At 34.2% G+C, this 57,671-nt stretch carries 64 protein-coding genes and 1 tRNA gene (2 of these 65 cut by a window edge); 23 read left to right on the forward strand and 42 right to left on the reverse strand.

Annotated elements, in window-relative coordinates; translation table 11 throughout:
* The 5 genes from HPY60_01835 to HPY60_01855 all read right to left on the reverse strand — a co-directional run.
* A protein-coding gene (locus HPY60_01835; protein NPV49921.1) for a cation-transporting P-type ATPase crosses the window boundary here: on the reverse strand, positions 1–1,485 show its 5' portion. It extends 1,260 nt beyond the left edge of the window; 1,485 of the gene's 2,745 nt are visible here — the first part of the coding sequence; its start codon is at positions 1,483–1,485; its stop codon lies off the left edge, out of view.
* Positions 1,486–1,492: 7 nt separating this feature from the next.
* Positions 1,493–2,299: a universal stress protein gene (locus HPY60_01840; protein NPV49922.1), complete on the reverse strand. Its 807-nt coding sequence runs from the start codon at positions 2,297–2,299 to the stop codon at positions 1,493–1,495.
* Between the two features lie 35 nt (positions 2,300–2,334).
* Positions 2,335–2,574 (reverse strand): hypothetical protein, encoded by a 240-nt coding sequence (locus HPY60_01845; GenBank protein NPV49923.1) that lies wholly within the window; start codon positions 2,572–2,574, stop codon positions 2,335–2,337.
* A 48-nt stretch (positions 2,575–2,622) separates the two neighbouring features.
* The gene (locus HPY60_01850; protein NPV49924.1) at positions 2,623–4,308 is read right to left on the reverse strand and encodes a PAS domain S-box protein; all 1,686 of its coding nucleotides are present in this window, start codon (positions 4,306–4,308) and stop codon (positions 2,623–2,625) included.
* Positions 4,309–4,445: 137 nt separating this feature from the next.
* A tRNA-Glu gene (locus HPY60_01855) sits at positions 4,446–4,520 on the reverse strand.
* A gap of 101 nt (positions 4,521–4,621) precedes the next feature.
* On the opposite strand from HPY60_01855, the gene HPY60_01860 reads away from it, so the two are divergent.
* Entirely contained in the window at positions 4,622–5,356 is a 735-nt protein-coding gene (locus tag HPY60_01860; protein NPV49925.1) for a DUF92 domain-containing protein, read from the forward strand.
* On the opposite strand, the gene HPY60_01865 is transcribed toward HPY60_01860, so the two are convergent.
* Positions 5,353–6,300 (reverse strand): RsmB/NOP family class I SAM-dependent RNA methyltransferase, encoded by a 948-nt coding sequence (locus HPY60_01865; protein ID NPV49926.1) that lies wholly within the window; start codon positions 6,298–6,300, stop codon positions 5,353–5,355. The genes HPY60_01860 and HPY60_01865 overlap by 4 nt on opposite strands.
* A gap of 43 nt (positions 6,301–6,343) precedes the next feature.
* On the opposite strand from HPY60_01865, the gene cyaB reads away from it, so the two are divergent.
* On the forward strand, positions 6,344–6,853 hold the full coding sequence (cyaB, locus tag HPY60_01870; GenBank protein ID NPV49927.1) for a class IV adenylate cyclase: 510 nt from the start codon (positions 6,344–6,346) through the stop codon (positions 6,851–6,853).
* 1 nt (position 6,854) lies between these two features.
* Here cyaB and HPY60_01875 read toward each other — a convergent pair whose 3' ends face one another.
* From HPY60_01875 to HPY60_01885, 3 genes are all read right to left on the reverse strand, one after another.
* Positions 6,855–7,247, reverse strand: a complete 393-nt coding sequence (locus HPY60_01875) for an acetolactate synthase (protein NPV49928.1) — start codon at positions 7,245–7,247, stop codon at positions 6,855–6,857.
* Between the two features lie 5 nt (positions 7,248–7,252).
* Positions 7,253–8,767 (reverse strand): sodium:solute symporter family protein, encoded by a 1,515-nt coding sequence (locus HPY60_01880; GenBank protein ID NPV49929.1) that lies wholly within the window; start codon positions 8,765–8,767, stop codon positions 7,253–7,255.
* 129 nt (positions 8,768–8,896) lie between these two features.
* The gene (locus tag HPY60_01885; GenBank protein NPV49930.1) at positions 8,897–10,180 is read right to left on the reverse strand and encodes a phenylacetate--CoA ligase; all 1,284 of its coding nucleotides are present in this window, start codon (positions 10,178–10,180) and stop codon (positions 8,897–8,899) included.
* A 291-nt stretch (positions 10,181–10,471) separates the two neighbouring features.
* On the opposite strand from HPY60_01885, the gene HPY60_01890 reads away from it, so the two are divergent.
* Together HPY60_01890 and HPY60_01895 are read left to right on the forward strand one after the other, a co-directional pair.
* Positions 10,472–10,990: a hypothetical protein gene (locus tag HPY60_01890; GenBank protein ID NPV49931.1), complete on the forward strand. Its 519-nt coding sequence runs from the start codon at positions 10,472–10,474 to the stop codon at positions 10,988–10,990.
* Positions 10,991–11,008: 18 nt separating this feature from the next.
* A complete protein-coding gene (locus tag HPY60_01895; GenBank protein ID NPV49932.1) occupies positions 11,009–12,130 on the forward strand; it encodes an aminotransferase class I/II-fold pyridoxal phosphate-dependent enzyme in 1,122 nt (373 codons plus the stop codon).
* Positions 12,131–12,141: 11 nt separating this feature from the next.
* Here HPY60_01895 and HPY60_01900 read toward each other — a convergent pair whose 3' ends face one another.
* Both HPY60_01900 and HPY60_01905 read right to left on the reverse strand, forming a co-directional pair.
* Complete coding sequence (locus HPY60_01900; GenBank protein NPV49933.1) at positions 12,142–12,540, reverse strand: protease inhibitor I42 family protein; 399 nt, start codon at positions 12,538–12,540, stop codon at positions 12,142–12,144.
* A gap of 123 nt (positions 12,541–12,663) precedes the next feature.
* Entirely contained in the window at positions 12,664–15,132 is a 2,469-nt protein-coding gene (locus tag HPY60_01905) for a DEAD/DEAH box helicase (GenBank protein ID NPV49934.1), read from the reverse strand.
* 43 nt (positions 15,133–15,175) lie between these two features.
* Here HPY60_01905 and HPY60_01910 point away from each other — a divergent pair, with 43 nt between their 5' ends.
* The 10 genes from HPY60_01910 to HPY60_01955 are packed head-to-tail and all read left to right on the forward strand — an operon-like array spanning position 15,176 to position 23,639.
* Complete coding sequence (locus tag HPY60_01910; GenBank protein ID NPV49935.1) at positions 15,176–15,610, forward strand: adenylyltransferase/cytidyltransferase family protein; 435 nt, start codon at positions 15,176–15,178, stop codon at positions 15,608–15,610.
* A gap of 17 nt (positions 15,611–15,627) precedes the next feature.
* Positions 15,628–16,629, forward strand: coding sequence for a GTP-binding protein (locus HPY60_01915; GenBank protein ID NPV49936.1), 1,002 nt, complete (start codon positions 15,628–15,630; stop codon positions 16,627–16,629).
* A complete protein-coding gene (locus tag HPY60_01920; GenBank protein NPV49937.1) occupies positions 16,616–17,104 on the forward strand; it encodes a DUF2124 family protein in 489 nt (162 codons plus the stop codon). Before HPY60_01915 ends, HPY60_01920 begins: the two co-directional genes overlap by 14 nt.
* Position 17,105: 1 nt before the next feature.
* Positions 17,106–18,356, forward strand: a complete 1,251-nt coding sequence (locus tag HPY60_01925; protein ID NPV49938.1) for a YcaO-related McrA-glycine thioamidation protein — start codon at positions 17,106–17,108, stop codon at positions 18,354–18,356.
* Positions 18,304–18,969 carry a TfuA-related McrA-glycine thioamidation protein gene (locus HPY60_01930; GenBank protein NPV49939.1) on the forward strand — a complete coding sequence of 222 codons (666 nt, stop codon included), beginning with the start codon at positions 18,304–18,306 and terminating at the stop codon, positions 18,967–18,969. The genes HPY60_01925 and HPY60_01930 overlap by 53 nt, the downstream gene beginning before the upstream one ends.
* A gap of 22 nt (positions 18,970–18,991) precedes the next feature.
* Positions 18,992–20,251 (forward strand): glutamate-1-semialdehyde 2,1-aminomutase, encoded by a 1,260-nt coding sequence (gene hemL / locus HPY60_01935; protein ID NPV49940.1) that lies wholly within the window; start codon positions 18,992–18,994, stop codon positions 20,249–20,251.
* 7 nt (positions 20,252–20,258) lie between these two features.
* On the forward strand, positions 20,259–21,155 hold the full coding sequence (gene hemC, locus HPY60_01940; GenBank protein NPV49941.1) for a hydroxymethylbilane synthase: 897 nt from the start codon (positions 20,259–20,261) through the stop codon (positions 21,153–21,155).
* A gap of 4 nt (positions 21,156–21,159) precedes the next feature.
* Complete coding sequence (cobA, locus tag HPY60_01945; protein NPV49942.1) at positions 21,160–22,581, forward strand: uroporphyrinogen-III C-methyltransferase; 1,422 nt, start codon at positions 21,160–21,162, stop codon at positions 22,579–22,581.
* Entirely contained in the window at positions 22,559–23,071 is a 513-nt protein-coding gene (locus tag HPY60_01950) for an ECF transporter S component (GenBank protein NPV49943.1), read from the forward strand. The genes cobA and HPY60_01950 overlap by 23 nt, the downstream gene beginning before the upstream one ends.
* 1 nt (position 23,072) lies before the next feature.
* Positions 23,073–23,639, forward strand: coding sequence for a hypothetical protein (locus tag HPY60_01955; GenBank protein NPV49944.1), 567 nt, complete (start codon positions 23,073–23,075; stop codon positions 23,637–23,639).
* Positions 23,640–23,649: 10 nt separating this feature from the next.
* On the opposite strand, the gene ehbP is transcribed toward HPY60_01955, so the two are convergent.
* The 16 genes from ehbP to HPY60_02035 all read right to left on the reverse strand — a co-directional run bounded on the left by ehbP (position 23,650) and on the right by HPY60_02035 (position 32,914).
* Complete coding sequence (gene ehbP / locus HPY60_01960; GenBank protein ID NPV49945.1) at positions 23,650–23,961, reverse strand: energy-converting hydrogenase B subunit EhbP; 312 nt, start codon at positions 23,959–23,961, stop codon at positions 23,650–23,652.
* Between the two features lies 1 nt (position 23,962).
* A complete protein-coding gene (locus HPY60_01965) occupies positions 23,963–25,018 on the reverse strand; it encodes an NADH-quinone oxidoreductase subunit M (protein ID NPV49946.1) in 1,056 nt (351 codons plus the stop codon).
* Entirely contained in the window at positions 25,015–26,130 is a 1,116-nt protein-coding gene (locus HPY60_01970) for a hypothetical protein (GenBank protein NPV49947.1), read from the reverse strand. Before HPY60_01970 ends, HPY60_01965 begins: the two co-directional genes overlap by 4 nt.
* A 71-nt stretch (positions 26,131–26,201) precedes the next feature.
* Entirely contained in the window at positions 26,202–26,645 is a 444-nt protein-coding gene (locus tag HPY60_01975) for a hypothetical protein (protein ID NPV49948.1), read from the reverse strand.
* A 2-nt stretch (positions 26,646–26,647) separates the two neighbouring features.
* Positions 26,648–27,133: a 4Fe-4S dicluster domain-containing protein gene (locus HPY60_01980; GenBank protein NPV49949.1), complete on the reverse strand. Its 486-nt coding sequence runs from the start codon at positions 27,131–27,133 to the stop codon at positions 26,648–26,650.
* Positions 27,133–28,113, reverse strand: a complete 981-nt coding sequence (locus tag HPY60_01985) for a 4Fe-4S binding protein (GenBank protein NPV49950.1) — start codon at positions 28,111–28,113, stop codon at positions 27,133–27,135. The genes HPY60_01980 and HPY60_01985 overlap by 1 nt, the downstream gene beginning before the upstream one ends.
* Positions 28,113–28,502, reverse strand: a complete 390-nt coding sequence (locus HPY60_01990) for a 4Fe-4S binding protein (protein ID NPV49951.1) — start codon at positions 28,500–28,502, stop codon at positions 28,113–28,115. The genes HPY60_01985 and HPY60_01990 overlap by 1 nt, the downstream gene beginning before the upstream one ends.
* Before the next feature lies 1 nt (position 28,503).
* Positions 28,504–28,782, reverse strand: coding sequence for a hypothetical protein (locus HPY60_01995; protein NPV49952.1), 279 nt, complete (start codon positions 28,780–28,782; stop codon positions 28,504–28,506).
* Positions 28,775–29,572: a cation:proton antiporter gene (locus tag HPY60_02000; GenBank protein NPV49953.1), complete on the reverse strand. Its 798-nt coding sequence runs from the start codon at positions 29,570–29,572 to the stop codon at positions 28,775–28,777. The genes HPY60_01995 and HPY60_02000 overlap by 8 nt, the downstream gene beginning before the upstream one ends.
* Positions 29,573–29,884 (reverse strand): hypothetical protein, encoded by a 312-nt coding sequence (locus HPY60_02005; GenBank protein NPV49954.1) that lies wholly within the window; start codon positions 29,882–29,884, stop codon positions 29,573–29,575.
* A gap of 3 nt (positions 29,885–29,887) precedes the next feature.
* On the reverse strand, positions 29,888–31,357 hold the full coding sequence (locus HPY60_02010) for an energy conserving hydrogenase EhbF (protein NPV49955.1): 1,470 nt from the start codon (positions 31,355–31,357) through the stop codon (positions 29,888–29,890).
* Positions 31,358–31,762 carry a cation:proton antiporter subunit C gene (locus tag HPY60_02015; protein ID NPV49956.1) on the reverse strand — a complete coding sequence of 135 codons (405 nt, stop codon included), beginning with the start codon at positions 31,760–31,762 and terminating at the stop codon, positions 31,358–31,360. It lies immediately after the preceding gene.
* On the reverse strand, positions 31,763–31,999 hold the full coding sequence (locus tag HPY60_02020; protein ID NPV49957.1) for a DUF4040 domain-containing protein: 237 nt from the start codon (positions 31,997–31,999) through the stop codon (positions 31,763–31,765).
* On the reverse strand, positions 31,992–32,279 hold the full coding sequence (locus HPY60_02025; protein NPV49958.1) for a cation:proton antiporter: 288 nt from the start codon (positions 32,277–32,279) through the stop codon (positions 31,992–31,994). Before HPY60_02025 ends, HPY60_02020 begins: the two co-directional genes overlap by 8 nt.
* On the reverse strand, positions 32,276–32,608 hold the full coding sequence (locus HPY60_02030; GenBank protein NPV49959.1) for a hypothetical protein: 333 nt from the start codon (positions 32,606–32,608) through the stop codon (positions 32,276–32,278). The genes HPY60_02025 and HPY60_02030 overlap by 4 nt, the downstream gene beginning before the upstream one ends.
* Positions 32,609–32,914, reverse strand: coding sequence for a cation:proton antiporter (locus tag HPY60_02035; GenBank protein NPV49960.1), 306 nt, complete (start codon positions 32,912–32,914; stop codon positions 32,609–32,611).
* A 176-nt stretch (positions 32,915–33,090) separates the two neighbouring features.
* Between HPY60_02035 and leuS the strand changes: the two genes are divergently transcribed.
* Positions 33,091–35,922 (forward strand): leucine--tRNA ligase, encoded by a 2,832-nt coding sequence (leuS, locus tag HPY60_02040; GenBank protein ID NPV49961.1) that lies wholly within the window; start codon positions 33,091–33,093, stop codon positions 35,920–35,922.
* 66 nt (positions 35,923–35,988) lie between these two features.
* Positions 35,989–36,576, forward strand: a complete 588-nt coding sequence (locus HPY60_02045) for a MarC family protein (GenBank protein ID NPV49962.1) — start codon at positions 35,989–35,991, stop codon at positions 36,574–36,576.
* Between the two features lie 4 nt (positions 36,577–36,580).
* On the opposite strand, the gene HPY60_02050 is transcribed toward HPY60_02045, so the two are convergent.
* Both HPY60_02050 and HPY60_02055 read right to left on the reverse strand, forming a co-directional pair.
* Positions 36,581–37,840 (reverse strand): hypothetical protein, encoded by a 1,260-nt coding sequence (locus tag HPY60_02050; protein NPV49963.1) that lies wholly within the window; start codon positions 37,838–37,840, stop codon positions 36,581–36,583.
* Complete coding sequence (locus HPY60_02055; GenBank protein ID NPV49964.1) at positions 37,761–37,928, reverse strand: hypothetical protein; 168 nt, start codon at positions 37,926–37,928, stop codon at positions 37,761–37,763. The genes HPY60_02050 and HPY60_02055 overlap by 80 nt, the downstream gene beginning before the upstream one ends.
* A gap of 115 nt (positions 37,929–38,043) precedes the next feature.
* Between HPY60_02055 and HPY60_02060 the strand changes: the two genes are divergently transcribed.
* From HPY60_02060 to HPY60_02070, 3 genes are all read left to right on the forward strand, one after another.
* Positions 38,044–38,376: a hypothetical protein gene (locus tag HPY60_02060; protein NPV49965.1), complete on the forward strand. Its 333-nt coding sequence runs from the start codon at positions 38,044–38,046 to the stop codon at positions 38,374–38,376.
* Positions 38,377–38,386: 10 nt separating this feature from the next.
* Positions 38,387–39,148, forward strand: coding sequence for a hypothetical protein (locus HPY60_02065; GenBank protein ID NPV49966.1), 762 nt, complete (start codon positions 38,387–38,389; stop codon positions 39,146–39,148).
* Positions 39,149–39,633: 485 nt separating this feature from the next.
* Positions 39,634–40,692, forward strand: a complete 1,059-nt coding sequence (locus tag HPY60_02070) for a hypothetical protein (GenBank protein NPV49967.1) — start codon at positions 39,634–39,636, stop codon at positions 40,690–40,692.
* Here HPY60_02070 and HPY60_02075 read toward each other — a convergent pair whose 3' ends face one another.
* The 9 genes from HPY60_02075 to HPY60_02115 all read right to left on the reverse strand — a co-directional run bounded on the left by HPY60_02075 (position 40,693) and on the right by HPY60_02115 (position 50,009).
* On the reverse strand, positions 40,693–41,100 hold the full coding sequence (locus HPY60_02075) for a helix-turn-helix domain-containing protein (GenBank protein ID NPV49968.1): 408 nt from the start codon (positions 41,098–41,100) through the stop codon (positions 40,693–40,695).
* Positions 41,097–42,251: a DUF530 family protein gene (locus tag HPY60_02080; protein NPV49969.1), complete on the reverse strand. Its 1,155-nt coding sequence runs from the start codon at positions 42,249–42,251 to the stop codon at positions 41,097–41,099. Before HPY60_02080 ends, HPY60_02075 begins: the two co-directional genes overlap by 4 nt.
* An 87-nt stretch (positions 42,252–42,338) precedes the next feature.
* Positions 42,339–43,199, reverse strand: coding sequence for a hypothetical protein (locus tag HPY60_02085; protein ID NPV49970.1), 861 nt, complete (start codon positions 43,197–43,199; stop codon positions 42,339–42,341).
* Positions 43,200–43,239: 40 nt separating this feature from the next.
* On the reverse strand, positions 43,240–43,962 hold the full coding sequence (locus HPY60_02090; protein NPV49971.1) for a hypothetical protein: 723 nt from the start codon (positions 43,960–43,962) through the stop codon (positions 43,240–43,242).
* Positions 43,959–45,215, reverse strand: coding sequence for an NAD(P)/FAD-dependent oxidoreductase (locus HPY60_02095; protein ID NPV49972.1), 1,257 nt, complete (start codon positions 45,213–45,215; stop codon positions 43,959–43,961). The genes HPY60_02090 and HPY60_02095 overlap by 4 nt, the downstream gene beginning before the upstream one ends.
* On the reverse strand, positions 45,216–45,644 hold the full coding sequence (locus tag HPY60_02100; protein NPV49973.1) for a 4Fe-4S dicluster domain-containing protein: 429 nt from the start codon (positions 45,642–45,644) through the stop codon (positions 45,216–45,218).
* Positions 45,645–45,646: 2 nt separating this feature from the next.
* Positions 45,647–47,164 carry a 4Fe-4S binding protein gene (locus HPY60_02105; protein ID NPV49974.1) on the reverse strand — a complete coding sequence of 506 codons (1,518 nt, stop codon included), beginning with the start codon at positions 47,162–47,164 and terminating at the stop codon, positions 45,647–45,649.
* Complete coding sequence (locus HPY60_02110; protein NPV49975.1) at positions 47,148–48,230, reverse strand: glutamine amidotransferase family protein; 1,083 nt, start codon at positions 48,228–48,230, stop codon at positions 47,148–47,150. Before HPY60_02110 ends, HPY60_02105 begins: the two co-directional genes overlap by 17 nt.
* A 114-nt stretch (positions 48,231–48,344) precedes the next feature.
* On the reverse strand, positions 48,345–50,009 hold the full coding sequence (locus HPY60_02115; protein NPV49976.1) for a formate--tetrahydrofolate ligase: 1,665 nt from the start codon (positions 50,007–50,009) through the stop codon (positions 48,345–48,347).
* A 63-nt stretch (positions 50,010–50,072) separates the two neighbouring features.
* Here HPY60_02115 and HPY60_02120 point away from each other — a divergent pair, with 63 nt between their 5' ends.
* On the forward strand, positions 50,073–50,636 hold the full coding sequence (locus HPY60_02120) for a 5-formyltetrahydrofolate cyclo-ligase (GenBank protein NPV49977.1): 564 nt from the start codon (positions 50,073–50,075) through the stop codon (positions 50,634–50,636).
* Here the strand turns inward: HPY60_02120 and HPY60_02125 are convergent.
* Genes HPY60_02125 through HPY60_02140 form a run of 4 tightly spaced genes read right to left on the reverse strand, consistent with a single transcriptional unit; the run spans position 50,623 to position 55,117 of the window.
* Positions 50,623–51,744, reverse strand: coding sequence for an MFS transporter (locus HPY60_02125; GenBank protein NPV49978.1), 1,122 nt, complete (start codon positions 51,742–51,744; stop codon positions 50,623–50,625). The two genes, HPY60_02120 and HPY60_02125, sit on opposite strands and share 14 nt — an antisense overlap.
* The gene (locus HPY60_02130) at positions 51,734–53,044 is read right to left on the reverse strand and encodes a bifunctional folylpolyglutamate synthase/dihydrofolate synthase (GenBank protein NPV49979.1); all 1,311 of its coding nucleotides are present in this window, start codon (positions 53,042–53,044) and stop codon (positions 51,734–51,736) included. Before HPY60_02130 ends, HPY60_02125 begins: the two co-directional genes overlap by 11 nt.
* Positions 53,034–53,888, reverse strand: coding sequence for a bifunctional 5,10-methylenetetrahydrofolate dehydrogenase/5,10-methenyltetrahydrofolate cyclohydrolase (locus HPY60_02135; protein NPV49980.1), 855 nt, complete (start codon positions 53,886–53,888; stop codon positions 53,034–53,036). Before HPY60_02135 ends, HPY60_02130 begins: the two co-directional genes overlap by 11 nt.
* The gene (locus HPY60_02140) at positions 53,885–55,117 is read right to left on the reverse strand and encodes a serine hydroxymethyltransferase (protein NPV49981.1); all 1,233 of its coding nucleotides are present in this window, start codon (positions 55,115–55,117) and stop codon (positions 53,885–53,887) included. The genes HPY60_02135 and HPY60_02140 overlap by 4 nt, the downstream gene beginning before the upstream one ends.
* 173 nt (positions 55,118–55,290) lie before the next feature.
* Here HPY60_02140 and HPY60_02145 point away from each other — a divergent pair, with 173 nt between their 5' ends.
* The 3 genes from HPY60_02145 to dph5 all read left to right on the forward strand — a co-directional run.
* Complete coding sequence (locus tag HPY60_02145; GenBank protein NPV49982.1) at positions 55,291–55,893, forward strand: Lrp/AsnC family transcriptional regulator; 603 nt, start codon at positions 55,291–55,293, stop codon at positions 55,891–55,893.
* A 163-nt stretch (positions 55,894–56,056) separates the two neighbouring features.
* A complete protein-coding gene (glnA, locus tag HPY60_02150; GenBank protein NPV49983.1) occupies positions 56,057–57,367 on the forward strand; it encodes a type I glutamate--ammonia ligase in 1,311 nt (436 codons plus the stop codon).
* A gap of 125 nt (positions 57,368–57,492) precedes the next feature.
* A protein-coding gene (dph5, locus tag HPY60_02155; GenBank protein NPV49984.1) for a diphthine synthase crosses the window boundary here: on the forward strand, positions 57,493–57,671 show its 5' portion. The gene runs 589 nt beyond the window's last position; only the first 179 of its 768 coding nucleotides appear in the window; the start codon lies at positions 57,493–57,495; its stop codon lies off the right edge, out of view.

Here is a 57,671-nt window from a genome sequence, read left to right on the forward strand (position 1 = left end):
TTTATCGTGAAGATTTTTTTTATCTTGATGAGTTAAATCAATTTCTTTTCCATTTTTCAATATTTTATTTGATAATCCTATAATCGATTCAGGAGACCCTTTAACGTATGCAATAGTTTTTTCTCCTTTGTATATTGTGCTCATCATTTTTCTATCAGAGGTGAACGGTATTACAAAAATTCTTTCTTCGAGCTGACATGTTGCATCTGTATCGATGATTTTTTTTGCCAAAACTAAAAGAGCCCCTTCCGTAGGATCTCCAATTATGGAATGCTTGTTTTCATTAAAAGTTATTTTTGAATCATTGCAAAAGAAAGAAGTTTTTAAAAGAGGTATAATAGACTCAATTTCTTTCTCTTCTATATCTTTCCCATCGAGCTGGAGTTTCCCTTCGGGTTTGTACCCAACTCCAGAAACATCATACTCTTGGTCATTAACAAATACTTTCTTAACGGTCATTTCGTTTTGTGTGAGGGTTCCAGTTTTATCAGTACAGATTACAGTTGTTGAGCCTAAGGTTTCTACAGAATTTAAACTTTTAATCAGGGCATTTTTCTTTGCCATTTTCTGGGCCGCTATAGACAGAGTTAAAGTAACTGTAGGAAGAAGCCCTTCTGGAACATTTGCAACTATGATTCCTATGCCAAAAATGAAATTTGCTGTGAAAGTATTTCCTAAAGACCAGCCAACTAAAAAGAATGTTACCCCTAAAAGTATGGCAATTAATGAGATATATTTAATAAAATAGGATATCTCTTTTTGTAGTGGGGTGGGGTCTTCTTTTATTTCTTGAGTAAGTCCTGCTATCTTCCCAAACTCTGTTCCCATTCCTACGGCAAAAACTATAGCTTTTCCAGAACCTGAAACTATTGTAGTTCCAGAAAAAACTACGTTTTTTGCCTCAAGTATACTTCCTTTAAAGGGATCTACACTTCTTTTAAGAGATACTGATTCGCCCGTTAGCGGTGCATTATTGACTTTTAATTCATACTGCTCGAGTAGCCTTGCATCGGCAGGAACTTTATCCCCTTCTTTTAAAACAATGACATCCCCAACTACAACCTGATTTGCAGATATTTCTTCTTCTTTATTGTTTCTCAAGACTATGGCTGTCGGTGCCAATAGTTTTTTTAGAGCTTCAGCTGCTCTTTCGGCCTTATATTCCTGATAAAAAGTAAAAAAAGCATTGATGAAAATTACAACTACGAGCGCTATCCCAAGATTAATATTGCCTTCCCCAGGTGCAAGATACTCACCTAAAAACGAAAGGCCGCTTGCGACCCACAATAAAATTGCAAAGAAATTGAAAAATTGTTTAAGGAGCTTAACATACAACGGAGTAATTCTTTTTTCTTGTATCTCATTTGGCCCAAAAGATGAGAATCTTTTTTCAACTTCATCTTTTGAAAGTCCTTCTTTAGAAGACTCAAGAGTTGAAATGGCTTCTTCTACCGAAAGCTCTTGGATATCCTTTATTTGCTCCATCTATATCTTACTCCCTTGACCTCCAAAACAATAAATTAGAGGGAGTCCTCCTAAGTAATTCTTCAGTTTCATTTCCGATAAGAAATTCTTTTAGAATATTCTGAGTCTTGGCTTTAACAAAAAGTATGTCATAGTTAGAAGCCATTGTTTCATCAAGTATGCCGTCTGTGGCATGCTCACACTCTTTTATCACTAAATCAGTAGAAATTCCATTCTCTTTAAGTTGATCTATAAAAGAGGAGTAATATTTTTCAGTTTCGATGAAAGCATTCTGCATTTCTACCTTGTCCATTTTTCCTTTAGGATTTTTAATACACCTTAAAACTGAAACCTTGAGATTTAATGACTTTGAAATTGATTCAATTAAAAATATTCGTTCTTTGGCATGGTAGTCCTTGTTAGAGAGTGGAACTAATAATTTTTTATGTTGTTTTAGGGGCCTGATTTTGACTATTCTAACCCCCATTACCGATGATAAGGCATATTTCATCAGCCTTTGAGTAAAACTACCTATGAAAAAAAGTCCATTTTCTTGCCTTTTTAATGGGGTTACTATCAAATCAAGTTCTTTGTCCCTTATAATTTTGTTTAATTCATAAAGAATGTCGCCTTTAAGTTCTAATATTTCTGTAGATACATTCTCTTGGTTTGCTATTTTATTGATATATTCAATATTTTCTACAATTTCTTTATTATCTGTGTAGGGCACTAAAAATAGAGGCGCTTTTGAACACTTTGAAATCAAAATCGCATACATCGAAACTATTCTAACTTCAATACCCGCATCAACAATCAAAAAGATGCGTTTAAACATTAATAATATTTAGAAAAGGATGTTTATATAACTTCTTATTTTTTAGAATATGTCATATAAGAAATAACTAATATTACAGCAACTACGACTCCTCCAAGTAAAATGCTTGTATTGAAAAAAACAGATTGGATAGGGTCCTCTAAATTTGTAGAAGGTAATCTTATCGAACCTACGAATGATGTGAAGAGTATATAACCAATTACAAGGAAGGGAAGAAGCCTCCCCCAACCGGGACTTTTTGGACGCCTCTTGGGAATTTGATCAAAATTATCCATATTATTTAATCCATCTACAAGTTTATAAATGTTATAGGTTTTGAAAAACTAGATCTTAGCACATTTTAATTTAATGATAAAAATAGTCCCTTTTGGTTTATTGTCTTCAACTGTAATTGTGCCACCATACCTGTCTATTGTCTTTTTAACGATGTAGAGTCCAAGCCCACTGCCTTTGCCACTGCCATAGCTTATACCTTCTTCAAATACATTATCTTTAATGAATTCTGGGATACCCTCTCCCGTATCAGTTATTCTTATTTCACATATATTTTTTTTAGAAGATATGTCAACGTCTATGTTATCTGTTTTCCCATGAACAATTGCATTCCTATAAATATTTTCAAACACTGAAAATAAAGCTTGATCAGCTAGTGCGATTGCATTTCCGTTTATCTTAACCTGAATATGAATATTATTTGAAACTTCCTCAGCTACTTCGGATATAGACACCGGAATTAATTCTCCTTTAGCCATTATAAAAGATTCAAGTTCTCTTATTCTTTCAATTAGCCCAATACCACTATCTATTGAACGATTTAATCTATCAATTGAAGATTTATCATTCTTCTCCTCTAAAAGCCATAAAGAAGATTTCATGATAGTTAGTTTGTTTAAAAGATCATGCCTAAGTATTTTGTTCATTATCTGCAAAGTTTCATTAAGCTCTTCAATTTGATTATTTGATTTTATTAATTTATCTTCCATTTTTTTACGATTGGTAATATCATGTAGAGCAATAATATACCCAATTAAAAAATTTTTAGAATCGTATATATTTGAGATGTCCATTTCAAAAATCTTATTTCCTTTCACTAGATTCTTTTTATTGGCAAGCTTTTTAGAGGATAAATTAAGATATTCTTTGTTGAGTTCAGGCCATATCTCTGAGATCTGTTCTAATTTTTTTCCACAAATCTTACTACTTTCTAATCCAAGAACTTTTTCCATTGAAGGATTAATTTCAACAATTTGATTAAATCTCCCCAAAACAATAATTGCATCATTCATATTTTTAAAAACGTTTAGATATGCAGTTGGTACTATATCTAATAATTGATATTTTGTGATTCCAATTAGTAAGACTAAACCCATTAGAGAAAAAGAAACTGAAGTAAAGTCTAACGGTGAAATAACTATTCGTGATAAATGTATCAAATTTGCAATCCAAGTAATAAAAATAGCAATTATAAATGTTATTTTTTGCTTTCTATTGATTGAGTTAGATAAATTGAAGGATTGAAATAAATAAAATATTCCTATTATAATCAAGAAATAAAAATAGATAATAAAAAGCCAAAATAAAGGCCCATATTTTTTGCCAAATGCCAAAACTCCAGAAATTTCTATAAGAAAGATATCACTCCTGAATAGGTAATGATATTGATTAGTCCATACGATTATTAAGATAAGTAGTGAAAAAGAAGACATTAAAAAAATCAAACTTTTAGTAATATATTTTGATTTCCCAGAATACTCAAAGACAAATAATATCCATGAAACTGGGAATATTACAATAGCCATATAGGAAACGTTATCCCAAAATAATTTACTTGAAAGAGATATACTGCCAAGATTCAATAGATCTGCTAATGCCCAAAAAAATGCAGCAGAAATACAGACAGTTAAGTAACGACTTCCGGGAGACTGTTCTCTTTTTAGAAGAAAGAAGATTATTATGGATGACACTATCGAACTTAATAATAATGGTATTTGATACACTGTTAATTGCATTGTCTGGCCTCAATATATTATCAAATATTTATATCATCTGATAAAAATTAAATTTATTTTTTAAGGCTTTAGTATATTTTAAATTTATTCGCAAAAAAGATTGAGAATTACCCAAAAATTATAATAATTATAAAAAGTGCTCCGGCCGGGATTTGAACCCGGGTCACGGCCTCGAGAGGGCCGAATGATTGGCCGGACTACACCACCGGAGCTTATAAGACTCCTTTAGGGTAATGCTTAAAAAATTTACGGTTAATTCCATGAAGATAGTTTTATAAGTTTCTTAAAGGTAGAAAGTTTCACCGGTGAACGGATGATTACTTCGGAGCATATAATTCTAGCAACGTGTTTTTGCATTATTTTTGGAGGTCTTTCTTTTAAATTTAGGGCTGTTGACCTTTCTGGGTTTGTCGCCGGCATTTTTGTTGGAATTCCAATTATTGTTTTTGGTGGGTTTAGGTTTTTTTTCATTCTAGCATTTTTTTTTATAACTGCATCTATAGCTACAAAATTTAGATATGAAGAAAAGAGCAAAAAAGGAGTAGCTGAGAAAAACAAAGGTGCAAGGAGTTATATTAATGTCTTAGGAAACGGCATTGTTGCTTCTATTTTTGCAGTTTTTTACTATATTGCGCCTGTTTATCTTAATTTGGATAGCAATATATTTTTATATGGATTTCTTGGTGCTTTGGCAACTGCGGCTGCAGATACGGCAGGAGGAGAAATAGGAAGACTTTCTAATTACAAGCCAAGGTTGATAACTAATTTAAAAGTTGTAGAAACTGGAGCAGATGGAGGAGTAACGATATTGGGAGAAATAGCAGAGCTTTTTATTGCTTTTTTAATTGGAATTATGGCTTATCTTGCAGGATTGGGGGACATAAGAATAATTTTTATTACTGGCGTTGCAGGATTTGTAGGATCTAATATCGATAGTATAGTTGGTGCAACTCTTGAAACTTGGTACGACTTTTTTGGAAACAATCATACAAATATTATGGCAACTATTGCCGGCGGGATTTTAGGTTCAATCCTACACTTTTTTTAGAGTTTAGTAATTTTTGCCATAAATAGTCCGTTGGTATTGTGGACATGTGGAAGGGATCTTTTGCATAATGAAATTTCATCAGATAATTTTCTTCCAAAGATTTCTGTAAATCCATTTACAAGAGGAACTCCATTAATATCTGTATCAATATTAGATAATTTAATCTCAAAATTATTTAGGGCCCACTGCACGACAAATTCATTTTCTTCTGGTTCTAGACTGCATGTTGTATAAAGAAGAGTTCCACCATTTTTCAAACTGTCAATAGCAGCTTTAAGAAGTTTTTTTTGAATTTCACTCAAAAATATTATGTCATGAGTCGTCTTTAAAGATTTTCTCAAGCTATCTTTCCTCATTATACCGCTACCTGTGCAAGGCGCATCTAGAAGAATTTTATCGGGCCTATTGTTTATCTTTGTTATTTCTTCCCCACTTAGATTAAATACGGCAATATTCAAACATCCAAGCCTTGAAATATTATTTTTTAGTGCAGATAATCTTCTTTTATTTATGTCAAAGGCATATACTACACCTTGATTTTCCATTATTGCGGAAAGGTGTGTTGTTTTACCACCTGGAGCTGCGCACATGTCCACTACAAAGTCATTTTTAGTAGGTGAAAGAATTGGTGAAACAATCATTTCTGCAACGCCTTGGATGTAAAAGTATCCAAGAAGATTCTCTTGGGTAGAAGATACAGAAAAATTTGATTCCTCTATAATAAATCCAAAATCACTAATATCTTTTAATATAAATCCCCTTTCTGTAAGCCTTTCATATAATTGATTTCTTGATATTTTGATGGTATTGACTCTAATTGAATCTTTGTTTTCCTTTTCATTGGCTTCTAAGAATTCAGGTAGTTTCTCTCCGAACATTTCATTATATCGCTTAAGATTATCAAAGTTATACCCATATTCTCTTGCTATGTCACTTAACTTCATCAAATCAACAAACATATAAAATAGAACTACATTAAAATAACTTATGCTTGAACTTGAGATGAAAGCTAAAATAGACAATTACATAAGGGGAAGAATTGATCAGATCTTAAGGAGGGCAGAGTTCCTTGGAGAAAGAATAGAAGAAGATGTCTATTTTTCTTCCCCAATCAGGGATTTTAAGGAAACTGACGAAGCTTTAAGAGTTAGATATTCGGGGGATAAAGCTGTTTTAACGTATAAAGGCCCAAAGCTAGATAGGGTATCCAAATCAAGGGAGGAATACGAAGCTTATGTTTCAGGAGAAGTAGAGCAAATACTCCATAAACTTGGGTATAAAAAGTTATTAAATGTAAGGAAAAAAAGAAGATTATATCTCTACAAAGATTTTACAATTTCAATAGATGACGTCGAAGAGCTTGGAGAGTTTATTGAAGTGGAGTTAAAATCAGAAAATCTTCAAGACGTTAAGAGAATAGAAAATCTTTTCGAAGATCTTTTTCTAGAAAGTGAAAGAAGGTCCTATCTTGAACTATTGCTTTTGAAAAAAAAATAAATTAATAAATTTTAAATCCTCCTTTAGAAAGGATTTTATTAGCAAGTTCAATGTTGTCCACTTTTAATACCAGTATCTTCTGATTGTCAATAAACCCAAATCCTATTGCATCTTCGATATTGACATTGTTTTCTCCAAGGATTTTTGAAATTTCTGAAATGGTGCTACTATTTAAATTAACACCAACTACGTCTTGTATATTTGCAATCATCTCGTGTTGTGATAGTATTGAAGCTCCTTTTTTTACATCGTTTACAATAAGTCTTACTATACCAAAATCACCTGCATCTGCAATAGCAAGTCCAGATATAGATATTCCTTCTTTGGATAGCTCTTCAATTATCTTTGAGAGTCTTTTTGGTTTGTTTTCAATAAATACTGATAGTATCTGCAAGTATTTCACCTTTTCTTTTGCTGTATGAAAGGCCCAGTCATTGTTTCTTTCAGGACTTTTTCAGATGGATTCTTTGTAACAAGACTTACAACGATCATTGTTATTACTGCTAAGACAAAGCTGTACATGCTAAAGTGCATTGGTAGTTTCATTATGAATTGATGGACAAATCCAAATATAACTGCGGTTGAAAATCCTACTGCCATTGAAGCAATTGCTCCTTCTCTTGTAGCTTTCTTCCAGTAAAGTCCAGCAAGCAAAGGCATTACAAATGTTGAAAGCATTATGCCTATTCCCATCCAGATTAATAGTGCTAAGAGTTGAGGTGGTTTTACTGCAAGATAGAGTGTTAAAGCTGCTGCGACTACGACAACGGCCCTGCTCATCGTTGTAATTGTTTTATCATTAGCTTTTGGATTTATCAAATTCTTATAGATATCCCAGCTGACTGAAGTTCCTATAGTAAGCATAAGTCTGTCAGTTGTTGACATTACTGCAGATAGGACAATAACTGCAAATAACGGCCATATCATCGAGGGTAGAGCTTGATTGACAGCAGCGACAAAAGAGTAGTCAGCGTAAGGTACCGTTAGTAATCCGTCTTGTACCATTGCCCTTGTTCCAAATCCAACGATTTTTATCAGGTACATTATTACAACATATATTCCAAATGCTGCAAATGGTGCAAATTTAAAGTATTTGTCCTTCTTAACTGCAAGTACGTTGTTAATAATATGTGGTGCCGATCCAAGACCAATTGCAAGCAAGAAGAAGAATGACACCAAATACAGTGGAGTCATAAATGCGTATCCTGCGTAAGGGGGATGCATTTGTGGGTATGCAAGATTTACCATGTTTGGATCTATTGAGGCCAATACAGTGTTAATATGTGTAAATCCACCTGCTGCGTTAATAACGAATGGAGAAACTATTAATACTCCTGCAATGATGAATACTCCCTGAATTAGATTTACCCATGCAACTGCATATAATCCACCCAATACCACATACAATAGAACAATTATACCCGCTATTAGAAGTGCTTCAGTATGTGTTATGCCGAAAAGCCATACAAGGACTATACTTATCGCTGTGTATTGACCAACAAGATAAATACTGCTTGTAACGATTACGGCAAGTCCAGAAAGGGCTCTCATGAGCCTTGGACTGTAAAATCTGTTAGCAAAGTAGTCCTGAACTGTCATGTAACCCATTTTTTCTGAAATTTTGTGTAATTTTGTTCCGTAGAACAAGATACATATTGCTGTTGTCAGGGGTACAAATATCTGTTCCCAAATACTGGGCCATCCTGCAACATATCCAAGCCCAGCTACACCAAGAATACTCATACCACTAGTCGCAGAAGAAACAATAAGTATGACAAAGAACCAAAATCCAAGACTTCTGCCAGCTATAATGTAATCCGCACTATTCTTTACTTTTTTAGATGCCCAAGCACCTATAACAAGTATTATTAAGAAGTAGATTACAACTAGAGATGTCGTCATTATTGATGCCATTATTTCTCCTCCTCCGGTTTGTATTTAAATCCCCAAAACAAAAGTAAAAGGGCTATTACTATCGGAACTATTAAAACAACATAAAATGTTACTTCCGGTAGACCAAATATCATTTAATTCCTCCTATCTTCATAAATTCCTTTTATCTATTACTCGTTGTGCTTTACCTTGAGATCTAGGTATAGCTCCTTCTTCAACAAGTTTAACGTCTGCTTTTACTAAAAGAACACTTTTCAAGTCATCTTCAACTTTGTCTTTAAGTTGGATTAAGTCCTTCAGATTTCCTGTGAAAAGGTCTTTTGTCACCTCTATCTCAATCGTCAAATTATCAAGAGGCCCTTTTCTTTCAACAATTATGGCATAATGCCCTTTAAAGGCTGAATTTTTCAAAATTACCTCCTCAATCTGACTCGGGAAAACGTTTACGCCCCTTATGATGAGCATATCGTCACTTCTGCCATGAAGCCTTTCAATTTTCCTAAATGGAAGGCCACAATTACATTTGTCTTCATAAACTTTAGAGATATCTCTTGTACGATATCTAAAGATTGGCATAGCTTCTTTCCATAGTGGAGTAAAAACTAGCTCACCCCTTTCACCTTCGCCTACAAGTTCTCCTGTTTTTGGATCAATTACTTCCATTATGAAGCAATCTTCCCAAACGTGAAGACCATCTTTTTCTTTACATTCGACTGCTACACCAGGCCCGCATAGTTCAGAAAGTCCGTAATTATCGTAGGCATTAATATGAAATAACTCTTCAATTCTCTGCCTCATGCCTTCTCCCCAAGGTTCTCCGCCAAAAACGCCAATCTTTAGCTTAAGATCCTTTGTGGGGTCAATTCCCATTTCTTGAACTGTTTCCCCAAGATATATTGCATATGAGGGGGTGCTTGTAAAGGAGGTTGTACCAAAATCACGCATTATTTCTATCTGTTTCTTGGTGTTACCAGATCCTGTTGGAATTACAGAAACGCCAAGCCTTTCAGCACCGTAATGAAAACCAAATCCTCCTGTAAAAAAGCCATAGTTGTAGATAATTTGCATAGAATCTTTTTTTGTTAGACCTGTCGTTGCTAGAACTCTCGCCATCAAGTCAGACCAAGTATCAAGGTCATTTTTTGTGTAGTAAACAACAGTAGATTTTCCTGTAGTTCCAGAAGAAGCATGAAATCTTACTATTTCTTCCATTGGAACGGCCATAAGCCCAAAGGGGTAGTTGTCCCTTAGATCATTCTTTGTTGTGAACGGAAGTTTCTGAAGATCTTCGATATTCTTTATGTCGTCAGGTTTTAGATTGCACTTCTTCAAAGTATCCTTGAAAAATCGAGAGTTTTTCGAAGCGTACTCTACGCAATTTCTTAGTTTTTTATTCTGATATTCTATTATCTCCTCTCTGGATTTAAACTCCAAAAAAACACCCCGTTAAATTTCCCTAAGTTAGGGATAAATTTTCACGAGGGAATTCAATAGCCATAATAATAATAGCAATAAACTGTAGAGAGAGAGTTCTCAAAAAGAACATAAGTAGGTTCGTATAAATTCTCCCTCATTGAATCCCTCATAGTAAAAACAAATAGGATATTTATAAGGTTTTCTAATTTAACTGGATTTATTTGAATACTGTTCTATAAATCAAAAATCTAGTGATATTCTGATAAAAAATTAAGAAATTCATTTAAAGATAAGGGCATAATTAAAAACATGGATAAAAAGATTTTATTATTAATAATCAGTTGTATTAGTGCTGCTATTTTAACTTATTTTAATATTCCTTTTCAATGGGGCAATCCAAATCTTGGAACTACACCTGTATCTATTATCTCACTTTTTACGCCTTTAGGAGGAGTTATAACTGCACTTGTCAAGGGCATTAGCTCAACAATTTATACAGGTAGGGTGTATGTTGAAATGGCGGCAGGTATAGGCGATGCCATGATGGCTTTAGTTACATTTTATTTTGTGAAGAAAACTTCTAAAGAAAAAGCTGTGATAGTAGGTCAACTATCAAGATACATATTTACTTCAACTTTTGTTGCAATTTCAATTTCAATTTTTAGAGACAATAATATTGGTGAAATTCCATTAATCTGGTCCAATATGTTTCCCGCTATTACAATATCAATTATTGTAAATGTTGTTGCCACAGTATTATTTTTGAAACTTTTTGGAAATAAGATGGATAATTTCATTTCTGGCGCTTATCAAAAAACATATATCTAATAGTTTATTATTTATTTTATGAAAGTAAATGAATTGGAACTTGAGAGATATCTTGCCAAGTATGAATTTATAGCACCATACCTTTTCTGTACCTCTGATTCGGAATCATTTGATATAAACGAATTATTGAACATGGATAAGGATTATCCAAAAAAGTTTAGCGAATTAAAATTAGGATATGTTGACCCCCAGGGAAGTAAATATTTTAGAGAAGAGATATCGACGCTTTATTCTAATATTTCAAGTGACGAAATAGTCATTCTTTCTGGAGCGGCTGAAGGGATATTTGTAATAATGAATGTACTTCTAGAAAAAAATGACCATGTGATTGTTCAATGGCCTTGTTATCAGCCTTTATATGAAATTCCAATTTCTATTGGGTGTGAAGTTACAAAATGGGAAATGAAAGAAGATAATAATTGGGAAACTGATATGGAGTTTCTTAGAAGGGACATAAAGAATAATACAAAAATGATAGTTATCAATAATCCACATAATCCAACAGGATTTCTTTTCTCAAAAGATGCAATTGCAAAACTAGTTGATATTGCAAACCGTAATAATATCTGGATTTTTTCCGACGAAGTATATAGATTTACCGAGTATGAAGAAAGTGACCAAATTCTAGCGATTGCAGATATTTATGATAAAGGCATTTCTCTTGGCGCGATGTCAAAAGTTTTCGGTTTAGGAGGTCTTAGAATTGGTTGGGCATCTGTTAGAAATAAAGAAGTTTTAAGAAAAATCGTCTCATTTAAAGATTACACTACTATCTGTTGTAGCTCTCCAAGTGAAATGCTTTCAGCAATTGCAATAAGGAACAAAAACACAATAATTGAAAAGAATATGAAAATTATAAAAGACAATCTAAAGTTACTCGATGCATTTTTTGAAAAATACAAAGATCTATTTGAATGGGTAAGGCCTAAAGCCGGTGCAATAGGCTTTCCCAAAATAAAATTTAATATGGATGTTAAAGATTTTTCAAATGATGTTTTGGAAAAAAAAGGTATTTTATTATTACCTGGATTTGTTTTTGGGGATTATAACAAAAATTTTAGGATAGGTTTTGGGAAGAAAAATACTAAAGAGATTCTAGATAAATTTGAAGAATATGTTATAGAAAATTTAATAAAATAAATTAAAAAATATTATTTTATTTTTATTTCAAAAGACTTCTCATCAATTGGGGGAACGCTTTCCCAAGATCGGGAATATGTGAATTGTATATTAGTGTCCGCATTGGATCCAATTACCTTAAATTCGAATATTTCTGTTCCTCCACTTCCTATAAGCTGTGGTTCATCAGCTTTGTATGAAGTGTTGACCAATTCAATTAGATTTTCATCGAAATCTGCATTCCATTGATATCCCGTAGTTGGATTAGAGGTAAGACTGATTTTGAATGTATCCCCTTTTTTTACAGTAATTGGTCCTTTTGTATCTTGGGTATATAGTTGCCCTTGATTTCCAAAGAATGCAAAATATGCAGCAATCCCAAGTAGGATAATAACTATTCCCGCGATGATTATTTTTTTGTTCTTTTCCATAGTATCACCTGCCTAGCAAATACTAGGATAAATGTATTTTTAAATATAGTGATATGGTTCAATATAGTTTGAAGTTTATTTAGTACCACTTATACAAACTTAAATACAAACATAAATAATTTATCATCTTCCAACAATATTTAATATCTCTTTTATTGTAGCTTTTCTTTGTTTTTCCTTACCATAAAGAGTAAATATTTTTTCTGTTGTTTCAAGAGTCCTTATTGCAGAATCTAGCCAATTGATTAAATCAGCGGAAAATATTTTTAATCCGTATTCTTTTCTAAATTCTTCACTAATCCTATGTGGCGATAATTTTGCTTTTCTTAAATCCAATAATCTTTTTCCAATTTCAATTTTTGGACATTTACAATATGGGGCATCTTTGCATCCACAGGAAAAGAATTCAGTTAGAAGATTAATCAAAACTTCTTCGCCATGTTTAGACAGTGCTTCCTTTCTGTTTTGGAAATAGATTTTCTCTAAAGTCGTCCCAGAAAAAAGAGAAGAGGAATCAATTTTTAGAACGGCTTGGAGTTTACTAGTTAGATATGTGTTTGGGAAAGGTAAAGTTTCAAAAATAATTTCCCTTACATCGTCTTTATTAAACTTTTTTATGAATAGTGCATGAGATATTTTGAGAAAGTTTGATGAAACAATTCTGCCAAATTTAGTAATATTAACTTTATCCGCTTTTATTTCTATTAGTCCTTCTTTCTTTAAACTATCAATAAACAAATTATCGAAAGATGGGGCAAATCCCATTTCAAAATTTCTTTTTATTTCGCTAATAGACAAATTTGAAAATGTAGAGATAATAGAAAGTGTTCTCTCCAAAGAAATATCATTGTCATATTGGATATCGACCTTTTCAGATTTGTTATCTAAGAGGTAGAAACAATGCTCTTCTTCTGAAACTTCGCCATATTTCTCTTGTGGATCTATCAAAAGGTAAGCCTTACCTTTATCGTGAAAAGATGGTCTTCCTGCCCTTCCAATCATCTGCTGAAATTCAAATATTTTAAGTGGTTCTATGCCCATTGAAAGAGTTTCAAATACTACTGCAGACGCTGGGAAATCAACACCTGCCGCAAGTGCGGCGGTAGTGACTACAGTATCTAGCTTTCCTTTCCAAAATTTTGTTTCTATTTCTCTTCTCTCCTTAAAGGGGAGGCCAGAATGATAAGCAGCTGCGTTTATCCCTCTAGTCTTAAAGTGTTCAGCTAAGGAATGGCAATTTTTTCGTGAATTTGAAAAAACAATTACTTGTCCCTTATGGCCTTTAGAAGAAACTTCAGAATTCTCTTTCCTTATTATCCTAGAGATAATATGAAGTTTTCCGCCGTGGCCTGAACAAAAAATAACATGCCTCTCTAGGGGAACGGGCCTTTTATCATAACTCACTAGCTCCATTTTAAGTGTTTCAGAAAGATCTTTTGGATTTCCGACAGTCGCGGACAGCCCTATAAACTGTGCTTTTGGATACAACTTGTAAAGTCTAGAGATTAGACTGTCTAATAGGGGCCCTCTTTCTTTATCTTGAAGCATATGAATTTCATCTATTACAACTGTTGAAACTCCATTAATTGTAAGACCAGACCTAAGTATTTGATCAATACCTTCGTATGTTCCAACTATTATGTCTGAATCTAGTGACCTATTGATATCTTTAGGATTCTCAGCTATTCTTGATAATCCCACCCTTAAAGAAACATTATTATTTGGATAATTATCTTTAAAATCTTCGTATTTCTGTAAAGAAAGTGAAACTAGAGGCGACAGATAAAGTAATTTATCGCCCTTTTTGTATCTTGAAAAAAATGATAGCTCCCCTATCAAAGTTTTTCCTGAAGCAGTCTCACTCATTACGAGAAAATTACATCCCTTAAAAAGTCCATTTGCTATGGCTATGGACTGAACTGGAGTAAGTTCATTAATACCTCTTGAGACAAATCTGTCTTTAACTTCAATAGGCATGTCGAGATCAGATATATTGATAATTTTAATGTCAAGAGGGGAAGCATCAATTTTGTCATACATTGTAATTGAAGAATCTTTTGTTGGATCAAACTTAGGATCAAAAACCATCAGGACTCTGTCAACATCAGAATATCTTTTGAGTAGTTTCTCGGCAAGTTTTGTATCTTTTATTCCTTTATAGTTCAAATCTTTTGTAATTTCAGATTTTGCACACAATTCACATATTGGTTCAGAGCGATATGTGTAAGGGGTTCCTTTTGTATTTATTCTATTTTCAATTAGACAGAACCTACATATAGAAATAAAATCATATTTTGCGCCATATGAATTTATCATATTAGTAAATAAGTTCAGTATCTCTTCTGGAAAATGATCTTTTGAGATAAATAGTGTGTCGCTTCTTAGAAGTTTAAGCGATTCTTTAGGCATTAGTATTGTTTCTTTTTCATTCTCAATTTTTCTAAATTTTTTAGGAACAAATCTCTCTCCATCCTGGACAAGGATGAGAATATATTTTGAAATAATTTTTCCATTAAGATACTCTAAAATCTCAACTTCGTCTTTTTTCTTTTTGTTCCTAACAGCAATAAGCATTAAAGAAACCTTTTCCACAATATTTATAAAATAACCTTTTTAATTAAATAAAGGTGTTCCTTTGAAGGTTCTTATAGCAGGCAATTTTGATGTCATTCACCCGGGCCATATCTATTTTTTAAACGAAGGGTCAAAATTAGGAAAAGTTACTGTTGTAGTAGCCAGAGATGAAACTATAAAAAAATTCAAAGGTCGAGCACCGATATTTAATGAAAATGAACGCAAACTAATTCTTGAAAATCTTAAGATGGTTGAAAAAGTAATACTTGGAGATCAAAAAGATTTTTTTGCGCCAGTCTTATCCGAGAAGCCAGACATAATTTTTCTAGGGCCGGATCAATACTCATCATGGATTGAGGAACGTATTAATAAAAGTGGCCTTAATACAAAAATAATGAGACTTGACAAAAGATTACCATATAGTTCAAGTGAACTTAAGAAGAGGTTTTTAAAGGTATACACATTAGATTCTATTAAGGAGACTAAAGACCCATAATTTCAAAGGATTTTCACATGTTCAAAGAAGTACCTCGTATAGAAATAGATGAGATAGTTGATAAAGCATTTAAAAATGCTAAGAAAAAAGCCCTCTCTAGTAAAAAAAATATTAATGAGATGGTCAAAGAAAAAGAATCAATTAGGGTGACCATTGCTGGTGAGAATTTAGCAGAGTCTCTCTATAAAGTTGTAGATAGATACCCTTCTTTTGATAGATTACCTCCTTTCACAAGAGAGTTAATAGACATTATTGTTGGTATCGATAAATTAAGGCACAATCTAGGCGCCGTTTCATTCGCAGTTAATACAATTAATTCAATAAAAATAGAGTATATAAAAAATATTAGAAGGTCGAAGTCATCTCAAGATGCATCATATCTACGAAAAGAGTGTTATGGCAGATACATATCAATCTTAAAGCAGATAGAAAAAAATCTTAAATTTCTAAATAATGCTAGAGACCGGTTAAAAAATCTTCCTTCTATTAATCCTGATTTATACACAGTTGTTATTGCAGGATTTCCAAATGTTGGTAAATCTTCACTACTTAAAGCCCTTACAAACTCTGAACCTGAAATTAACTCATATCCATTTACAACAAAAGGGATAAATGTTTCCTCTTTTAATTATAATAAAAGAAAGATACAGGTTGTAGATACTCCTGGTTTATTAGATAGAGAACTAAGTTTTAGAAATCCAATCGAATTACAGGCCATATCTGCATTAAAGTATCTTGCAAAATTAATAGTATTTGTATTTGACCCTACAGAATCCTGTGGTTACAGTATGGAACAACAATTGAATTTGTACAATGAAATATCTGATAGTTTTATAGGCATTCCTTTTATAAAAGTATTAAATAAAGCAGACTTAAAAGAGTGGGGATTTAAAGAAGGGATAGATGGAATAAAAATATCTGCTCAAGATGGTGCAAATATAGACGAACTAAAAAAGAAGATAGAAGAAATACTTTTCAATTATTTTGAAGAAGAGGTTGATTATTTTGGAAAAAATTGAGGTAGACTCCAAAGGCATAACAGGTTTTTTAAGAACTTTTAAACAGATAGTAGAAGATATTGATAAAGAAAAAGAAATCAAAAAAATTGTTTTTACCGGAAATAAGTTTACATGTACACCTTTTGTCGAACTTTTAACGTATGTTATTAGATCAATGAATAAAGAAATCTTATATGTACCTGCAATTAATCTAGATGAACCATACAAAGTGATTTTGTCTAATGTTGATTGTGATTTTGTTAATGGTGGAGACCCCTTCAATCCTGACTTAGTAGTAATAATGGGAGGTCTTGCTATGAAAGGCGGCCCTGAAATCCAGTCAGTTGAAAAATTTTTGGAAAAAATAGGAAACAATAATAAAAAGATTATTGGTGTTTGTTTCATGGGTATTTTTGAAAAGTCAGGATGGTGTGATGTAATACCATTTGATCATATGATTGATACATTTATGGACAGTTTGATATATAGGAGATAAAATGGAACTAAAAAGCTGTAAGAAACAATACATGAAAGATACTCACAGAGCTATTCCTCCGGAAGACACTTTGAAGATTGTCAAAGAAAAACTTGAGATATGTGGCATTACAAGAGTTGCCGACATAACAGACCTAGATAGGCTTGGGATTCCCGTTTTTTCAGCAGTTAGACCAGATGCATCTTTGGGTTCTGTTTCAGTTTATAATGGAAAGGGCGTATCAAAAACTGAAGCAGAGGTATCTGCAATCATGGAAGGTATCGAAAGATATTCTTCTGAAGTTGATGAAGAGATGATCTTAGATTCTTCAGAATCTGAATTAAAGGGAAAAGTAAATTATTTATCCCCATATGAACTATCCCTGCCCGCCCAAGAAATGTATAATGATTATATCAAGATTGGATGGGTAAAAGGATATGACCTTATAAGAAAAGAGGAAATATATGTACCTGCAAATTCTGTATTTCACCCTTACCCTTTAAAAAGAGACTACCCTCTTTTTAGGACAAATACCAATGGATTGGCTTCTGGAAATACCTTAGAAGAGGCCATATTCCATGGATTGTGCGAAGTTATTGAAAGGGATGCATGGTCTCTTGTTGAAATGAAAAGAACTTTTCCAAAGGATCTTATAATTGAGATAAATGATCCATTGCTTGAAGATTTCCTTAATAGATTTAAAGAAAACGAAATAGAAATTGTATTTAAAGATATTACTTCAGATATTAAAGTTCCTACAATTCTGGCTGCAATTGATGATTTGAAATTAAAGGACCCAACACTTATGGTAATGGGAATGGGAACCCATATAGATCCAAAAGTAGCATTATACCGTGCTATAACTGAAGCTGCTCAATCGAGATTAACTCAAATTCATGGGACAAGAGAAGATACCCAAAAAGCTGAAATGAAAAGAAGGATAGGGTATGACCGCATTAGAAGATTAAACTGGTATTACTTAAACAAATTTGGAATTGAGACAAAAACTTCAGAGTTTTTACTTAAAGCTTCAGATGATATCTTAGAGGATATTAATACATTGATAGATGTTTTAACTAAAAATGGAGTAAAAAGGGCAATAGTTGTTGACCTTACAAGAAGTGAACTCGGAGTACCTGTAGTAAGAGTTCTTATTCCACAGCTTGAACAGTATGGAATTGACAATTCAAGAATAGGCTCAAGAGGGCGGATGAGAGAAGTTGATAAAAATTATTATCTATTTGGGCCCAAGCCTTCCTCTAGAAGAGGCTAAAAAAATCTTATCTTCAGATAATAGAAAAAAAGTTGTCTATGCCCCCCCTATTAGAAGAGGGGATATTCCTAAAGCTGTTTCAGAAGGTTTTGAGGTAATTGGAATAATAGATGGAGTTTTCTTTAGGGAGAGTGCTGTGTCACCAAGAGAGCTAATGGATATTCTTAAATCAAATGTGAAAATATACGGATCTTCAAGCATGGGCGCATTAAGAGCTTCAGAGTTAGATAGATATGGCATGATTGGCATTGGAAAAATCTATCAAAACTACCGGGAAGGAATCTTTAACTCTGATGATGAAGTTGCATTGTCCTTTGATAGCGAGGAATATAATCCAATATCTGAGCCCCTTGTAAATATTAGAGAAACAATAAAAAAGGCTCTTGATGAGAATATTATTACTAAAGAAGAATCAGAAATAATTTTCAAATCTGCAAAAAGTTTGTATTTCCCAGAAAGGCGATGGAACAAAATAATTGAAAATTCAGAAAAATTAATGTGCAAATCCCTTTCTAGTTTTTCTGAATTTATTAAGAAAAATAGAGTTGATATAAAGAAAGATGATGCAATTCTTCTACTAAAAAGAATCGAAGAGGATTCGAAATGGTTATAAGTTTCTATTTAAAAGAATAATCATGAGAAACAACAAAGATCTATTTGAAGAATCTAAAAAATATCTGTGTGGTGGAGTTAATAGCCCAGTTAGAGCAATGAAGCCATATCCGTTCTTTACTGAAAGGGCAAAGGGGGCAATGCTATTAGACGCCGAAGGCAAAAGTTACATAGATTATTGTTTGTGCTATGGGCCAATGATGTTGGGACATAAAAATCCAGAAATAATTGATGCCGTAAAACATCAACTTGAAAAAGGAACTGCATATGGAACCCCTACTGAAAATGAGATTATCTTTGCAAAAAGATTGAGTCAAATCGTGCCAAATGTGGAAAAGATAAGGTGTGTTAGTACCGGTACTGAAGCCACAATGAGTGCAATAAGGCTTGCGAGAGGTATAACTGAAAGAGAGAAGATGGTAAAATTTGATGGGGGATTTCACGGGGCCCATGACGTAGTATTAGTAAAAGCTGGTTCTGGCGTAATGACTAATGCAATCCCAGGATCAAAAGGTATACCAGAAAATTCAGTAAAAAATACTGTTTCCGTACAATTTAATAACATTGAAGCACTGTCCACCGTTATTGAGAAAGGAGATGTTGCAGGGATAATTATAGAGCCAATAATAGCAAATGCTGGCTGCATTATACCAGAGAAAGGTTATCTAAAAGAAGTAAAACGAATTGCAAAGCAGAACGGAACATTGTTGATTATGGATGAAGTTATCACCGGGTTTAGATTAAGTTTAGGTGGAGCTCAAGAATACTTCAAAGTAAATGGCGACATTATTACTATGGGAAAAATAATAGGCGGGGGATTCCCACTTGCAGTTTTTGGTGGAAAAAAGAAGATAATGAAAGAAGTATCCCCAGAGGGTCATGTATATAATGCAGGCACGTTTAATGGAAATCCAGTTTCTATAACTGCAGGACTTAAGACATTGGACATCTTAGAAAGAAAGGATACTTATACAAAAATAACTGAAATGACAAACAAGCTAATGGACGGACTTTCAGATATGACTGCAAAAATGAAAACTGCGTTATACGGAGCTCCGGGAATGTTCTGTTTATATTTTGGTGTTGAGGAAGTTAAAAATTATGAAGATGCAAAGAAATCAGATACTGATATGTTTAAGAAGTTCCACACAGAACTATTAAAAAGAGGGGTATTTTTACCGCCTTCTCAATTTGAATGTAACTTCTTATCTATAGACCATGGAGAGGTAATTGATAAAACATTAGAAAGTATGGATTCTGCGCTAAAGGCAATTAAAAGATGAGGATAAAATGAAACTTATTTGCGGTACAAGAGGATCTAAGTTAGCTTTGACTCAAACTGATGAAGCTATTGAGGATTTATGTAATAAAACTGGGATAGAAGTTGAGAAAAAGATTATAAAAACTAAGGGCGATCAGGTTCTTGATCTTCCCTTGCACAAGATTGGTGGCAAGGGTCTATTTATAAAAGAAATAGATGACGCCCTTATAAACAATCAGATTGATTTTGCTATTCATTCATTGAAGGATTATCCAACTGAGATTCTACCTGAACTTGAAATATGTGCAATAACTAAAAGACGGCCACCATATGACGCTATAATTAGCCTTGAAGAATCTATAGAAGATCTTCCAGAAGAAGCCTCATTAGGAACTTCTTCTTTGAGGAGAAAGTCCGAAATATTTAGAGTTCGCCCTGATTTAAATCTCAAAGATATCAGGGGAAATTTAGATACAAGGATTAGGAAATTGAAAGAAGGCCAGTATGATGCAATAATAGTCGCAGAAGCAGGTTTTAGAAGATTATATGGCGAAATAAATAAAATTGAAGATTACTTTTTTTCTAGAATAAGCGCTGATATTATAATTCCAGCTCCAGGGCAGGGCGCTTTGGCTATTGTATGTAGAAAAGAAGATTCTAAAATAAAAGAAATATTGAAAAGTATCAATGATGAAAAAACAAGGATTGAAACAATGTGCGAGAGACAATTCATGATTGATGTAGGTGGTGGATGTAATCTTCCTGTTGGTGCCCTTTCTTTTATTAATGATCAAGAAATAGAAATCAAAGCTTTTGTAGGTAATTTTGAAGGAACAAAATCAGTAAGGGGAGAAAATAAAGGCAAAAAGGAAGACTATATAAATATAGCTAAGGAGCTTGCTAAGAAAGTCAATATTAGAGAGTGATCTTTTGGTAGTATATATAGTAGGGGCAGGTCCTGGCGATCCAAAGTTAATCACAGTTAAAGCCCTTGAATTGATAAAGAAGGCTGATGTAATACTTTATGATAAACTTGTGAGTAAAGATTTACTTTCCTATTCAAAAAAGGAATGTATTAAGGTATATGTTGGAAAAAAGTCAGAAGGGTCCAGCCAATTCCAAGAGGATATAAATAAAGAACTTTATGATTACGGGAAAGACTACAATGTTGTTGTTAGACTTAAAGGGGGAGACCCTTACATTTTTGGTAGAGGTGCAGAAGAAGCAATGTATCTCTACGAAAGAGGTGTTTCTTTTGAAGTTATTCCGGGGATTTCATCAACTGTTTCATGTCCGATGTATTCCGGCATTCCTCTTTCATATAGAGAATCCAATTCAGCCTTTGCATTTCTAACGGGCCATGAAGCTGAAAACAAGTCATTTAGTATAAACTGGGATAAACTTCCGGATACTCTAATAATTGTGATGGGTATAAAAAATAGAGAAGCAATAGCAACTAATCTAATTAAATCCGGATTTGATCCAAAAACACCTGTTGCAATAATTAAAAATGGAACAACTTTGTTACAAGAAACAACAATCTGTGATTTAAGTACTCTTGGAAAAACTCCCGCTGAACCGCCTTCAGTTATATTTGTCGGAAAAAACGTTAAGTTTAGGGATAAACTTGATTTCTTTGAAAAAAAATTATCATTAATTAAAGGAAAAGAAATTTTTGTCTCTAGAGAAACTGGAGAAGAACTAGAAATTATGAAAAAGATGGGTGCAGAGGTATACGCATATTCACTAATCGACATAATTAATATTGATTTTAAAGTTCCAAATTTATCCGATTATGATGTTATAGTTCTTACAAGTGCGACCGGCGTTGATAGACTTGAAAATATTGATTTGCCAAAGGATAAAGAATACTATACCATAGGGCCAAAAACAGAGGGGAAACTTATTGAAAAGGGGATATATCCGAGAAGGCCCGAAAAATACAACTCGAAAGAACTTGCAAAGTTCATGATATCCGAATTCAAAGACAAAAAAAAGATTTTAACTTTGAGATCAGAGGAAGCCCCAGGATATTTAGAGGATAGGCTAAAAGAGTTCCACGAAGTTACAAGAGTTGATGTTTACAAAGTAAGAACCAGAAATGATATCCCTGACAAGAAGAATTTTGACATTGCTTTTGTATCAAGTTCTTCAAATGCTGATGCTTTTATAAAGATGGGGCTAAAAGCAGATATAATTGTTTCGATAGGGCCTGAAACTAGTAATGGACTATTAAAAAATGGAATAGCCCCCACAATCGAAGCTGAAAATCATACAATTTCAGGTATGCTAGAAGCATTACTTGATTATCTTATTGGATGTGAGAGTCATGGCAAAAATAAAAGATCCTAAAAATATAGGAATAGTTGCAGTATTCTCGGCACTTGCATTTGTTGCAACAAGATTTATTCAAATACCGATACTTCAAACAGGGGGTTATCTCAACTTTGGCGAAGCAATAATATATATCGCAGCCATTTTCTTTGGGCCCTTTGTTGGAGGTCTAGTTGGTGCTATTGGCCCTGCTCTTGCTGATGTTACATCGCCTTATGCTGCCTTTGCTCCTTTCACATTTATAATAAAAGGTATTGAAGGATTTGTAGTAGGTAAGATATCTTCTGGATCTCAAAGCAAAGTCAATAAACTCATAGGAATATTCGCTGGTGGCGGAATAATGGTTATTGGATATTATATAGTTGAAATTATGATATTTTTGATACCTCCTCCAGTAGCACTTATAGAGGTTCCGTTTAATATCTTACAGTTTGTAGTGGGTGGAATAATAGCCATAGTTGTAACAGAAAAATTGAAAAAAAGCGTAGATAGAATAATGTACAGATAAAATGAAAGATAAATCTAGATACCTTGAAGATTTAAAAAAAGTAATTGAAGAAGGAGAAGTAGATTTAAGGATAATCGATACTTTAAATATTTTAAATTCAAAAGATAATTATTACACTACTTCAAGCTGTGCAGGTAGAATGATTCTTATTGAACTTGAAGAAATGGGCGGTAAAAAAGAATCAAATTTTATTTTTAAGAGTCATGAAAAGGTAGATTATAAAGATATTTGGAGAATAATTAACGAATACAGTGGGAAAAATATTCTTTTCTTGATTGTAAACTCTCCAATAATCCATGTAGTTTGCAGAGATATTGACTCTGCAAAGAAATTGATTAGTGTATCTAAAGATTCGGGATTCAAATATTCTTCGATCTTTTCTATGGCAGATAAAATAATTGTTGAAATAAGGTCTACAGAAAAAATGGATGTCCCTGTGGTGAAAGATTTTAAGGCATATCCAAGTGAAGAGTATATAATGATGTTAGTGGATATAGGGAATCAATTAATTGGCAGAATTAAAAATAAGATTGAAAGACTAAACACTAATTTAAGAAGTATAGAATAGAAATAAAAAATTATTTTTTTGTTGTTTTTTTCTTTTTTGGAACATCGTAGTTCATGTCTTTTAGAGTATCAGTCTTTACAAGGGCTTTTACCTTGTCAAGGGCAGAGATTAAAGATTCTTCAGGTTTCATTCTGTAAACAATAATCCCAAGTGCTTCGTAACTTTTTACTACGTCTTCATTGTAGACTGGAATATCAACTTTAATAGGTTCGTCTGTTGGATTTCCAACGATTATATCTCTGTAACCAAGTTTTGCAACATTTTCTACAATGTACCCGCCCATATTCTGGACGTCCTTAGGGAATAGTATAAATTTTGCCATTTTATATCACCGTCAATAAAGATACTACCATTGCAAGGAATCCTAGAGCTGTGAAACCCATCGCAACAGGATAAACTTGTTTAAATGTAAATATTGGTGAAAATGCGGATACTATTGAGAATAATATTGGCATTATCAAGCAAAGTAAGCAGTGTACCAAGAGCAGTGGTAAGTTTAGAGTTGGAGGAAGTCCAATAAACAATGTTATGAAAACGCTTGATAGAACAAATAGAATTGATTCTCTCATTACGTAGTAGCCACCTCTGGCCCAAGCGGCATACTCTAGCGATGGACCTTCAATAACGTCTGATTTGGCTTTTTCAATGCTGAATGGGTACTCATTCAATACCATTATATAACCAATGAAATAAACAAATCCTGCCAACATGCCGGGGAATGTAAATAGAATTGGCTTTAGACTTAATATTTTTTCCAAGTACATTAAATCAATTAACCCACCAGGATAGATAAATGAAGTATCAAATCCTTGGAACTGTATAATATCTGAGAAATTAATTGATTTGACTAAAACAACAGGTACGAACATTGCAAGATATAATGGAAATGAACCTACAGTGATCATCTTAAATGCCCTTAAGACACTCTGTTGCTCAAAGAATCTTCTGTAGTCCCCTTTCATAACGGCTCCTTTTATCTGATCTGCGTAAGGCATTGAAACAGATAAAATTGATCTTGAAAAGCTACCAATTGCCATGAACAAGAACTCAATTACTTTGAGTAAACCAACTACTGCAACAACTGTCCCTAGTGAATTTACAGTGCTCCATTCAGATGTTGTGAATAGAACAGCGAAGAACATTACAAATATTCCTATTATGGGTAAACTGTGGAATAGTCTTGGCATTGGCGAATTTGGCTTAATTTTTTCTTTATATATGAATTTTAAAACTGCCCAAAATCCTGGGGTCAGTATTGGTGGACCTATCCTCTGCTGTATCCTAGCTTGAACTTTTCTCTCAAGCCCAGGAATAAAGAATCCAGTGATTAATGCTGCTAAAGGAATTAGTATTGTAGCAAGTATAAATTCAATCATCATAGTCCCCTCCTAATCAAGCTCTTAACATCCTCTTCAGTGATAATCTTCTCTTTTCCATTTTCAACTACGATAGCCCTGTTAGTGCATGCAAGACATGGATCACAACTTGCCATTGTTAACATGCCATCTGTTAATTGATCTCCTATGCATGCAATCTCCATAGATGCTAAAGCAGTTAGAGTTGGTGTTCTATTTTGATAATTTCTTATCCTACCTGTTTCATCTAGTGCGAGTGAATCATAGATTTCCCCTCTGGGGGCTTCAATATATGAAGTAGAAAATTTCATTTCTTTGAGCTCAAAGTTTCTGTTTGATACTGGCCCAGAAGGTAAAGTTTCAAGTGCTTGTTTAATAATTTTAACTGCTTCAATTGATTCAAGAGCTCTTGCAACTACTCTATCTTTGTTATCTCCATCGTCTAGTACAATAACATTAAAATCAAAGCTCTTGTACTCTTTCATTTTTTTTCTAAGATCTACATCTATACCGCTTGCTCTTCCGGTTGGTCCAGGAGTTGCGTATTTTATAGCTTCTTCTTTAGTTAAAATTCCGCTTCCTTTTACCCTTGACATTATCATTGAATCATTGATGACTCTATTTGCATAATCTCCTATTTTTACATCTAATACATCCAATTTTTTCTTTAGTTCGGACATTCTATATTCATCGATGTCACACCTTGGCCTTACGCCTCCAATTATAGGGACTGCATAATGAACTCTGTTACCAGAAATTATGTATAAAAGATCCATTACATCTTCCCTTAAGGTAAATGCCCTCATACACATTGTTTCATGGCCCAATACTTCCATTGCGTGCGCTAAATAAATCAAGTGGCTATGAAGTCTTTCAAGTTCTGCCATGATTACCCTTATATAATCGGCTCTTTCGGGAACTTTAATTTTAAGACCTCTTTCAACGGCCCTTGTACCGTTCCAAAGATGTATATGTGAACATATTCCACAAATTCTTTCTGTTATAATAAGGCCTTTATGAACAGGCATTCCTTCCATGATTCTTTCAATACCTTTATGGTAAGGGTCAAGAGTAAGTTCACAATCAACAATGACTTCGTCTTCAACAAAGAATCTTGCCCTGTATGGTTCAAGCATTGCAGGGTGTAAAAGCCCTACTGGAACTTCAACTTCTGCCTTTTCTTTTCTATCTTTTTCCCCCACTCTTATCACCTCTCCAACAATAAAGGTATACCAGCTGCAATACCTGCAATAATATCTTCAGGTCTTGCTGGGCATCCGGGTATGTAAGCATCAACGGGTATTACTTCATCTACCCTACAAACTACTTCATCGCTATCTCCAAGTTCCCCGCCAAAATCTTTGAATATACCGCATCTCACTCCACATGAGCCTACAGCGGCAACTATTTTTGGTTCAGGGATAGCCTCATAAATTTTCTTTAAAGGTTCTATTGTTCTTCTTAAAACAGGCCCTGTGACGGCAAGAACATCTGCTTCTCTTGGATTCCAGGTTAGAATAACCTTGTACTGCTCAAGATCGTATCTGGGTGACCATGCAGCATTAGCAACTTCAATGTCACAGCCGTTGCACCCGCCAGTGTAAAAAAGCATGACGTGAATTGCATTTTTTCTTGATATTTTCTTAAACATTTTTACACCTCTTCAAAATATTTTGAGGCATCCTTAGCCATTATATCAATTATTTCCTTTAACTGATCTTCGTTAAGTTTTATTGGCTCTTTTAAGAGCTTAGAAGGATCGGCTTTAAATTCTCCAACTTCCCTTGGATGAATTGCTCCAGGTTTTCCATAGAATGCATAAATAGGACAATTATCGTGACACCAAAAACAGTAAAGACATTTTAGGGGGTCATATTTTGGAGTTTGAGTTTTTGTATATCCTTTCACTATTTGAATTGGTTTATCTAAGGGCACCATTTCTATAGCTTCTACAGGACATATATTGGCGCAGCCTCCACATCCGATACATGATTCATCATTAACGGCTTGAGGATATTTCACCTTACCTTGAAGTATTGAATTTCGGATATCTTTACTTGTTACTCTATCAGATGCAAAAAGTATTCTGAGTGTGTTAACATATATACCTTTTAGAAATATTAAAAAAATACTTTTCATTATTTAGACCTCCCGTTAATAGTTCTGTCTTCAAAATCTGTCTGTACATTTATCGCATAAGCTGGACAAATATTATCACAAGCTCCACATCTAATACATTTGTTCATATCAAAGACAAGCTTTTTTGACTTAACAGAGATTGCGTCTTTTGGACAAATCTTAACACATTGCTCACACATGATACATAAATCATCATTGTAAGTAAGAGTTCCGCCTTTGATTTCTTTATGATCTCTTGTTTTTCTTGGGAGACATTGGACAGGACAGTAAGCGCCACAAGTTTCACACATTACACACTTTTCGAGATTTACCCTAAATCCGTTCAAATCAACATCAATGCATTTTGTTGGACATACTTCTTTACAGATTCCACATTGAATGCATCCTTCGTGCTCTCCCTGCCATTCTCTGTAATTTAATTTAATTGCGTCTTTTTTACAAACTGTGGTACATATACCGCAAACAATACAGTGGCCAGTGAACATCTTTTCTCTTTCATTTTTCTTGATTTTTGTCGGACACGCCTTGACGCATAGATTACAATTAATGCAAGTTACAGTGTCAAATCTAATTCTTCCGCCTTCCCATTTTAAAGCATCAGTTGGACATGCGTCGACACATAACCCACATTGATTACAATAATATAATTTCCTTTTGGAATCCCCTTTATTTATCTTGGGCCTGTGATTTTCTATAACAATTGCATTATTAATACATTCTCTAACGCAAGTATAACAAGAAACACATTTTCCGTAATCTATGAATGAATTTTTTATTGCGCCTACTGGACATACATCCATACATACGTCACAATGTGTACAAACTCCCGGAGTTGCTTCGTATTTTATTGCGTTTGCAGGACAGTAGTAAGTACATCTTCCACCCTTGTCGCATCTCGTTTCGTCTATGGCAATGCTTAATAGCTTGGCTTTATCTTTTGTCTGAATTGGGCCTCCGTCTCTTTCTTTATGCTTTGGCATTATCTTTTCACCTCTTCAATTGACATTGATTCAAGATTAAACCTAAGCTTTCCTTCTACATTGACTCTAGCACCTGTTGGGCATATATCCCTACAAACATTGCACATTGCACATATACCTTCAGGAACTTTTTTATCCTTGTACTTAACCATCTTTATTACGCTTACAGGGCAGTTCTTTTCACATATGGCACATCCAATACATTTTTCCTTGTCTACAATGTACCCGCCATATCTATTCTTGAATATGGCGTCAACAGGACATACTTCCATACATTTTCCACATGTGACACAGCTGAAAGCCTTATCATTAATTATTCTAATACTCTTTGTAGGGCACGATTCAACGCATGCTCTGCTTAGATTACATTTATCATTAGTAATGTACATCTTACTGCCTCCTTATGGCCATTGAGATGAACATTCCAATCACTGTTGAAAAGAATGCTTCAGAGAATCTGATTACATGACCAAATAAAGTCCATTGATAGTCTGGGTATGTGCCCAATGCCATTGCAATTAATATTGCAGCTATTAATATTACCGGATATTTTGCCCTGTTTATTTCTTCAGAGTTGATTTTGTATCCAATAATAATCCCATAAATAAGGCCAAATAATATTGGACCCCATTGATTTGCCAATCCAAGGGCTGCGACTTCGCTACTCATCCCTTCTCGCCTCCATTAAGAACATCGCTATTAGCGAAAGACCTGCCAGAACATTTAATCCTACACCGATATTAAGGTAAGGCAGAACTCCAGGGTGTGTTGGATCGGGGTAATCAAGGAAATTATCCCATCCAAATGCACCAACGTGGATTATATCGTATGGATCAACACCAGTATTGTACAGATAGAATCCAGACCCATGATAGTATGTGGTTACTACAAGTCCAACGACTCCTGTAAGCAAGAATATCAATGCCCCAATAGTGGATAGATTCACAAGATATCTATGGGTAAATCTTAGTGGAGTTTTCTTAAGTCCATAAATTACAACAGTTAAGAAATATCCAGTAGCTATAACTGACCCCCCGGGGAATCCTCCTCCCGGGGTAATGTGACCACCAAGGACGATTGTTACTCCAAATGCCACTAGAAGTAAAGCCAATGGAAATGCCATTAATCTCTGTATTACTGTAGATTTATCTGTCATTTCTGGAGTTTCTTTTTTCTTAAATCCTTTTAGTGAACCCCATCCAAATACCACAGTTGTTGTTATAACTGCAGTTATAAGAATAAAAGTTTCTCCCAATGTATCGTATCCTCTAAAATCAAAGAGGATGACTGTAATAACATTAGGTGCAATATTACCGCTATACAAATTGTAAAGGTGACTCATTCCAGGTATTACATAATCACTGAACTGGTAAAGAGTTCTCAATATAACAAATGAAGCTATAATTAGAGATACTCCGGCAATTATGTTTCTTCCTTGTTGGTAATCAGTTGTTTTCACTTAAATCCCTCCCAAGAATACTATAAATAGAACTGCAAGAGTTAGGGCCACATAGAAAGAAGACAGATTAATGGAATCAGTATTTTCTTTCTCTACTTTGAAAACTGTTGGTACTGTGAATAAAATTCCGGCCAAAAGTATTACAGCGCCGAATCCCAATATAGTTGAATTTGCTGTTCTCAAAATCATTATTGCCCCTATTAGGAGAAATGATAACATTAGGAATTCTGATGTAAGGGCACTTCCAATGCCCATCCCTTGTCCTTTATCTTTCATCTTCTCATGGAATATTTCGTATACTTTATCTAACAATTATCACACCCCCAAGGAAACAACAAAATTGTATATAGGATCATAGATCATATGTGGGAACAATCCTATTGCAAGGCACGCTAGTATTAGTACTACTATAATGGCTTTGAACATATTTCCTCTTACCTCAGGATCAAATTCGACTTTTGACCCTGGTTTCATGAAAATCATGTAGAATGCCTTAATTATTGCTACAAATGTTGCTAAACTCAATAATATGATTAGTATAGCAAGTTCAGGTGCTCCTGCTTGAGTTGCAGCTTGGATTAATCTCCATTCGCTTTGATATGAATTAAATGGTGGAACTCCAGATATAGCTAGAGTTGCTAATAACATCACAAATCCAACTAAAGGAACTACTTGTAGTCCTTCTCCAAGTTCATCTAATTTTGTTGTTTTGAATTTATCATAGACAAAACTTGCAACAAAGAATAGAATTGCCATGCTTAAAACATCATTTACTGCATGGAAAATACCTGCTGCGATACCAAATGTAGTTCCAAGGCCTAAACCTATTCCAACAAGCCCTGCCTGAGATACTGCTACAAATGATAGGAGCTTTCTGAGTTCAACTTGCTGCAATGCCATAACAGATCCTATTACGACTGTAAATATGGCAAATCCCAACATTACAGATTTTAGGAGGGCAAATCCAGAGAAAACTCTGAAGAGAATTATGGCCATAGCTACAAGTACTATCTTAGATTGAACTTGCAGTAATGCAGATATTTCAGGTTTTGCATTTTCATACATATTGGATTTTATTATGTGAAATGGGAAAAGACCTGATTCATATAGCCATCCTAAAGTCAATAGCGCTGCTGCAGAGAGTCCAATTGGATTTAATGCTCCGCCCGCTTTAATGGCGTTTGATAAGTCTGTTATATTAAGAAGTCCGTATGAACCTAACAGAAGAGCTATACCCAATAATATTGAGGCTCCTGAAATTGTTCCGAAAATCATGTATTTGAATCCTGCTTTGAAACTTTTTGTTTCTTGAACTGCAATTACAAGAGCTACTTGTGCAACTACTAAAACTTCAGTGAAAACGAAGAAGTTGAATATATCATCAGCCAATACTATAGCACTAGTTGAAGCCAAACTAATGAAAATCATGGCTATATATACTCCTGAAACCATCTTTTTATTGATAACCATTAGAACGCTAAATCCTGTAAGAACTGTCAAAACTAGCATTAATATTTTCTGCACCGTTCCATAAGAATACACGATTCCCATGTAAACTTCAGGTATTAACAACTTTGATATTTCAGGGAAACTACCCGTCCTAAGGTGACCACTAAATAAATGCACACCATACAAAGTAACTATGGGTACAAAGACAAATACTACCAAAGATACTATGGAAATAAACTTTACTGATTTATCTTTTTGATGAAGAAAGTTTACAACTATAGCCATTATAAGTGGAAGTACTACCATTAATGGGATCAAAGTACTATTGTTTAACATTTATTCGTCCCCCTCAAACATTTTTTGAACACTTAACGTGTGGTATTTATGATATAAAACGACTGCAAGTGCCAACATTACTGAAAGTGTAGATGCACCGATAACAATATTTGTTAGAACTAATGCAAAGGGGAGTGAGTATGAAGCATTGCTAGCAAATTCTCCAAACTCCAACAAATGTGAATAGTTTGATGGTGTGGCTGTGGCGTGGAAATGGTGCATAACTTCAGGAATAAATCCACCCGGCCTGTAACCAATACTAATTAAAACTAGATTGACCCCATCACCGATTAGATTTGCACCAATTATCTTTTTTAGGATATTATCCATCATTAAAAGTGCCCATAAACCCGTTACAACCAGTATTCCTGCTGTAAGGAATGAACCTACTTGAAATGGTTCCATTTATTCATCCCTCCCTTGTGTCGTTTTGTACAAAGCTACAATGAAAAGACCCGGCAGTAAAGCAGCACCTAAAATTGCTTGTACTGCAGCTACGTCTGTGGCAAGTAAGAAATGGAATATTGCCGCTAAAGAAAAACTTTCAAAAGCTAGAATAATAATGCTCTTGTAAAGATTTTCCTGGATTATTGCCATTAAGGCTGACAAAGCTACTGCAAATAATAATATATAATCAAACATAATCCTCTGCCTCCGTTAAATCTGCCCAAGAGATTGAATGAACTGCAAATGGCATTAGGAAAAAGTGCGCCAATGCGGCTAAAATTGCCACAGGGTTGCCAAGGAAGATAATAACAAGAATGCAAACAACATCCATAACGCCTAAAATATGAAGTCTTGCATATACTATGTTTTTTCTCTGTCCAAATCTAAAAAGACCTAAAGCGACACCTATTAATCCCATTCCTGCAATTAAATAGAAATAAGGGAGTATTAGTTCCATATAAGAATATACGTTCATTCTGCAATCCCTCCTCTGAAAAATCTTGAGATGATCAATGTTCCTACTGGGCCAAGTAGAAGTAAATAAATTGCGATATCAGAAAAGTAAGGAATTTCATACATTTTGCCTACGATCATAAAACCCGTAGCTACACCAATTTCAGCAGCACTTGCACCTGCAAGTGAATTACATACTCCTCTGAAAGTCGTAACTCTAAGGCCTGAAAGAATAGCAACGCCTAGCCCTATAAGCATAACATAAACATAGTAATCTTTAAGTTGAAGATAATGGCCGACAACTAAAATTATGGCTAAAATCAGTACCAATAAAATATTATTTTTGTTCATTTAATCCTCCACCATCTTTTTTATCCACCCCTCAAAAGGAATAACATCCTTTTGGCTTCTTGGGGAAATAACAGCTACAAGCAATTTCTGCTTTTCTGGAAAGATATCAATCGTTAGAGTTCCAGGGGTAAGGGTTATACTATTGGCAAGAATCGTCATAGATACAGGCCTCTTAAGAACTGTATCGATTTCCATTACGACAGGATCAATTTTACCATTAACACATTGAATAAAAACGTCTCTTGCTGAAACAATGATATAATATACCAATCCTATAAAATAGACAATACCCCAAAATGGTCTCATAGCTTTGCTCATTTTTACACCTTCAGGAATTTGAGTAAAAGGTTTATTTATAGTTTATAAATGTTTCGTCCATCGTTAATTGGCGATATAAATTCTAAAAATTAGAGCAATTGTTCCACATATGAACAATAAAAACCTTTAAATATAGCTTATAAAACGTGTTTTAAATAAGGCAGATGATTCTATTGGAAATTGAAGAAAAGTGGCAGAACATGTGGGAAGAAGCCAGAATTTTTTATTCTGATCCCAATAATAAGAAAAAATTTTTTGTAAACTTTCCTTACCCATACGTTAATGGATTCATGCATCTTGGCCATTCCTTTTCCCTGATGAGGGCAGAAGTTTTTGCCAGATACAAAAGAATGTGCGGATACAATGCCATATTCCCTTTTGGATTTCACGCTACTGGAACACCAATAGTTGCAGCTGCCGAGAGAGTAAAAGATGGAGAAAAGTCCCAGATTGATATCCTAGAAAAGATGGAGGTTCCAAAAGAGTTAATTCCAAAATTTTCTGATCCAGAATTTTGGGTTACTTATTTCCCAGAAGAATCAATTAAAGACCTAAAGCTTCTAGGCCTTTGTGTTGACTGGAGAAGAAGCTTCATAACAACATCACTTAATCCATATTACGATAAATTCATCAGGTGGCAATTCAACAAATTAAAAGAAAAGAACTTTGTTGTTAAAGGGGAACATCCAGTTACTTGGTGTCCAAAATGTAATAATCCAATTGGAGACCATGCAAGGCTTGAAGGGGAAGGTATTACTCCCGAAGAAATAATATTACTTAAATTCAAATTTGATGGAAAGGTGCTGCCTGCAGCCACATACAGAGTTGAAACTGTATTTGGTGTAACAAATATGTGGATGAATCCAGATGTAAAATATGTAGAAACAGAAGTTGACGGAGAAATCTGGATCATCTCTCCCGTTGCTGCAGAGAAACTAATTAATCAAAAACATAAAATTAAGATTATTAGAGAATTAGGCCCTAAAGAACTTATTGGAAAATCATGTAAAAATCCTTTGACTGGTGAAAACATACCAATTCTTCCTGCAACTTTTGTTTCCCCAGAAATAGGGACAGGTGTTGTAATGTCTGTTCCGTCACATGCCCCATACGACTATATTGCATTAAAAGATATACAGACTAATCCTTTAAAATATGGGGTTTCTGAAGAACTGGTAAAGAATATAAAGCCTATATCATTGATAGTTGTAGAAGATTTTGGTAAGAATCCGGCAATTGAGATCTCTGAAAAGATGGGAATTTCCTCACAAGAAGACGTTGATAAACTTGAAGAAGCAACTAATATCATCTATAAGAAAGAATTCCATCAGGGCATATTAAACGAGAGAACTGGAAAATATAAAGGCATAAAAGTTTCTGATGTAAAGAAAGTAATTGTTACTGAGTTTATTAATGATGGTGTTGCAACACTATTTCACGAACTCCCTGGAAAAGTAGTATGTAGATGCCTTACCCAAGGAGTAGTTAAAATAGTATCTGACCAGTGGTTTTTAGCATACGGAAGCCCAGAGTGGAAAGATCTGGCCAAGAAATGTCTAGCTCAGATGAACATTTATCCTGAAAAGGCTAGAAAACAGTTTGAGTACGTTCTTGACTGGTTAAAAGACTGGGCATGTACGAGAGAGTTTGGGCTTGGAACAAAACTCCCTTGGGATGAAAAGTGGGTTATCGAATCACTTTCAGACTCTACAATCTATATGGCATATTATACTTTGGCGAAGTATTTTGAAGATCCATCTTACAAAATTAATTCTGAGAAACTAGATGATTATTTCTTCGATTATATTTACTTGGATAAAGGCAACTTAGAAGAAGTCGCAACTAAAAGTGGATTATCGAAAGAGTTAATTTCTGATATGAAAAAGGAATTTGAGTATTGGTATCCTTTTGATTTCAGAAATAGTGGAAAGGATTTAATTCAAAATCATCTTTCATTCTGTATCTTTAATCATGCAGCAATCTTTCCAGAGAAGCTCTGGCCCAAGGGATTTGGAGTTAATGGCTGGGTTTTGGTAGATGGAGAAAAGATGAGTAAATCCAAAGGTAACTTCTATACAATAAAGCAAATTGTAAAGATGTATGGCGCTGATTCTGCAAGAATTACTTTAATGAATGGAGGAGAGGGACTAGATGACCCCAACTGGGACAGTGAATTTGCAAGGACCATTACAGATAAATTGAAAAATTGGCAGGATTTCTGTATTGAAAACTACGGAAAAGGTAGGACTGAAAAACTATATATAGATAGGTGGTTCTTATCTACTCTGGATAAAGCAATAAAAGAAACAACTGAAGCAATGGAAGATACCAATTTCAGGACAGCCCTTTCAAAAGGTTTCTTTGATTTACAGAGGGACCTTAAGTGGTATCTTAAAAGATGTCTTAACTCACCAAACAAAGAGGTCATTTCTGAAGTCATTAAAACTCAGACGCTCATGTTGACTCCTTTTACCCCTCACATATGTGAAGAAATTTGGGAAAAACTTGGTTTTGATCCATTTATTTCAAATGCTTCTTGGCCAGAATATAAAGAAGAGATGATTGATAAAGTTTCCGAAGAAAGTGAAAACTATATTGAAGAAGTCGTTAATGACATAAGAGAAATCATAAACGTTCTTTCTAGAGGAGAGCAGAAAAATTTAGAAAAAATTGAAGTTTTTACTGCAGAAAGCTGGAAGTGGGACCTTATCGAAGTCATTAAGAGTGAAGACAATATGGGAGAAGCAATTAAATCGGCAATGTCAAATGAAAATTTCAGAAAAAATGGAAAGGATGTAAATCTTATAATACAAAGATGTTTTAAGAATAGGTACTTCCCTGAAAGATTCGATGAGAAAGAAGTACTTAACGAAGCAAAGACATTCTTAGAAGAGGAATTCAAGGCCGAGATTAGAATAGATCCTCAAGAAGATCCTGGAAATGATAGAAAGAAATCCCTTCCAAGAAAACCCGGAATTCACATCTATTTTAAATAATTTTAAATTTAATAATAGAAATCAATTTAAAGCAGAAAATTATTTTAAATGCCAAGAGGGCGTTCTATGTTAGGAACTTTATTACAGCTTGTCATTTTATTTTTCGTAGTTATTGACCCTCTTGCAAGTTTCTTTGTTTTTTACGCTACGTCCTCCACAATGGTTCCTAAAGAAAGGCAAAAAACGGGGGTTTTGGCAATACTAATCGCCGTATTTTTATGCTTCCTAGTCCTTATTTTAGGTCAGCGTTTATTGGAACTTTTCAGCACCACTCTTGATGAGTTCAGAATAGCCGGAGGGATAGTACTCACCATCTTAGGAATAAAAATGGTTTTAGGAGAGCCTTTGGTAAATACTCATGACAAGAAAGAAAACTCTGCCAGAGCCTTAGCATCTATTATTGCAACTCCGCTAATAACAGGCCCTGCCACAATATTTACAATAATTATAGCAAGTAATGACTATGGAAAAGTTCTGACAGGGATTGCAGTAGGCATTGTTCTTTTAATTACAGTATTATTATTCCTTATGTCAAATAAAGTAAAAAAAGTATTGGGTGACACTGCGACTCAAGTTGCAACCACCATCCTAGGTCTTGTAACCCTATCTTGGGGAGTTAAATTCATAATTCTAGGTATAAAAAATATTTTCTAATAATTTAAAAAAGAATATTTGTTGCAACTAGAAATAAAATACTTACACTGGCAATATCCATTACACTCGTAAGTAAAGGTATTACAACATTGTCTGGGTCAATATTTGTTTTAATTGAGAAGTAGGTAAGATAGTATGAAGTCATCATACTGGCAAAGGAAGAGGCAATTGCAACAAGTATCGACACCTCCAAAATGACTAGAAAGTTCATTTGTGGTATATTAAGTAATGTCGACATGCCAAATGCTATTATGGCAAGTATTGGGAACAATATTATTGTAATTAAAAATGTATATGCGAACTCCTTTAATATTCTTAATTTTGGTAAAAAAGTAATCTCTGCTTGACCTAAGTGAAAACTAGTAGATATTCTAGCAGATAAAATACTACCAATGTTCCCATTCTCTGCATTGAAAAGAGGAGATAATACCAATAGTAGCGGGAATACTCCAATAAACTCTAAATTCTTATCAAGAAGGGATCCTGCAAGAGTGCTCAGAAAAGCACAAACGGCTAAAAATCCCATAGATTCTTTTAGTATTCTTTTTGCATAATAACTCTTCCTTACAGAAAATAGTGCCAATAAAACAATGATTAAACTAACCACAATACTAGAAACTAACATGAAGCCTTTGCTTAAGGAAAAAGATAGTATGCCTATTGCAAAAAGTGAGACAACATTTAGTATATCACCTATAGATGCAATCAGAGGGGAGGATACATTATCAGGATCAAGGCCCTTCTTAAAAGAAACAATTGCCACTAAAATGGTAGTTAAAATAAGGCCTATTGCCGCAATAAGAGAAGCAAATAAGGATATAAAAAACAGATGAATGAATCCTATTGTATCATTTCCAATAATAATGCCCCCAACCATTGCAAAAAAAGCAATAACTGTGGCCATAATAACTGTCTGTATAAGAGAAGAGTATACATTTTCTTTGATTAATTTTGACTCTGTTAGGCTAGGCGTTATTTCACCAGTATGTAAGCCTGTTGAAAGTCTCGACCCCATTGATGCATAGACATTGCCCCTCATATCTATTGCAGCAGGAAGCATCGTCAAAATTCCGGGCAGCAATATCAAGAAGTCTATCATTTTAGTGAGATAAATACCTGCAAATATATCTGCAAATGCGCAGATGATGAGGGCAAACATGCTCTGTTTAATTATGCTTGAGAAATCAGAAAGGTCTATTTTCGGGGGCCATGCTATACCTCTCTTTGGAGAAACCTTTACTGGAAAGGTCTTTTTCTTTCTCAACTACATGCACTCCCCTTTTAAATGCCAATTTATGGGCCAGAGATCCTATTAGTTCAGAACTATGATCCAATAAATCGTCTTCTTCCATTTTTCATCACTTAATTATAGCTTACCTTTTTTTAAAATACTTAAAAAGATTTCTGTAAAAATTTCTTTTGAGTATAAGAATAAGGTTTATAAATTTAGGCAGTGATTTCAATTTAATGAAGAGAATAAGGCCTTTTATCAAAAACAGCACTAAAGTTAGAGTTCTGACAAGATACCTGAACAACAACAAGGAAGTAAAGGAGTATATGGAAAAAGTCAATCCTGTCTTTTATGAGATTTCATTTCTTGACTGTTATGTCGAAAAAAGCATAAGTGAAGAAGTAAAAAAAACTTTGGAAGCATACGAAGGCCTTGAAATAACAACAGACGAAATTAAAGATAATAAATATACATTCTACATAGATAGCAAAGAAGGCGAACCAATCATATGGTTGAAAAATGAAGATCAAAGGATCAGATTTTCAAAGATACCTGTAGAGTTATCCTAGATGATATAAGATGAGTTCCAAGTTTTTAGGATCTGTAAGATTACATGCACCTTACCACCCTTCTATAGTCATTAAACTTGACAAATTAGAGTTCAGAGTTGATAGCCCATGTGGGGCAAAAAATGAAAATAAAGTATATCTTTTAACACATTTTCACTTTGATCACGTTAGGTCTTGTATGGCAGGGGGGGCAGACTTCCTAAGCCTTTCTGAAAATCCAATAAAAATCTACGCTCCTTACGATGAAAGAAAAGAATATGGCGAAACTGAAAATGTGTTTGATATCCATTCCAAGATGATAAACTTCCATTCTAAAGGAAGAAGAAAACTTGCTCCTATTCGTGAAGAGGAGACTCTAAGATTTAACGGAACTACTGTTGCTCCTGTGGCCTTTAAGCATACTGTGCCCAACTTTGGTTATTACATTAATAACTCGGAAACAAGTGTTCTTGTGACTGGAGATTGGGAAGGTTCAAATTACAGAAACAGACAAAATATCATAGCTTTGGCGCCAAGAGTTTTGATTACAGAGTGTAGATATTTTTTTGAAGAAGAGATAGAAATTGCTGAAGAACGAATGCATGTTCATGTTGAGGATATTCTTGATTTAAAAGACGAATTAGAAAACACTGTCATTATCTTGACTCACATTTCTCATAGATACCGTGAACTTGATGAGATTATAAAAATAACAAAGGAAAAGGACCTAATACTTGCAAAGAATATATCGTTTAACAACACCGGTTACCGTATCAGGGAACGATTCAAATAAAAAGTATAATATATAAAGAATATTTGTTTTTCTAGATATTTGATAACAGTAAATTTTAAATAAAGTTAATTGAATATTTAATGTTGCACAGGTCGAAACTTCGCTGGTAACAAAGTCTTTCATTCCTTGCGTCTGAGCCGCTTAGGCGGATTTGAGTATCACGCTCCACCGCATACAAGGCTCTTGGACAAGGGTATTTCCGGGATGGCTAGGTCTTATCGGAAAGTGTTCGAGTCAATTCGAACTTACCCGGTCCATGACATTGGAAAAAATGTCTCTATCGGACACCGAAAGACAGAAGCCGCTTCGAGAAGTCGAAGCATCCGGCTATGGAAGACCTACTCCTCCGAAGCGACAAACTGTGCATTTCTCTTTTTTAATAATTTAATCGATTACTAATTAAAAGATAAGAATTTTAAGATTGAGGGTCCAACTGACACTAATTAAAAGGTATATTTTTTAAAGGATTAAAAAATATTAAGATTATGAAATTGATTGTTTCTTTTTTGGTTTTTGCTATACTTGTATTTTCAAGCTTCTCAGCTTTTTCTTCTGAACAGTCTATTTTATACGAATTAAAAAATGGATACATTGTTACAGATGTATCTTTTGATTCAAACACAGATAGTATTTATCTTGCAGGTAACTTGGAAGGGGACAATAGTTCCTTTATAATTAAGTCAAAAGAAGGCCAATTTTTAAGAGAGCAGACTATTGAAAGCTTCAAATTATCTAAAATTCTTAATGATAACTTTTCAAATATTTACCTACTTGGAATTTCAAACGAAGGGGACAACATTCTTATAAAGCTCACATCGAGCCTCAGCAAACGGTGGGAAATCAAAATAATAAATTCTAGTAGAGATATACTTTCGTCTTTTACAGTAAATGATAAGCAAGAGGTCACTGTTGTTGGGTATTCAACAAACAAAAGGGAATCGGATAGTTTTATTGTAAAAATTGATCGCAATGGAAATATTATTTCAAAAAAAGTATTGGATGTTGGGCCTTATGAAAGGCCTTACGATATACTAGAGGATTATGAAGGTAACTTCTACCTAACTGGAGAATCAAAAAATAAGAACTACGATATTTTTGTGTGTAAACTTACAAAGGATTTTGATATCCTTTGGATTGACTTTTATGATAATAATAATTGGGAAGATGGAGGCCTTTGCCTTGAGCTAATCGACGGAGATGTTGTTGCAACAGGATACTCTGGAAAAGAAGGATGGTATGTTTTTGACACTGTCTTTCTTAGATATTCTTCAGAGAGTAATACAAGTAATTTTACAAGAAAGAGTTTTTCAAATGGAAGTGACTGGATTAGACAATTAAAGAGAAACGGAGACCAATACTACGCTATCTTGTGGGATATCCTTACAGGAAAAGAATATTATTTGAAACTAGATTATTACTTTGATACATTAAACAAACAAGAAATTGGAGAAGGTGAAACTCCAATTAGAATAATGAATATAGGAGACGAAACATACACGGTATTTGCCAAAGAAAATACAATTTATATAAAAGATTTAGGATAATTACTGTGAGCCTGGCAGATAATCTTCCTCATTTGCGATATGATACACCGTCCTAAGAGGTATCTTTAGGCTTTTTGAGATCTCTTTTACTGGAACTCCAAGCTCATACATCTTTTTTAATTTACCCACAGTTTCATCGTCATATTTATTTGGCCTTCCAGCCCCATCACCAAAAGGAATAAGAAGCACCCCTACCCTTTCAAGGGCTTTTTTGACACGTATTGAAGTAAGAGAGTAAAGACTTTTGGGACACAATATATACTTTACATTGGGGGCATGTTCTAAGACTTCAACCATAATGTCTACTGATGGCCTCATATTGATATAGATTTTTTCATCAGTAGTAGAAAGATCAGATCTTAATTTTCTTATAAGATCCCGTTTATTCTTTGCAATTATTTTCTTCAATCTTGGACCCCCTTAAGTTCTTGTAAAAATTTCTTTGTTATATCTTTTTTCTCTCCACTTTTAACTACTCTTTCAAGTAAATGTTTACTCTCTTTAGAGATAATCCCATAATTTTCTGCCCTTATCAAAGCAGATTCGAATTCATTATTTTCTATTGAGAAAAATAACAAAGTCTTGTCATAATCTTCTGAAACCAAATAATATGAAATCGCGGCAACTAAACTATTCTTCTCTTTTAAATTCATTTCCTTAAGTTTATTCATCATTTCTTCTTTCAATAAAACTGTCTTATAGAATCTACCCAGTAGTGATTCGTTAGGGTCAGGATCTATTGTAGGAAATGGCCCTCCATATATTTTTCTTTCCATATATGTTTTTTTCAGATAAAATAGAGCTATGTCCCCAGCAATTGCATCAACACCAAATGGGGCATAAGCTATAGAAAGAACTTTTCTTATATGTTTGTCATATATTGGTGGCCTTCCTAGATCGATTGTTTCTTCATAGAACTCTCGTTTGAATTGAGAATAGTCTTTTTTGAATGGTGAGTATTCCTTTGGGCCCATCATTCCATATTCCTGAGGGATTCTCTTTTTTGTAGATGGTTTGCTCTTTGATTTATCCCCAAGAATATCCATAATTTTACGATAATTTTCCCTCTCTTCCTTAGTTAAGGAAAAAAGAGTTTTCATGTACTCTCCGGAAAAAGAAAGATATTTCAGTATCTCTAATCTATAGACCCCATCGGGACTAAAAATAAATTTACCTTCCCCCCCATCTTCTGTAAACTTAATAGCCTCGTGTCCAGTATATATGGTGCCATCCTTTTCAAATCCCATAGCATCTATTAGCTGGCCTATTGCAACTCTATGTGCTGCTATAGAATGTTGTATATTATCAAAACAGATCTTCTTCTCCATCGCCCTTTTTCTAAAATATGGGTCTTGTGCATCTTTGAGTCCTTTAATAACAAAATAGGGATTTTGATATCCCAAAAATTCTATTTTTCGCCGGATTGATATTAGTTCTTCATAATCTCTTTTGAGTTTTAGATATGTTCCAAGAAAGTATTCACTGTCCTTTAGTTTTTCAGGGTTCACACTATACTTTAAAGTATCAAGATAACTAGAAATCCTTGATATTAGACTCATGTTTTTCGCCGGGATTTAAGATAATTGCAATAATCTTATAAAGATATCCCTGAAAAAATATTGCAAAAAAAGAGAAAAAATAAAAAATTAAAATTGTTTGTATATCTTGTAATCAAGCCCCATGCTTTCAGGCGAATCACGGTTCCAAAAAACAATATAATATATTCCTTTTTCTGGCACGGTCCATTTCAATTGCTCATAGCTTCGTTCTCTATCATTTGTGGAATCAAGGTATATTTTTCCGGAATAGTCTACTGGAGATTTTTTCCAGCTAGTATATCCATCTGCATCTAAGATATACATTTTGATAAAGTGATTTCTATATTCATTTTGTCTAACACTGTAATATATATTGAGAACTTCTCCTTTCTGAAGGGTAGTTGCATAAGCTCTCCATCCGTCTTTGCTATAACTTACATTTGTTCCTTTTGCAATGACATATTCATATTTATCTAATTTTTCTCCAGAAGAGATTATAGCAGAAAAGTAGTATTGTACTTGGAAACTATTTAAGTTATAGATTACAAAGAAATATGGCCCATCTTCGGGGAAGGTGTATTCAAATTCTGATTTTGTGCCTGAGTAAAATTTTAGATATTGATTATTTTTTCTCATGTTGCTAAGGCCATATAAAGAGAAGTAGTTATGTTGTGTGCTATTTAAAATAAATATTTCGAAAGTTTCATTATCGGTAGTTTCATATGAGAATTTCACTTTGCTCCCTTTTGTCAAAGCCATCCCATATTGTTTATAGTAAGTCCCATTCAAAGTATATTTTTCATTGTAAAGAACTTCTCCTGTGCTTGACGATTCTGGACTCGAAGTTGTTTCTGTCTGTTGCTGAGTAGTTTGTGTTCCGGACTGTTGTTGATTTGAACCTGGCGTTGAACACATAGCTGCAAGTGCCACCAATACTATCAATCCAAAAACAATGAATTTGTTATTCATCGTGATTAATGACAACTTGAAGTTTAAATATTTATCCGCTTCAATAGCTATATAGCCTCTGGAACGGCCTAGAGTTTAGCGGACTTAACTTAACGAATGAATTTAAGTCGTATTTATCTTTGGAGTTCATATCTTGCGAATATTCTTTTAGAACATTTGTTAAGAAATTTATATCCCACTCATCTAGAGGGGTTATTGCAACTCCCTTCCCAATATTGTACTCATCAACACTTCCACGAATATATATTGCGCCTCCATGCATGCCAACTCCAATATAGTTGCTATCCAACTTAGAATTATTTTTACACAATACTACTATTATTCCAGAAGCCATATACTCTCCAAGAAAATCACCTGCATCCTCTCCTATTACTATAACAGGAATTTTCTCTCCAAATGCCTTCATGTGGATCCCACACCTGTAGCCAACTTTTCCTTTAACAAATATCTTCCCGCCACGCATAGCATAACCCAAGATATCTCCAGCATCGCCATGTACGACGATCTTACCGCTGTTCATTGTATTTCCAACACAGTCTTGGATATTTGAGTTCACAAATATGCTTGGGCCGTCCATCATTCCACCAAGATCATTTCCAGGTACTCCATTAATTATTGCCTTTATAGAATTCTTAAATCCTGCAAATAGATAGCTCTGACCATTTATGTTGTTCATTACTAATTCTTTTTCACCGTTTTCTATTGCTTTCCGTATAGACTTGTTTATTTCGGTGTAATTTAGTCCTTTGCAATTAAGAATCATTTGATCCCCTCAGTATAAGATTTAACTATTATTTCCCTCATCTCCCTTGGAAGAGTATAAAAGTTAATTTTGGCGTTTAATAATTCTTCTTTTATAGATGAAACATCTACTTTATTTCTAATGATATTATTTAAAATACCTGCACGGTCTATATCTCCCAGAAGTGCTGCTCCAACTAATTTCCCATCCCTAATAACTAGTTTTCTATAAACTTTCTTTTCAGAGTCTAGTGAAAAAAGAACTTCGTCATTTTCATTTGGAGATAATAATCCCATTGTTATTAATTCAACATCAAAAATTTGTAGTGAGTTCATAGGGTAAACTGTATCAATCTTACTGTCGCCACCTGACATATTAATCCCTGCACAGTATCCACCCCCATATGCATTGGGGAGAATTGGAATATTGCAATAGCTATCTTCAAGATAATTATACATTTCAGTCACATCTCCTGCTGCAAAAACATCCTCAATGTTAGTCCTCATGTGGTCATCAACTTTTATGCCCCGATTGATAGTAAGTTCTGTTTTTTGAAATAGAGATACCTCAGGTTTTACGCCTTTACAGGAGACTACTGCATCGCAAGTTATGCTTCCCTTGTCTAGTTTGATTTCTATTTTTGGCCCTTCTTTCTTTGCACTTATTATTTTTCTTGAAAGTAGCAAATTGACTCCACTTTTTATAATCTCATTGTTAAGTATTTCAGAAATCTTTTCATCCCCGAGAGAGCTCAAAACTCCTTTAGAACCAACTATAAGAAATACTTCTTTCCCCATATTATGTAGATATTCAGATAACTTAACACCAATTAATCCACCACCAAGAATTGAAATTCTATCTTTATTGGCAAGAGCCTCTTTGAGTTTAAGAGCTTCTTCTATATTTGTGAATGAGAATAGTTCTCCATCAAATCCCTTTATATCAAGTACATTTGATTTGGCGCCTGTTGCTATAAGTAATTTATCATACTTTATTGTTTCTTTGTCAACTACCAATATTTTTTTATTGAAGTCAACTGAGTTTAACGATTTTCCTAAAATAGTTGAAACATTGTATTTATTATAAAAGTCATCTTTTCTATAATATATGTTTTCTAAACTATCTTTCTTTAACATCTTGTAAAGTTGAGGTTTTGAATAAGATACACAATTTTCTTTAGAGATTAAGATAATCTCATTTTCATTGTCATTATTTCTTATTCCTTCAATTGCTCCAATTGCTGCAGCTCCATTACCTATTATAACGTATCTCATTTAGTCCACCTCATACGCCAATGCTTTGTTAGGGCAGTTGAGAACACAAATAGGAACTTCCTCATCATGACAGTGGTCACACTTGAAAGCTTTTTTATCACCTTTCTTTATGGCTCCAAATGGACAGACCATAACACACATCCAGCAGCCAACGCATCTCTCAGCGTCAATTATAACAGTTCCATCTTCTGTTCTTATCGCACCCATAGAACAAGCTTTAATGCATAAGGGATCTTTGCAATTCATACATACAATTGATCCACAGACGTGTTCTTTTTGTTCAAATGCCATTCTTGAGGGTTCTTTTTCATTCTCAAATTTATATGCCAAAATGATGTCTTTGGATTTAGAATGTTTAACATTACAGTGAACTTCACATAATCTGCATCCAATGCAGAAATCCTCATCACATACTATCCTTCTTTTCATGTTCACAACCCCGCATGTTCAATGCCCAATATTTTAGATTCTAATTCTGTGAGTCCGACTCCCCTTAATCTAAGCCTGTTACCCCTAAGGGCTTCTATTGCATTTATACCCATACTTCCAAGAATTTCCTTTATTTCTAGATTCCAACTGTTAACAAGATTTGTCAATTTTTCAGAGCCAATTGCAGGATTTAATCTTCTTGTTAAAACAGGGTCTTGTGTTGTTAGTCCCCAATTACATTTTCCTTTGTAACATTTCTGACATAGTGTGCACCCCATCGCAATTAGTGCTGCTGTGGCTATGTAGACCGCATCGGCGCCCAAGGCCATAGCTTTTACAGCGTCCGCACTTGATCTTATTCCACCTGCAGCAACTATTGAAACTTCATTTCTGATGCTTTCATCCCTTAATCTTTGATCTATGACGGCAAGTGCAACTTCAATTGGCATGCCTGTATTGTCACGAATAACTGAAGGTGCTGCACCGGTACCGCCCCTAAATCCATCAACTACAATTACATCGGCACCTGCCCTGACAATTCCAGATGCTATTGCAGCAGAATTATGTACGGCCGCAATTTTTACAAAAATAGGTTTTTCATAATTAGTTGCTTCCTTAATCAAAGATATTAATTGCTTTAGATCTTCAATCGAATATATGTCGTGGTGTGGTGCTGGAGATATGGCATCAGTTCCAGAGGGAATCATTCTTGTCTCAGATATTTCTACTGTAACCTTTTCTCCCGGAAGGTGGCCACCTATACCGGGCTTTGCTCCTTGGCCAATTTTGATTTCAATTGCGGCACAGGTACTTAGATAATCTGTATCAACACCAAATCTACCTGAAGCCACTTGCCCAATTGTATTTTTTCCGTATTTGTATAGTTTTTTATGTAGTCCTCCTTCTCCAGTATTATAAAATGTGCCGAGTTTTGTAGCTGCAGATGCAAGAGATTCGCATGTATTAAGGCTTATAGAACCATAAGACATTGCAGAAAACATTATTGGGGTCTCAAGCTTAAGTTGAGGCGATAATTCAGTTTCGAGTGATATTTCTCCGTTTTCCTCTTTTATTGATACCCTGCCAGGTTTCTTACCCAAATATGTCCTTAATTCCATTGGTTCCCTTAAAGGGTCTATTGGTGGGTTAGTTACCTGCGAAGCGTCTAGTAGCATTTTATCCCAGTAAGAAACGTAAGGTTTGTCATTTCCGCTACCTGTAAGAATCATTCCTCCAGTTTCAGCCTGTTTTTTTATACTATTGATAGTATAGGAGCTCCAGTGTGAGTTTTCTTTGTAAAGCGCATTGTTTTTTGTGATAGTTAGTGCGTCTGTTGGACACATCATTTCACATCTATGACAGCCAACACATTTGTCATTGTAAATGCGAATTAAGTCAAAATCCTCAAAGTACTTAAATACTTCTTCAGAGCATTGTCTTACACAGACTTTACATTTGATGCATCTGTCTTCATTTTTATCAACAATAAATTCGGGAATTACATTAGACATAGTTACCATCCAACAAAGCTATTGCAGGCTCTCCACCTTTTGGCCTATAGACAGAATCAAGATCAGGACATATCTTCCTTATTGCAGATTCTTCACTTGACATGTATACTGTATTTTCATTTTTTCCTACTAGAAGCGGCCTAAGTTTTAATCTGTCCCCCAGACCCATTATACCATTTTCAAATCCTAAAATAACTGAAAAGGGTCCTGTTAGTAGTGCACCTGCATAGGTCATCCTCAATGCTTTTAGAACCTCTCTCTTTTTTTCTTCCATTCTATCTATATCTACCCACATTGGACTTGCAAGAATCTTGGATGCTAAGTTAAGGGGGAGACTATTCTTTCTGACTAAAAAATCAAAGAGATATGTAATTACTTCAGTATCTGTTACAAGATTACACCTGTAACCATACATCTCGAGATATCTCCTATTGGTATCGTAAGAAGAGATTTCACCATTATGTACTATGGTCCAGTCAAGTAACCCAAATGGGTGTGCCCCGCCCCACCATCCAGGAGTATTTGTGGGGAATCTTCCATGGGCAGTCCATATGTATCCGCTATATTCTTCGAGGCGATAAAATTTACTTATATCTTCAGGGTATCCAACACCTTTGAAAACGCCCATGTTTTTTCCACTTGAAATTACATAAGCGCCATCTATATTGTTATTAATGTCCATTACTACTTTGAAGGTTTCTTCTCTTTCAGATTCCTTTGATAAAATATTTCTGTTTTTAACAAAGTATCTCCATAAAAGTGGTTTGTTGGGGAGATTTACAGAATTATCAGTCCTTATCTTTTCGTCGTATTCAATTAAAAAATGCTTATTAATTAAATCTTCAGTTTCTTCCTTAGCCTTGACAGAGTCAAAAAATAAATGAAATGCATAATCATCTGGATAATCAGGGTATATGCCATAACCGGAAAATCCGCCACCCAGTCCATTTGCTCTGTCATGCATAACAGAAATTGCCTCTGTTATGACGCTGCCACTGACCTTTTCTCCATCAGTATTAATTAATCCAAATATAGAGCAGCCTGAAATATCCTTCTCTTTAGGAAATTTGTTCATAATAAAAGCATAAAAGAAAATATATATATTAATATCTATTAATTAATGGCCATATTAAGCCAAAAAATAAATTATTTATACCTATTAAGGACATATATTGTAGATATAGTTAGACTAGAGCAGACCTTTTATATTTCCCTTATCATCAATGTCCATTTTTACAGCTGCAGGAGACCTTGATAATCCAGGCATTAGATTAATATTTCCACAAACTACGACAATGTATCCTGCACCACTTGCAAGTTCAACATCTGTTACCTCAAGATCAAATGGTGGCGGAACTCCAATAAGGTTCTTGTCATCAGATAAAGACATTTGAGTTTTAGCTATGCAGACTGGAAGATTTCCATATCCCAACTTTTTGTATAATTCGATTTTTTTCTTCGGTTTAGTTTCAAATATTACGCGTTTTGCTCCATAGATCTTTTTAGCAATTATATCTACCTTTTTTTCAATATCGTCAGTTAGTTCGTATAGTGGCTTGAAATTATTCTTTTGTTTCGACAATTCTAGCACTATATTTGCAAGTTCTAAGCCACCCTTTCCCCCCTCTGAGAACATTTTAGAGAGGGCTACAGGAACTTCTTTCTTTGAGCAAAGAGATTTTATCATTTCTATTTCTTGATCCCTATCAAAATCAAATTTGTTAATAGATACAACTACCGGAACTCCAAAAAGTTTCAGATTATCAATATGCTTTTCAACATTTTTTAAACCTTTTATGAAGGCTTCTTCATCATGATAAGTAATAATATCTTTTAATCCTCCATGGTATTTTATTGCCTTGCACGTAACAACAAGTACCACAGCAGAGGGACAAAAATCACCTTTTCTTGAGACAACATTCAAAAACTTTTCTGCGCCTAAATCTGCACCAAATCCAGCTTCAATTATGGCAAAATCTGCCAATTTCAAGGCAATATTGGTGGCAACTATAGAATTTGTTCCTATAGATATATTTGCAAAAGGCCCGCCATGAATAATGGCTGGTGTATGTTCAATTGTTTGAACAAGATTTGGTTTTAGTGCGTCCTTTAATATTGTAGCTAATGCACCTTCAACTTTTAAATCTCCGGCTTTTATGGGATTGCCTTTTCGGTCAAATGCAACAGTGATGTTGGAAAGTTTTTCTTTAAGGTCGATTATATCTTTTGAGAGACAAACAATTGACATTATCTCTGAAGCTGCAGTAATTATAAATTTGGATTCACGTGGAACACCATTTCCTGAGCCACCTAGCCCTATAACAATATTCCTCAAGGCCCTATCATTCATGTCGATAGCCCGCGGCCATACAATATTGTTAATATCTATATCACGTTCATTTCCCATCAAGATATGTGTGTCAAGCATAGCTGCCAATAGATTGTGGGCAGCTTGGACTGCATGAATATCTCCTGTGAAATGTAAGTTAATGTCTTCCATAGGTAAAATTTGAGAGTATCCTCCTCCTGTTGCGCCACCTTTAACACCAAAAACAGGCCCCATTGATGGTTCTCTTAATGTAATGATCGTCTTTTTTCCAAGAATTGACAAAGCTTGGCCCAATCCTATTGTGGTAAGTGTCTTTCCTTCTCCATATGGGGTAGGATTCATTGCCGTAACTAATATTAAATGACCATTGGTATTTTTTTCTGTAGTTTTTAAAATAGATAAATCTATTTTCGCTTTATATTTTCCGTAAAACTCGAGGTATTCAGTCCCAATTCCAGTTTTTCCGGATATTTTTTCTATTGGCCAAATATCGGCTTTTTTAGCAATGTCAATATCACTTTCCATTATAACCATCTTGATTTCAGATTCAATTGTAAATCTTTTTAAAAAGTTTTCGTTATTTAATTTATGCTTTCTAAGTCTGAACTAAGGGCCAGAGTTAAGGAAAAAATGAAAAACTTGGACTATTCTAAAAAAAATATTATGGATGAAAAAATAAGAAACAATGTCTACAAAATTCCCGAATACATTGATGCAGATATCATATTTTCATATGTGTCAAAAGAAAAAGAAGTTGATACTCTTGATTTGATTGATCATTCAATAATCCAAGGGAAGATTGTATGCGTTCCTTTGACAAAGAAAGATAGCAATTCTCTTGAAGCTAGAAGAATTGACACCTTAAATGATCTAAAAACGGGAAATTTCAATATCCTAGAGCCTAAAGAAGATACAAAAATTGTTGATCCTAACGAAATTGAAATTCTTTTTATCCCAGGACTAGCATTTGGAATTGGGTGTGAAAGACTCGGGAGAGGTGGAGGCTATTTTGACAGGTTTTTATTACAATCTACGGGACTTAAAGTTGGGCTCGCATATGAGTTTCAAATTTTTGAATCTTTACCTATTCAAAAACATGATATAAAAATGGATATTATAATTACTGATGAAAGAATCATTAGCCACGTTTAATAGAATAAACAAGAATTATTGCCGGGAAAAGTATCATTGAAGCAAATGGATTAATTGCTAAAAATGAGGCAAGCGCAGGAAGACTTGATCCTGTTATCGTAGAAAGGTCTTGACTTAGTGAAAAAGTAGAAAATATTGTACCTCTTTTTGAAACTTCAATAGACTCGCACAAAAATGAGTAACACCAAACGTCAATGAATGCCCCGGCTAAACCAATAAGCCCTGAAGCCAAAAAGAACAAAACAATATTATTAGATAGAAGTAGAGATACAATACCAGTTATATGTATTAATGCTCCCCATTTTATCCAAAATCTTTTTGTTTCAACTTTTACATATCGCCCAATTAAGATCTCAGAAAAACCAAAAACTAATGACTCAAATGCTACAATTAAAGAAACTATAGATCCCGACATCCCAAGTTTTCCTATGGCAAACCTTACAAAAAATATTAGAAATGCTGAAAAAACTGCAATATCAAATGTCTTGTACACTATAGGGTCCAGTACTTTTTTCAATGTTTCAACTGAAGGGTAACTTTTTTCTCTCAATTCAAATTTGAATTGGTTCATGAAAAATAGGTACATGGCTGAGATTGAAACTCCTATTATAAACAAAGTATAAAAAGCTCCTTTCAGCCCAAGGAGATCAACAAATACTCCAGGAAGCAAAAGCCCAAATACCCATCCCAATCCAGAAACACCACCAAAAACACTAACTTTCTTTTCAGGTTTTAGAGTTATAGGTCTGAGGGAGAAAATTATAACTACTGTCAAGAAAGTTGCAAGCGAAACTGCAACAAGAACTTGAAGCAGCGCTATATAAAGAATATTATTGGTAAATGAAATCATGAAAGCGGATATAGAAGACAATATCAAAGCAATTAACAACAAATATCTCTCTCCAATTCTATCAGAAAGAACTCCAATAACAGGCTTTAAGAAGAAAGAAACACCATCTCCTATAACAAATAATAATGCATATGGTAAAAGTGATATGCCCAATTTAGTAAAGTAAATACCAAAAAGGACCATTGTAAATCCATGAAAAAATGATTTATAGAATCCTAACATCGAGCCAAAGAACAATCTATTTGTTTCAACTGCCAAGTAATTTCCTTCCTTTCAATATATATCCGGCTACGTAGATAGACCCAGTGATGAGTAATTTATCTTCATTTTTAAGGTTTGACACGCAATAGTCAAAAGCTTTTAGTGGGTCTTCAAAAGTTTTAATCTCTTTGAAATAGTTTCTTGCTTTTTCTTCAAGAATTTCAATATTTGCACATCTTGGAGGAATGGTTGTTAGGGCTATTCTTTTTGATATTTTCGAAAATTCTTTAAATATTCCATCTATGTCTTTATCTTGAGATATTCCAACTAGTAAAAGTGTTTTTGAATCTGTGAATAAGCTGTTATATGTATCAGAAAGGGACTTAGCTCCGGCCTCATTGTGTGCAACATCAACTAAAATCATGGGATTTCTTTTTAATATTTGAAATCTTCCGGGCCAGCTAGATTTTTCAAGACCTTTTCGTATTGATTGTTCTTTTATTTCAAATCCTAAGGAGTCTAGTGATTCTGCTAAACTTATAGCACATGCGGCATTTGTTATTTGATGCCTTCCAATCATTCTAATTTCAACATCCTTGAACAGATTTTCTTTAGAACGATAGTCGAAGACAGACCCATCAAAGCTAATCCTCTTCTCCCTTACTTCAAAATCTCTATTGAGTAATTTTAGTGAAGCATTTTTCTCGATGCATATCTTTTCAAGCAAAGGGGTCAATTCTAAATCAATGCAAGAAGAAACTATAGATCCTTTTTTTATTATTCCTGCTTTTTCAATCAATATTTCTTCCTTGCTGTTGCCCAGTATTTCTTGATGATCGAGAGAGATATTTGTAATTGCAATTGCTTTGCCATTCAATATATTAGTGGCATCGAGCCTGCCCCCAAGTCCAACTTCAGAGACTATAAAATCAACTTTCTTTTCAGCAAAATAAATAATAGAAACTGCAGTAAGTACTTCAAAAAAAGTAGGGCTTCCAATATCTCCTATTTTTTCTGCTTCCTCGCAATAAGATTTTAAGTTGTAAAGAATCCTATCAAAATCCTTTGGAGAGATATTTTTATTTCCAATTTTTATTCTTTCGTATATATCAATTAAATGTGGGGAAATATAAGATCCAACTTTATAGTTAGATTGAGACAATATTTCTGAAATAAAAGTAACAACTGAACCCTTTCCATTTGTTCCAGCAATATGAACTACGGGTATATCTTCCCAATTTGTTCCACTTTTTTTGAGAAGAAATCTTATTCTTTCAAGTCCAAGTTTAGAGTTTAGTCGTTCGAGACCCGGTTTAGAACCAATTAACTTCAACGACTCTAAAAAATCATCTTGCACAGTCGTTCTGTTTCAAGAAGCAGATTATAAGGTTTTCCAGAAGCATTGCTCTTGTCATAGGGCCAACTCCACCTGGAACTGGGGTTATATAAGATGTTTTTTTGCTGACCTCGTCATACTTGACATCACCTTTGACACCTTCTACATCACGAGTTATACCTACGTCAACTACAGCGGCCCCCTCCTTTACCATATCTGCTTTTAAAAAGTCAGTTCTTCCAACTCCAACGATTACAATGTCTGCATTTTTTGTCTTTTCTTTCAAGTCTTTAGTTTTTGTATGGACTACAGTTACAGTTCCACCACGATTTATTAACATGGCAGCCAAGGGTTTTCCAATAATATTGCTTCTGTTAATTATTGTTATGTCTGCACCTTCAATAGGGACATTATATTCGTCTAGCAGTTTAACTACTCCTTTCGGAGTACATGGAAAAATATCTGCGATATTTAGAAGTATCTTACCAACATTAATGGGGGTAAATCCATCCACATCTTTTGTTGGATCAATTTTTTCTAATATTTTATTGCTATCAATATGTTTAGGCAAAGGTAGCTGAACTAGGATACCATGGATATCAGACCTTTTATTTAAAATATCAATTAAAGAAAGAAGGCCTTCTTCAGAAATATCATCGTAATAAAATTCTTCATAATCAATACCAATCTTCTCAGAATCCTTCTTTTTAAGATTAACATATACCCTAGATGCAGGGTCATTTCCCACTAATACAGTTGCCAATTTAGGGTAAAGCCCTCTTTTTTTATAATCTGCAACTTTTCCTGAAAGTTCATTTATTACTTTCAGAGATAGGGCTTTCCCATCAAGTATTTTTGTAGTCATAGATTTATTGGGAATTTTTTGCAGAGTTCCCTTACCTCCGCCCTTACTTTTTCAGGAGTGCAATCATCCTTCTTTTGGAGTACTCTGTGTATCATACCGGCTATCTGTTTCATTTCTGGTTCTTTCATACCTCTGGAAGTAATGGCAGGAACTCCTAGCCTAAGGCCAGATGTGACATTGGGTGGTTTTGGGTCAAATGGTATTACATTTCTATTTGCTGTAATGCCTGCATTCTCTAATAACTCTTGAGCTTCTTTTCCAGTAATATCGTTTTTTCTTAAATCCATTAAAAGTAAGTGATTATCAGTTCCACCTGTGATAAGTTCATAGCCTAACGATATCAATTCATCAGACAAAACTTTACAGTTATTTATAATCTGCCGTTGATAGTTAATGAAATCTTCTCCCATTGCTTCTTTGAAACAAACTGCTTTTGCGGCAATTGTGTGCATCATGGGGCCACCTTGCGCAAATGGAAATACCGCTTTATCTATTGCTTTTTTGTGTTCTTCTTTGCAGAGTATTAATCCCCCTCTTGGGCCCCTTAGAGTCTTATGAGTGGTTGATGTTACAAAATCGCAGTAGGGCACAGGAGATTTATGCAATCCACATGCGACAAGACCTGCAATGTGGGCCATGTCTGCCATCAAAAGAGCGCCTACTTCGTCAGCGATCTTTCTAAATTCTTTGAAATCTATCTCCCTTGGGTAAGAACTAGCGCCTGTTACAATAAGTTTAGGTTTTAATTCAATTGCTTTTTCTCTTACTTCGTTTAAATCGATTCTATAGGTATTTTTGTTAACGCCATAAAACTGAAAGTTATAAAATTTCCCGGAAAAATTAACAGGAGACCCGTGGGATAGATGCCCTCCGCAGGATAAATCCATTCCTAAAACTGTATCTCCAACTTCTAAACATGCGAAATAAACTGCCATATTGGCCTGTGTTCCTGAGTGAGGCTGTACGTTTGCATGGTCTGCCTTAAAAAGTTTTTTTGCCCTTTCAATTGCAAGAGACTCTGCGACATCGACAAATTTACATCCGCCATAATATCTTTTTCCAGGATATCCTTCAGCGTACTTATTTGTCATGACAGATCTTTGAGCTTCTAGAACTGCATTGCTTGTAAAATTTTCACTTGCTATGAGTTCAAGCCCCTCATTTTGACGATTTATTTCTTCTTCAATCGCATTAAAAATTTCAACATCAACTTGATCTAATGATTTCATAAAATCACTACTATGATTAAAAACTTTTAAATCTCTTATAAATATTTTGCTATTAAGGGAAATTAACATATTGGTATATTTCTTTTTATGGCAGTAATATTTCATAATAGATAATTTTATATACTGATTAGGTAGGATAATATATTATTCTGGCATGAAATAGAGGAATTACTATGGTAAAAGATATATGTATTCTCAGGGGAAGAACTATAGATGAGCAAGAAAAATTAATCATCAAAGCTTTGATAAGAAATCCCCGAAGCAGCGACAATCAAATAAGTAAAGCAACAAGAGTTCCAGTAAGAACTGTTTATAGAAAAAGGAAAAAATTAGAAGAAGAGGGAATCATACACTACTATCTAAATGTAAATTTAGATAAATCTGGTATAGGGAAAATTAATGCTAGACACCTCTATTTAATAAAATTCAAACTTGGCCTCCCTTACTCCCAATTTATCCAAGAGATCAATGAAGAGAACAATGTAAGGACGGTATTTACAGACCATATTTACCAATCTTTCCTTGCAGAAGTAGATGGAAGGGTAGCCCTTGTAATGATTTTAGAAGGGGAAAGAGATGAAGATATAGTAGAAAACTTCAACAAAATAATCGTTCCTTCTCTAAAGAAAAATCATGGGCCAGATTCTATAGAAGATGTTCAGACAATTAGACTTTCAGACCCCATAAGATTCTTCCACAACTATATGCCTATGTTAAACATTAAAAATGGAAGAATAAGGGACGACTGGAGAGACGAATTACTCTTTATTACCTAATTTTTTTTGATTATTTTAGGCCACTTTTTCCTTTTTTTAGTCCTTATTAGACCTAAATTAGCCATTATAAAACAGTAAGTATTAAATAGTAGATGATACTTCTCTTTTCTATCAAATACCTAGACAAATGGGTAAATATAAAAAAAATTATTGGAGGAATAAAATGGACAAAGAGCAGGTAAAAAAAATAATTAAGGAAAAGAACATAAAATACGTAAGATTGCAATTTGTGGACATGCTTGGAATACCAAAGAACTTCTCGATATCAGTTGATCTTTTAGACTCTGTATTTGAATCTGGTATGGGTTTTGATAGTTCTTCAATTAAAGGATTTACAGACATATCCCACAGTGACAGCGTTTTGATGCCAGACCCAAACACATTTAAGATAATCCCATGGCTTGATGAAGCTAGAATCATCTGTGATGTATGTTACCCAACAACATTAAAGCCATTTGAAGGAGATCCAAGAAGTCTTTTGAAAAAAGAAATCCAGAAACTTGCAGAAGATAAAATGGAGTTCTATGTTGGGCCTGAGATAGAGTTTCACTTGTTAAAAGACGAAAATGGAAAACTTGTACCGCATGATACCGGTGGATACGCAGATTTCTCTCCTCTTGATCTTGGGGAGGAAATAAGAAACAAAGCAGGACTCTATATGCAAATGATGGGTGTTAAAAGTGAGATTACCCACCACGAAGTAGGAAACGGTCAACACGAAATTGATTTCAGATTTAAAGAAAGTGCTCTTGAGGCTGCAGATGACGTTATCACCTACAAACAGGTAGTTAAGAACATAGCTGCTAAAGAAGGACTTGTAGTCACATACATGCCAAAACCATTCTATGGTCAGGCAGGAAACGGTATGCACTGTCACCAGAGTTTGTTCCAGAACGGCAGAAACATGTTCTATGATCCAAAGACAAAGAACTTATCTGATAAAGGTAGATGGTACATAGGTGGAATTTTAAAGCATGCTAAAGCTCTTACTGCTATTTGTTCACCTTCAGTTAACTCTTATAAGAGATTAGTTCCAGGATACGAAGCACCTGTGTACATTTCATGGGGGTGGGCAAACAGGACAACACTAGTTAGATTGCCCGGATACGACCCAACTAACGAAAGGGCTCTTAGAATAGAGTTTAGATCTCCTGACCCAACATGTAACCCCTACCTTGCATTCACAGCCATGTTAAAAGCTGGAATGGACGGAATTGAAAATCAGATAGAACCTCCAGAGCCAGTTGATTACGATTTATTCGAATTGTCCTTAGCTGAGTTGGAAGAAAGGGGGATAGAAACCCTACCAATAAACTTAGGAGAGGCTATAAAGGAGCTTGAAAAAGACAAGGTAGTAAAGGAATCTCTAGGTAAGCATATAGCTACTAAGTACATTGAGCACAAGAAAAAAGTTTGGGAAGAATACTCAATGTATGTTACCGACTGGGAGTTCCAGAAATATCTTAGATACTAAAAAATTTTATTTTTTATTAAATTTTTCTTTAAATTTTAATTAGTATAGACTATTTATATTATTTTTAAAAATGAGTTACATCATAATCTAAAATCTTTTATATTTAAAGCGTTATTATATTATAGATGTTATACCTTGTAGGCCTTGGGCTCACAGAAAAAGACCTTTCTTTGAAAGCTTTTGAATTGTTAAATAAAGTCAATAATATTTATGTAGACACGTATACTAACTATTTTGATTTTGACCTTCTCTGGCTTGAAAAAGCTCTAGGTAAAAAGGTGAATTCCCTCTCCAGAGAGGATAT

The sequence above is a fragment of the Methanofastidiosum sp. genome (assembly GCA_013178285.1).
Classification (GTDB): Archaea; Methanobacteriota_B; Thermococci; order Methanofastidiosales; family Methanofastidiosaceae; genus Methanofastidiosum.

Excerpts from the sequence above, each read along its gene's own strand:
- HPY60_01840 (NPV49922.1), bottom strand. The coding sequence starts at position 2,299 with ATGTTTAAACGCATCTTTTTGATTGTTGATGCGGGTATTGAAGTTAGA.
- HPY60_01845 (NPV49923.1), bottom strand. The coding sequence starts at position 2,574 with ATGGATAATTTTGATCAAATTCCCAAGAGGCGTCCAAAAAGTCCCGGT.
- HPY60_01850 (NPV49924.1), bottom strand. The coding sequence starts at position 4,308 with ATGCAATTAACAGTGTATCAAATACCATTATTATTAAGTTCGATAGTG.
- HPY60_01860 (NPV49925.1), top strand. The coding sequence starts at position 4,622 with ATGATTACTTCGGAGCATATAATTCTAGCAACGTGTTTTTGCATTATT.
- HPY60_01865 (NPV49926.1), bottom strand. The coding sequence starts at position 6,300 with ATGAAGTTAAGTGACATAGCAAGAGAATATGGGTATAACTTTGATAAT.
- cyaB (NPV49927.1), top strand. The coding sequence starts at position 6,344 with ATGCTTGAACTTGAGATGAAAGCTAAAATAGACAATTACATAAGGGGA.
- HPY60_01880 (NPV49929.1), bottom strand. The coding sequence starts at position 8,767 with ATGGCATCAATAATGACGACATCTCTAGTTGTAATCTACTTCTTAATA.
- HPY60_01890 (NPV49931.1), top strand. The coding sequence starts at position 10,472 with ATGGATAAAAAGATTTTATTATTAATAATCAGTTGTATTAGTGCTGCT.
- HPY60_01895 (NPV49932.1), top strand. The coding sequence starts at position 11,009 with ATGAAAGTAAATGAATTGGAACTTGAGAGATATCTTGCCAAGTATGAA.
- HPY60_01900 (NPV49933.1), bottom strand. The coding sequence starts at position 12,540 with ATGGAAAAGAACAAAAAAATAATCATCGCGGGAATAGTTATTATCCTA.
- HPY60_01915 (NPV49936.1), top strand. The coding sequence starts at position 15,628 with ATGTTCAAAGAAGTACCTCGTATAGAAATAGATGAGATAGTTGATAAA.
- HPY60_01925 (NPV49938.1), top strand. The coding sequence starts at position 17,106 with ATGGAACTAAAAAGCTGTAAGAAACAATACATGAAAGATACTCACAGA.
- hemL (NPV49940.1), top strand. The coding sequence starts at position 18,992 with ATGAGAAACAACAAAGATCTATTTGAAGAATCTAAAAAATATCTGTGT.
- hemC (NPV49941.1), top strand. The coding sequence starts at position 20,259 with ATGAAACTTATTTGCGGTACAAGAGGATCTAAGTTAGCTTTGACTCAA.
- HPY60_01950 (NPV49943.1), top strand. The coding sequence starts at position 22,559 with ATGGCAAAAATAAAAGATCCTAAAAATATAGGAATAGTTGCAGTATTC.
- HPY60_01955 (NPV49944.1), top strand. The coding sequence starts at position 23,073 with ATGAAAGATAAATCTAGATACCTTGAAGATTTAAAAAAAGTAATTGAA.
- ehbP (NPV49945.1), bottom strand. The coding sequence starts at position 23,961 with ATGGCAAAATTTATACTATTCCCTAAGGACGTCCAGAATATGGGCGGG.
- HPY60_01965 (NPV49946.1), bottom strand. The coding sequence starts at position 25,018 with ATGATGATTGAATTTATACTTGCTACAATACTAATTCCTTTAGCAGCA.
- HPY60_01970 (NPV49947.1), bottom strand. The coding sequence starts at position 26,130 with ATGCTTGAACCATACAGGGCAAGATTCTTTGTTGAAGACGAAGTCATT.
- HPY60_01975 (NPV49948.1), bottom strand. The coding sequence starts at position 26,645 with ATGTTTAAGAAAATATCAAGAAAAAATGCAATTCACGTCATGCTTTTT.
- HPY60_01980 (NPV49949.1), bottom strand. The coding sequence starts at position 27,133 with ATGAAAAGTATTTTTTTAATATTTCTAAAAGGTATATATGTTAACACA.
- HPY60_01985 (NPV49950.1), bottom strand. The coding sequence starts at position 28,113 with ATGCCAAAGCATAAAGAAAGAGACGGAGGCCCAATTCAGACAAAAGAT.
- HPY60_01990 (NPV49951.1), bottom strand. The coding sequence starts at position 28,502 with ATGTACATTACTAATGATAAATGTAATCTAAGCAGAGCATGCGTTGAA.
- HPY60_01995 (NPV49952.1), bottom strand. The coding sequence starts at position 28,782 with ATGAGTAGCGAAGTCGCAGCCCTTGGATTGGCAAATCAATGGGGTCCA.
- HPY60_02010 (NPV49955.1), bottom strand. The coding sequence starts at position 31,357 with ATGTTAAACAATAGTACTTTGATCCCATTAATGGTAGTACTTCCACTT.
- HPY60_02015 (NPV49956.1), bottom strand. The coding sequence starts at position 31,762 with ATGGAACCATTTCAAGTAGGTTCATTCCTTACAGCAGGAATACTGGTT.
- HPY60_02020 (NPV49957.1), bottom strand. The coding sequence starts at position 31,999 with ATGTTTGATTATATATTATTATTTGCAGTAGCTTTGTCAGCCTTAATG.
- HPY60_02025 (NPV49958.1), bottom strand. The coding sequence starts at position 32,279 with ATGAACGTATATTCTTATATGGAACTAATACTCCCTTATTTCTATTTA.
- HPY60_02030 (NPV49959.1), bottom strand. The coding sequence starts at position 32,608 with ATGAACAAAAATAATATTTTATTGGTACTGATTTTAGCCATAATTTTA.
- HPY60_02035 (NPV49960.1), bottom strand. The coding sequence starts at position 32,914 with ATGAGACCATTTTGGGGTATTGTCTATTTTATAGGATTGGTATATTAT.
- leuS (NPV49961.1), top strand. The coding sequence starts at position 33,091 with ATGATTCTATTGGAAATTGAAGAAAAGTGGCAGAACATGTGGGAAGAA.
- HPY60_02045 (NPV49962.1), top strand. The coding sequence starts at position 35,989 with ATGTTAGGAACTTTATTACAGCTTGTCATTTTATTTTTCGTAGTTATT.
- HPY60_02055 (NPV49964.1), bottom strand. The coding sequence starts at position 37,928 with ATGGAAGAAGACGATTTATTGGATCATAGTTCTGAACTAATAGGATCT.
- HPY60_02060 (NPV49965.1), top strand. The coding sequence starts at position 38,044 with ATGAAGAGAATAAGGCCTTTTATCAAAAACAGCACTAAAGTTAGAGTT.
- HPY60_02065 (NPV49966.1), top strand. The coding sequence starts at position 38,387 with ATGAGTTCCAAGTTTTTAGGATCTGTAAGATTACATGCACCTTACCAC.
- HPY60_02070 (NPV49967.1), top strand. The coding sequence starts at position 39,634 with ATGAAATTGATTGTTTCTTTTTTGGTTTTTGCTATACTTGTATTTTCA.
- HPY60_02080 (NPV49969.1), bottom strand. The coding sequence starts at position 42,251 with ATGAGTCTAATATCAAGGATTTCTAGTTATCTTGATACTTTAAAGTAT.
- HPY60_02085 (NPV49970.1), bottom strand. The coding sequence starts at position 43,199 with ATGAATAACAAATTCATTGTTTTTGGATTGATAGTATTGGTGGCACTT.
- HPY60_02090 (NPV49971.1), bottom strand. The coding sequence starts at position 43,962 with ATGATTCTTAATTGCAAAGGACTAAATTACACCGAAATAAACAAGTCT.
- HPY60_02095 (NPV49972.1), bottom strand. The coding sequence starts at position 45,215 with ATGAGATACGTTATAATAGGTAATGGAGCTGCAGCAATTGGAGCAATT.
- HPY60_02100 (NPV49973.1), bottom strand. The coding sequence starts at position 45,644 with ATGAAAAGAAGGATAGTATGTGATGAGGATTTCTGCATTGGATGCAGA.
- HPY60_02105 (NPV49974.1), bottom strand. The coding sequence starts at position 47,164 with ATGGTAACTATGTCTAATGTAATTCCCGAATTTATTGTTGATAAAAAT.
- HPY60_02110 (NPV49975.1), bottom strand. The coding sequence starts at position 48,230 with ATGAACAAATTTCCTAAAGAGAAGGATATTTCAGGCTGCTCTATATTT.
- HPY60_02115 (NPV49976.1), bottom strand. The coding sequence starts at position 50,009 with ATGGAAAGTGATATTGACATTGCTAAAAAAGCCGATATTTGGCCAATA.
- HPY60_02120 (NPV49977.1), top strand. The coding sequence starts at position 50,073 with ATGCTTTCTAAGTCTGAACTAAGGGCCAGAGTTAAGGAAAAAATGAAA.
- HPY60_02135 (NPV49980.1), bottom strand. The coding sequence starts at position 53,888 with ATGACTACAAAAATACTTGATGGGAAAGCCCTATCTCTGAAAGTAATA.
- HPY60_02140 (NPV49981.1), bottom strand. The coding sequence starts at position 55,117 with ATGAAATCATTAGATCAAGTTGATGTTGAAATTTTTAATGCGATTGAA.
- HPY60_02145 (NPV49982.1), top strand. The coding sequence starts at position 55,291 with ATGGTAAAAGATATATGTATTCTCAGGGGAAGAACTATAGATGAGCAA.
- glnA (NPV49983.1), top strand. The coding sequence starts at position 56,057 with ATGGACAAAGAGCAGGTAAAAAAAATAATTAAGGAAAAGAACATAAAA.